Origin of the sequence: Acinetobacter sp. YH16031, assembly GCF_013417335.1 — a bacterium.
Taxonomy (GTDB): domain Bacteria; phylum Pseudomonadota; class Gammaproteobacteria; order Pseudomonadales; family Moraxellaceae; genus Acinetobacter.
Window position 1 is genome coordinate 173,015 of record NZ_VPED01000001.1, and the last position, 57,025, is coordinate 230,039.

Below are 57,025 nucleotides of genomic sequence, written 5' to 3' on the forward strand. Positions count from 1 at the left end.
CGGTCATGATCAGCGCTTCACCCACGGGAGTGGCTACTTGTGCCAGACCTGCCTGACCGCTCTTACCCACGGCAACCAGTGCGTGGAAGATCCCCCATACTGTACCGAACAGACCGACAAAGGGTGAAATTGAAGCGATGGTACCTAGGACGGATACACCTTTTTCTGCATTGCCTTTTTCTAATGCGATCTGACGTAACAAAGCCTGTTCAGCTACAGCTTTACGTTGTTCAAATGCCAAAGGAGCCATTTTATTTTTCAATTGTCCTAATGCTTTAGATAACTGAGCATAGGCAATCTGTTTAAGTTGGCGAGTGCCCATTAAACGCAGCACAAAAATGGTCCATGTCGCAATCGACATTGCCAATAACACGAAATACAGTGTTTTACTGACTGCATCAGCGTGTTGCCAATAAACTGAAAAGTTCATATTCGAACTCCTAATGGGTTAGCCGTTATTTGGTAATCTGAAAATCGAAAGGCTGTTCCACACGGGTTGGATAAGCCACGCCATTTTCAACATATTTGGTCAGTTGTGCACGACGTACCGCTGATTCGACTTTGCGCGTGACGGCCGGGCTACAACTTGAATTTCGTGCGGTCGCAGAAACCACTTTTCCCTGCTCATTTGCAGATACATCCACCACCAATGAACAGGCTGATTTTAACTCTCCTGCCGAGAGCGACACTTTTGGTGCACGCTGCCAGGATACGCCGCCGCCAATTGCCACACTTTTCGGTGCTGGCGGTGCAGGCGGAGTCGGCGGTGCGACAGGTGCTGGTGGCGCAACCGGCGTAGGTACAGGTGCCACTTTTTTAGTTTCAGTCACAACCGCAGGAACCACTGGACTTGGTGCCGGTTTGGCCTCAACTGGCGGTGCAGTAACAGGTTTAGGCGTTTCTGCTTTTTTCACCTGCTCAATTTTTTCTACTTTTTTGGGTGGCGGTGGCAGCGGTTTTTCTACAATTTTAACTTCTTTCGGCTTTGGTGGCTCTTGTTTAGGCTCTGGCGGCTTTGGCTTCGGTGGTAAAGGTTTTGGGGCTTCCTGAAGTTTGACGAAACGGACTTTTAGAGGCTCTTTATCGACTGGTTTCAGTTCAGGTGCTTTCATCTGGCTGACTGCCCATAAAAGACCCACGTGTCCAACTAGAACCGCAGCCAGAATAGAAACGACTTTCTTTTTCATCTGATTTGACGGTGGTGGTGTCATGGGAGCAGCAACTTGACTCATTAAATCTATTTACCTCGAAGAGATGATGCGAAACAAACTATCAAGCTCATCGGTTAGCACAATTAAAGTACGCCAATAATAAATGAGAAGTGTTTTCATTTGCAACTACTAATCCCACTTTTCTCCATTATTTTTGTTTCAAACAAAAAAAAGGCATACTTAAAGTATGCCTTTTTTAAACCGAGATGCAAGCGCTTATTGGAACACGACAGTTTTATTGCCGTCGACAATCACACGGTCTTCCAGATGCCATCTCACTGCACGTGCCAGCACATTACGTTCAACATCCTGACCCAATTCACGCAGCTGTTCAACAGTAAAGTCATGGTTCACACGCTCTACATCCTGCTCGATGATTGGACCCTGATCCAGATCAGCTGTCACATAGTGTGCAGTTGCACCGATCAGTTTTACACCTTTGTCATAAGCCTGTTTGTAAGGATTAGCACCCACGAACGCTGGCAGGAATGAATGGTGAATATTGATCACTTTCATTTCCCATTTACTTACGAACTCTTCATCGAGAATCTGCATATAACGGGCTAATACCAGCAGATCGTTGCCCTGCATCAGTTCATCAATCTGTGCATAGGCTTCACGTTTGTTCTCTTTGGTCACAGGAACCACTTCAAACGGAATACCAAAGTTTTCTACTGATTCACGTAGAGTCTCGTGGTTAGATACCACTTTAGTGATTTCACATGGCAGACCGCCGCGTGCATGACGCCATAACAGCTCTAGCAACGCATGGTCGACTTTAGAAACCAGAATACCGACCTTTTTCACATCACTGACCAGTGCCAGACGCCAGTGCATGCCATAGCGCTCTGCAACATTACCAGCAAAAGTCTGCAACAGGCTTTCTTTACGGCTTTGCAGATTGTCCAGTTCAAACTCAACACGCATGAAGTAACGTCCGCCCTGCGCTGCTGTCGCGTATTGATCAAGCGCCGTAATGTTGGCACCCTGATGATACAAGAAGCTTGAAACAGCCTGCACGATGCCCGGCTTGTCTTCACAAGTAATCAATAAACGTGCGGTATTAGCAGTCGTCATATTCATGTTGGTTAAGGTCACTAATTAGTTAAATTAAAAAAATAAGCCGAGTATTCTAACGCGTTTCTTAGATATTCTGAATAGTTTGTTCAGATTCAGGCGGTTTAGGCGACGACAGACTGGCAAATAGCTCTGAAGAACCGAACGAGTTAAGTAAGCTTTCATACGTCTGACGGCTTTCACCACGCAGATAAGCACCTTCCAGGAACACCATCTGACGCAGTGCCTGCCAGACCCATTTTTCTTCCAGAGTGTTGGAATCGGTAATATGTCCCGACATATACAGGAAGTTGGTCCAGTTGGTCAGTACGATCCAGAGGTTAATGATCAGCGCTTCAATTTCTGAATCAGTCATTTCCATCAGGCCGGCATTTACAAAGGCTTTATAAATTTTTTGTCCCTGCTGCATGACCTGTCCGGCAAAGCGTGGATAAAGCTTGCGGAAATCTTCGTTATTTTCGACCAGATGGTATACATCACGGTGCAGAAAACGATAAGCCCAAAGCTGACTGCTCAGTACCTGAAAATAATGAATCTTGTCATTGGCATCCAGAGCACGGTCTTCCGGAAGTGCCAGCATTTCCAGCGTCTGATGCTGATACTGCTCCATCAGTTCCTTGATAATTTCATTTTTATTACGGAAGTGATAATACAGATTACCCGGACTCATGCCGAGTTCAGCAGCAATATGGTTGGTGGTTACAGATCGTTCGCCACGTTCATTAAACAACTGCAAGCTGAGCTGTAAGATACGCTCTTTGGTTTTTAACGTTTTGGTTTGGGACATCCTAAAATAACCATTCAGTTCATGCATTAGTAAGGCTAACACACAAAGTAACTTGACTAATTAGAGTATTTGCTCTAAAAATTAATTAATCGATTTTGAATAATGGTAGTGCGGCATGAACAGTCACACAAAAACAACTTCAATGACACCACATTTTCTTGATAGCCAGCACCTCAATGAAATTCTGGCTCAACAAAAACACGCCTACTTACGCTACCCACTGCCGACTGCAAAGGAACGTATCGATCGTTTAGCTCGGCTTAAGCGTATCTTAGTTAAGTATCAAGATCAATTTGCCGATGCAATTAATCAGGATTATGGTAACCGCTCTGTCGGGGAAACCAAAATTGGCGAGTTACTGACTTGTCTTGAACATATTAAATATTACAGCAAAAACCTGACCGGCTGGATGAAACCGTCCAAACGTCATGTTGGGATTATTCACCAGCCGGCAAAAGCCTGGGTGCAATATCAACCTCTAGGTGTGATCGGCATCATCGCACCGTGGAACTACCCTTTATTATTATCCATCGGCCCTCTGATCTGTGCGTTGGCTGCGGGTAACCATGCCATGATCAAAATTTCCAGTTCATCGGCTGCTTTTGGCAAGGTATTGGAAAAAGCCTTAGCTGAAGCCTTTCCTAAAGAACTGGTTGCCGTGGTGAATGGTGGCGGTACGGTGTCTGATGCCTTCTGCCGACTGGCTTTTGACAAGATGATCTTTACCGGTTCAACAGCTGTCGGTAAAACCGTGATGGCAGCGGCGGCTGAAAATCTGGTACCGGTAATCCTGGAACTGGGTGGCAAGTCCCCTGTACTGGTGCATCCATCGATTGACCTGCGTGATGTGGCTCAGCGTATTGCCGTGGGCAAGCTCTGGAATGCCGGACAGACCTGCGTAGCGCCGGATTATATGTTCCTGCCACGTGGCAAAACTGCCGAGTTTATCGATCATTTTAAAGCCTGTGTCGAAAGCATGTATCCGGACATCAGCCATAATCAGGATTACACCTCGATTATCAATGACAAGCAGTACAATCGTTTGCAAGGTTATCTGGATGATGCCCGTGAGCAAGGCGCGCAGATTATTGAAATTAATCCGCGTAATGAATCGCCAGCAGACCTGCGTAAAATTGCACCGACCATCGTGACCAATGTCATGCCAAGCATGCAGATTATGCAGCATGAAATCTTTGGACCGCTCCTGCCGATCATGGAATATGATCAAATTGACGACGTTATCGACTTTATTAATAGCCGTCCGCGTCCACTTGCATTATACTATTTCGACTTTGATCAGGCGCGTGCTGATTATGTCGCACAGCGTACCCATTCAGGGCATTTCGGGCAAAATACTGTATTAACCCATGTCGCACAGGATGACCTGCCATTCGGTGGTGTCGGTGCTTCCGGTATGGGTAAATATCATGGGCCAGAAGGCTTCTTCAGTTTGTCGCATGAACGGTCAGTAATGTCGAATCCTAAGCTGTATAGCTTGAAATACATTCTGCCTCCGTTTAATAAGCCGATCCATAAGCTGATTTCGAAGACACTTCTTCGATAAATGATCAAGGCATGAGCTATCACACGGGCTCATGCTTCGTTTTAGACAAAATCGCTTGTCTTTTAAGCGCATTTTTGATATAAAACGCCCCTTGAATGAATTCAATCCGTTTATTTTTGACTGGCCATACAGATTTGCTGTTGGCTAAATCAATGGAGTTACACCATGTCTAAGGTTTGCCAAGTTACCGGCAAGCGTCCAGTCGTTGGTAACAACGTCTCACACGCCAACAACAAAACTAAGCGCCGGTTCGAGCCGAACCTGCACCACCACCGTTTCTGGTTAGAAAGCGAAAAACGTTTTGTACGTCTTCGTTTAACCACTAAAGGTATGCGTATTATCGACAAATTGGGCATTGAAAAGGTTGTTGCTGACCTTCGTGCTCAAGGTCAAAAGATCTAAGTAAGGAGTCAGGACAATGCGTGATAAGATTCGCTTAGTTTCTTCAGCTGGTACAGGTTATTTCTATACCACTACTAAGAACAAACGTACTATGCCGGAAAAAATGGAAATCAAAAAATTTGATCCAAAAATCCGTCAACACGTAATCTTCAAAGAAGCTAAAATCAAATAATTTTAGTTTTTTGAAAAAAGCGACCTTCCCGGTCGTTTTTTTTTGCATTTTTTTTATGCGGCTTGATAAACTTTCTGTTTCTTCTGGCATTTTCTGTGCTTATTTCCCATAAAAAACTGAAATTTCATAAAATTTACTTTAAAGGAGTGTTTAGTGCCACATGACGTAGAGCTCATTATCCTGTTAGCTGTCGGTTTTGGCTTGGCCCTGGTTTTTGGCTATATCGCTGCACGTCTACGCCTTCCCCCACTGATTGGTTATCTGGTTGCCGGGATTCTGATTAGCCCGAACACCCCAGGCGTGGTCGGAGATGTGCATCTGGCGAACCAGCTGGCCGAACTTGGCGTCATGTTCCTGATGTTTGGTGTCGGGATGCACTTTTCTCTGAATGACCTGATGCAGGTCAGGCGTATTGCCTTACCGGGTGCGGTATTGCAGATCGCAGTCGCAACACTGCTCGGGGTCGGGGTCTCCATGCTCTGGGGCTGGAATTTCGGCTCTGCCCTGATCTTTGGTTTAAGCCTATCCTGTGCCAGTACTGTTGTACTTCTCAAAGCTCTGGGTGATCGTGGCCTGCTCGAATCCATTAACGGGAAAATTGCAGTCGGCTGGCTTCTGGTTGAAGATCTTGTCATGGTGCTGGCATTGGTATTGCTACCTGCAACCGCAGTATTGCTCGGTGGTCAGGCATTGGAAGGTAGTAGTAGCGATCAGAATGTCTGGATCACCTTAGGCATTACCTTGCTCAAAGTAGCCGGCTTTATTGCTTTCATGCTGATTATTGGTAAACGTTTAGTGCCAATGATCATGCAGGTGGTGGCACGTTTAGGCTCACGTGAGCTGTTTACCTTAACCGTCGTAGCTGCAGCCGTATCGATTGCCTTTGGGGCTTATAAGGTCTTTGGCGTATCCATGGCACTCGGTGCGTTCTTTGCCGGGATGGTAGTGAAAGAGTCTGACTTCAGCCACCGTGCCGAAGAAGAAACCTTACCGCTGCGTGAAATCTTCTCGATTCTGTTCTTTGTGTCCGTCGGTATGCTGTTTGATCCGCGTATTCTGATGGATCAGCCGCTTCATGTATTGGCGGTGCTCGGTATTATCATGATCGGTAAAACCATCGCGGCTATGGCACTGGTGCTGTTCTTCCGCTATCCAATCAATACGGCACTCACTGTCGGTGCTTCTCTGGCACAAATCGGTGAATTCTCTTTTATTCTGGCCGCGCTTGGCGTATCACTGAATCTATTGTCACTCGATGGGCAAAACCTGATTCTGGCGGGTGCCCTGATTTCAATTACCCTAAACTCATTTATTTTCTCGGCAGTGGAACCGGTACAGAAATGGATTCGCGAACGTTCGTCTCTGGCGCGCTTATTGGAGCGTAGTGGTGACCCGCTTGCCATGCTACCGGATGAAGTCTCACAGGACTATCTGCGCGATCAGGTGGTGATTGTCGGGCATGGTGAAGTTGGTCGTCGCATTACCCTATCCCTAATGGAGCAAGATATTAAGGTAGTCATTGCCGAAGAAAACCGTGAGATCGTAGAGAACTTGCGTAAAAAAGGCATTGCTGCAGTTTCTGGTGTCGCAACTGAACCTGGTGTGCTGATTCAGGCTCATATCCAGCATGCACGTCTACTGGTGATCTCACCAATGGATATTATTGATATCCACAAAATCGTGGATATTGCCAAGACCCTCAACCCTGCTATTCAGATTCTGCTATGTGCGGAAAGCAAGGAAGAAGCTGAAGTGATTCGCCGTGACAATATTGGCGAGGTGTACTATGCCAAAGAGGAAATGGCGAGAAATATGAGTAATCATATTTTGAACCAGATCGAGATTGCGCATAACCATCCACCTACGCATTATTCAGGCTGATTTCTTAAAGAAGTTGTCAGAATTGGCAACTTCTTTTTTTGATTGAACTGGAATTTATCATATCGGCAAATCATAAAATTTCAGATTACTTTTCTGTTTAACAGACTTAATTTTTCTCTTATTCTTTATTTTTTCATTCTATAAACACAAAAAAAGCACACTTCGAGTGTGCTTTTCTGCTCGCCAGGGTAGGCAATTTAGCTCATATATTTGGGCTCTTCATCCACAACTTCAGCTTGCCATTCATTGACCTGCTGTTCCAGCAAACCATATAAAGCGGCCTGAATCATGTGTTGTGCAATCACAGGCGTTTGATCACCCAACAGGGCTTTCACCTCGTCATTAAACTGAATCATGACTAATGGCTGTTTTTTTGAGCCCGCATTTCGTAATGCCAACGCGCCACCTTCAAGTTGAACGAGTTCCAAAATCGCGTCTTGATTACCAAATAAATCTTTCAACTGTTCTATAGACATATATCCTCCATGTTCAACATGGTGGCAAAGAGCGATTGCACTTTGCATCATTAGAGTAATTGATATAGGGTTAATAATCGCAATTTCAAGTACAGCTGATCAGATTAAAATTCAACCATCTCATTACGAAAACCATCAATAAGCTGCGTCAGGTCACGATGCCATTCTCGTAATATAGCAGTATCAGGTAACCAGGCTTGTGGTGTCTGTGTGACTTTAATGATGAGATTTGAAGAAGTTTCGTCTTCGGGTTGTGGCGAACTTGGCTCTGGCGCATATTGGCAGAGACGGTAAGCACGTTTCAGTTCAGCCAAAAAACCATCTTTGGATAAATGCTGTAATACGGTCACTTCAGGTGACACCTGACCCTTAGCCGCCATGAGCTCTTCAATCGATTTCAGCGTCGGGTTCAGGTCATTCAGACGGTAATAACGTACCAGTTCCTGTAAAAAGGCCAGCAGTGCCCCATGCAGATGGAATACAGCAGCTTCACGATAAGCTTGTGCCTGCTGCACATGATCAGTCTGTTCAGCCTGCTGACAGGCCAGACGGGCGAAATAAAGTTTTTGATTGGTACGGTCCGCATGATAGCGAGCAACTCGTGTCATCGAAATTTCCTAAGCATTAAAACAAATTTTGGCTCTTATAAAGTAAAACGTACGCCCGCATTACGCAATGCAAGATTGTCTACGCTGCCACTCTATTCTGCATGATCTTGATACTTCAGACTGCTGATATTTACCCTTCAGTAAAAAATCCAAGCCTTTTTAAAGGCAAAAAAAAGAGCATCACACATGCTCTTTTTATCAGCTGTTATTTAAGCTTGTGGCTTTTCTTCAGCTTGCTTCACACGAATTCCCTGACCATGCAGGCGCAGTGTATTTAAACCTTTAATTGCTTTGACAGCTTCACGGCCATGTGGCATTTCTACGAAAGCAAAACCTTTAGACTTACCTGTTTCTGCATCCATGACCAGCGTACAAGATTCAACAGTACCGTATTGCTGAAACAGGGTCAGTAATTCAGCTTCTGTTACTGTACGTGCCAAGTTACGAACTAAAATTTTCATCGGATAACCTTAAGAAGATAGGCAAAAATAATCAAAAAGCACGTGCCTACTCTACTTTTTGCGTCAAACCCAGAAGGGATAGTTTAATCGAGATCAATCCCAAAATCTAAATTAATCGATTGGCGTTCAATTAAAGCACTTTTCACAGTCTGTTGACGGGTTTTGTAATGGGTTTCTGTGACACATAAATTGCGGGTCAAATCATTGAGAAAATAGCTTTCAATTTTACGCCCCTGCTCATCTACCGTTTCACGCGCCCAGTGATTCAGGTTTTGTTTGGTCAGAATCAGCTCATTCTGTGCACGAGTCAACGCTACATAGAGCACACGACGCTCTTCCTCGACATCATCGAAATCCCCTTGCGCCCGTGCATGCGGATATTGTCCCGGCGTGACATTGGCCACATAACAGACTTTCTGTTCCGTACCCTTGGCCGAGTGAATGGTAATGAGGGTCACTACATCCGTATCCGACTGGCGTTCAATTTCAGAAATAGAGACCGGATCGAGCACATACTCTTCCAGAAATTCACTCACTTGAGCATGTTTAGAAGCTAGCTGTTTAACCAATTCAAAATCACCCTGACGGCGATTCCAGTCCTTTTTATAGTTCTCGGCCAGTTGTGCTTCAATCGCCTGTACTGCCAGACCAACACAGGCCTGTACTTCGGTTTTGAGTACCGCCATTTGCTTCATGATCAAAATGGTTTCTAGCGGGATCTTGCCAAATTTTTCCAGCTTGTCGGCAATCTTTTCCATCTCTGGCTCAGCTAAAAGCTGCTGTGACAGTTTGCTTGCACCGACATCACCGACACCATTCCATAATGTCAAAAAGCGCATCCAGGCAATATCGTCCAGCGGGTTCGCCACCACACGCAACAGGCTGAGCAGATCCTTTACATGTGCAGTTTCTAAGAGTTTCATCCCGCCAATGAATCGGTAAGGTACATTGGCTGCAATACAGGCTGCTTCAATATGTCGTGCGGCAAAACTGGAACGCACCAGTACCATATGATCCGACCATTTATTTCCGTTCAGATAATGACGCTCTTTGATATCAATCGCGATCCATTTGGCTTCATCAAACTCGTTCGGGAAAATATGCATCTTCGGCTTAATGCCTTCACCACGATGCGCATCCAGCCGCTTGTCATATTTGATTTCGGACTGATCCAGCAGCCAGTTGGATAGATCCAAAATTTCCTGAGTTGAGCGGTAATTTTTTTCTAGCTTAAAGATTTGTGCGTCTGGAACCCGCTCCTTGAAATGGTGAATATTTTCAAAGTCTGCACCACGAAAACCATAAATAGACTGGGCATCATCACCGACACAGAACAGGCTAATATGTTCTTTCAGCGGTTCCAGCAATGCCCATTGCAGTGGATTGGTATCTTGCATTTCATCCACCAGCATATGTCGACAGATCGAAGCCACATAGTCCACCAGACCTTCAGACTGCGCCAAAGCAGTCGCCACTACAGCGAGGATATCGTCATAATCCAGAAAGCTACGCGCACGCTTACGCGCTTCATATTCTTTCATGATGTCGGCAATCTGGTCTTTCAGCGCCAGATATTCCGGCATCTGTTTTTCCAAAGCCAGACTCAGTTTTTGCCGGGTATTCCGCGCAAAGGAATATAGGTCACAGAGTTCCTGTGGCTTCGGCAGGTAATTCGGATTTTTCTTGTCATCACGCCCGCGAATCAGGCGGAACATCATCAGCTGATCATCACGGTCAATAATTGAAAACTGTTCCAGTCCAAAAGCCTTTGGAATCCGGCGCAGCAGATACATACAGAAGGTATGGAACGTCGATGCACGTAAGCCTTTGGCCTGTTCACCGAGTGCCAGTTCCACCCGTGCCACGATTTCACTCGCCGCACGACGGGTAAAGGTCAGAATCTGGATCTGATTCGCTGGTACACCTTGATCAATCAGATAAGCTGCACGTGCCACGATAGTTTTGGTCTTGCCACAGCCTGCCCCAGCCAAAACCAAACTGTGATTTGCTTCTGTCGTCGCAGCTTGCTTTTGTTGCGGATTCAGTTCATCTATCAGGGAGGCTAAACTCATGGTCACTCATCAATTTGTGGATAGGTGTAGTTTAACAGATCACTCTTATTATAGCTTTGAGCTGCTCTGAAACAGACCGAACTTTTATTCTTAATTCACTATAGGGTTGACGGCATAGATACCGTCTGCTGGATCGGGGTATAGGGATATACCCGCAATCCAGCAAAGGATTTTTGTTACCTTGCGAACTCAAAATATATTTTGAGGATTCTCACCCCGGAAAAGTAAAATCCGCTTACGCGTTTATATTTTTCTTTTTATAAAGCTTTTGCAGCAATGACCATCTTACTCAAACACCCTGTTCCTGAATATTCTGAACAGTTTGAGCAACCGCTTTTTCCAGATTGAATTCTGCGTTCTTTAAAGCATTTTCTAATAAATAATCTGGTAGATTAATCCCGACAATCTGACTAAAACCAACCTGATACAGTGACTCAATCCTCTCACCGACCAAACCTGCAAACGCAATTACCGGCTTATTCAATTGCTTGGCAACCTGAGCTACGCCAAACGGGGTTTTGCCTAAAGCAGTCTGATGATCGATCTTGCCCTCGCCAGTGAAGACATAATCTGCATCCGCAATTTTTTCCGCTAGCCTATTCTGTTCCATAATTAACGCTACACCGGATTGCAGCTTTGCTCCAGCAAAAGCCATTAATCCAAAGCCCAAACCACCGGCTGCACCAGCACCTGGAATGTTTCTTTTAGAAATACCTAAACCTGCTTCTACCAGATCAGCAAAATGACTTAGATTTCGATCCAGTTGCTGCACCATCTGTGAAGTTGCTCCCTTCTGCGGCCCAAAGATCGCTGAAGCACCATTCGGTCCACAGAGTGGATTATTCACATCTGAAGCGATCAGGATTTCTGTATTTTTTAAACGAGCATCGAGCTGGGAAAAATCAATTTGATCAATCTGATCCAGATTACCACCGCAGACCTGAATTGGCTCTCCTGCAGGATTTAAAAATGAGACTCCTAAAGCCTGAGCCATTCCAGCACCACCGTCATTGGTCACACTACCACCAAGTCCAATAATGATTTTTTTTACGTCAAGATCCAACGCATTCCTAATCATTTCACCTGTGCCATAGGTCGAGGTCAGCATCGGATTACGTTGAGAACTTGCCAGTAGATGAATGCCATTGGCCTTGGCCATTTCAATCACTGCGGTCTGACCAGCATCAACCAAGCCAAAGTAAGTTTCGATCGACTGACTGGCTAATGGCCCAGTGACTTGGCACGTTACTCGTTTACCCTTTAGACTTGAGATTAATGCATCCACAGTTCCCTCACCACCATCTGCCATTGGTACAGTAATACAATTTGCGTCAGGAAAGACCTGCAAAATACCACGCTACATCGCCTGACAGGCCTGCTCGGCAGTCATACTTTCCTTAAATGAGTCGGGAGCTAGAACAAAGGTTTTCATGAATATAATCGGCCGGGTTATAGGTTTTATACTAATTTGAAATGCATACCCATCTTACAGGCAAAGCTGAACATGCCAATAAAAAAGAGCGCTCATTGCACTCTTTTTTACGCTGGTCTTACTTAAAGATTTGCAGAGCTTTTTGGTACACGATGCTTGATATAGGAAGCCAAAGTCAGATAGTTAATCCCCTGGAACAAAATATCGATTGCCAGAAAAGCGCCCAGAACCCAGAACGGTGCATTCGGTGACAATAGAATCAGGATACCTGTAACTAAAGTTAAAATCCCGGAAAATAAAGTCCAGCCCCAGCCGCGGAATGCTTTAAAGATAAAAGCATTGAAGACGCGAATTATTCCCGCCACAATCAAAGCAATCGCAAGCAGATGGGTCAGTACAATCGCAGTTTTCGCTGGCGTGCTAAAGGCATAATAGCCCGCAATAAAATAGATAATACCGAATAGCAGCCAGAGCCAGCGAAATGCCCCATCGAAGATTTTAATCCCGGCGATCAGATGAACCACTCCACCTATCATCATCAGGACACCAAACAGGAATACGATGGATAAGGTGGCAAAAGGCAGCGACGCTAACAGTACGATTCCAAATAACACTAATAAGGCACCCAAGCCTAAATACCATTTACGGTTTTCATGCAATTGATGCCGAACAAGATCATTTCCAACAGTCTTCATATTCTTCTCAAGTCATTGGCTATGACTTTGATTATGCTCTTAAATCATGGATAAATTTGTTAGAAATTCACTGAGTTTATCTATAAAAATAGTAAGTTATGCCGGTTTATTCAGCACTTCGTTAATTATTTTTTCCAGCCAAGTTCAACCGCCGTGATTTCATTAATCAGGGTTTGATTTAAAGATTCCGGCATTTTACTGGTGCTTTGCGATACTGGGATGTGCCCTGCCATCAGCTCAGCTTTGGCTTGGGGAAATAAAGGCTGCTGATTCGGATTGGCATAACCCACTGGATATAGCGGCTGGCCTGTGGCGAGATCATATTTATCTGAAGCGCCAAAGGCATGCAGTAATTCATGCACTAGGACAATCTTATTCTGGTCAGACTGTCTGCTTGAAGCAAATAGATTGACTGAACCGATTCGGCCTTTTTGCAGAGCCGTTGAATGTTTTAATTGCTGGGTGTGTGCAGGATCATAATAATTTAAAAAGAGAGTAACATTCGATGAAGGATCTGAACCTTGCTGCTGTTGCCAGGCATAGAAACGGAATTTCAGACTCCATAAAATATTGCCAAGTAAGGAGGCCTGCTCCGGCACTTTAGGCGGCAATTCTTTAAGTTCACGCCCCAGATTAAAATAAAAATAAGTGGGCTGTCCACGGTACTGCTGGGCCGCTTTTTCCAGATATTCTTGTGTTCCTTTTAGATCCTGAGCAGACAATTGCTGGATATATTGCTGTGTGGTCGCCAATCCATCTGCATTGATCGGATGCAACAGAACAAAGATTGGTTTGTTCCAGTCCTGATTCTGATCTCGATAAGCATTTACTGCCACCACAAACAAAATCATCAATAGAATCAGGATTCGGATCTTTTTCCACATATGAACACGCCAATAGAGAGTTAATTTAAATTTTATTTTTGTTTCGTTTTTTGATCTTCAGAGCGCAGATATAAAACACAGCTCAAACTAACCAGTGACATAATAATCACCAGAATCATCAGCATTCCCCGATCCATAGGAATACCCATTTCATTAATCTTTTTAAGCATGAAATAGAGGATAGATCCTAATCCAATACTTAAGAACAGGAATTTATCTAGCCAAGTCATGCATGATTCCTATTTTAATCTTTTATTATTTAACGCCTAGAATATCCTAGAACTGTGTTGATCAAAAATACTTAGTCATAAAAAAATGCCGACTTTCGTCAGCATTTTCTTGATGTCTTATAGCTTAGGCCTCAACCCATTTGCCATCCTGATAGACCAGCGACCATTTGGTTTGCTTGCCTTCAGGGGTTTCCGAACCAATATATTGAGACTGGTTCTTACGGCTGAATTTCACCAAGGTTGGATTTCCTTCAGGATCCACATCTGGTGCCTGCAAAATAAACTGATATTTTGGATCTAGCTGATCCGCTACAGTACGCAGTTCTGCGACCTTTGGTGCACGAGTTTCACGGACTTTCGGGAACTTGCTGGCTGCCAGGAACAGACCTGCGGCACCATCACGCAGAACAAAGAAATCGTCATGCTTGGTTGAACGCAGGTGTTCCATCTTGATCGGATCAACGCGCGGAGGCGCTGGCTGACCATTCTTCAAAACTTTTCGGGTGTTTTCACAGCTGGTGCAGGCAAAATATGGACCAAAACGACCGGTTTTCAGCTGCATTTCACCATCACATTTGTCACATGGAATAGTTGGGCCATCATAACCCTTGATCTTGAATTCGCCCTCTTCCAGCTCATAACCTGTACAGTCCGGGTTATTACCACAGATATGCAGTTTACGGCCACCGTCAATCACATAACTGTCCATTGCAGTGCCACAGACTGGACAACGTTTTTTCGACATCAGGTCAGCAGTTTCTGCTGTGTCATCATCAGACAGTGCTGCCAGAGATTCAACCGGAGTCAGGTTCAATGTACCTTTACAACGTTCTTTCGGTGGCAGGTTATAACCTGAACAGCCCAGGAAGACACCTGTTGTGCCGGTACGAATCTGCATCGGACGGTCACATTCTTTACAGTGTACAGCTTCAACTTCTACAGGCTGATTGCGGCGCATGCCGTTTTCACCCTGAGCATTGGTCAGACGTTTCTTGAAATCACCATAGAAGCTGTCTAACAGATCTTTCCAGTTGCGTTCACCATCTGCCACTTTATCCAGCTGACCTTCAAGGTCTGCAGTAAAGTCGTAGTTCATCAGGTTATTGAAACTTTCATCCAGACGATCTGTGACGATCTCACCCATCTTCTCAGCAAAGAGACGACGGTTTTCCAATTTTACGTAACCACGATCCTGAATGGTCGAGATAATGGCAGCATAAGTCGAAGGACGACCAATACCTTTTTTCTCAAGCTCTTTGACTAAAGATGCTTCAGTAAAACGAGCAGGTGGCTTGGTGAAATGTTGAGATGGGTCTAGTTTTTCCAGTTTTAGTACTTCACCAACTTTCACTGCCGGTAACAGTACATCATCGTCAGATTTGTTCTGACCACGAACTTTGGTGAAACCATCAAATACCAAGGTACGACCTTTGGCTTTCAGCTCGACACCATTGGCATCTACTAAAATAGTCGATGACAGGTATTCTGCTGGTGTCATCTGACAAGCTACAAACTGACGCCAGATCAGGTCATACAGACGCTGTGCATCACGTTCCACTCCAGCCAGGCTGTCGCCTTTCAGCGCGACATTAGATGGGCGAATGGCTTCGTGGGCTTCCTGTGCGCCAGCTTTATTACCATAACGGTTCGGCTTGGCTGGCAGATATTTCTCGCCATATTCAGACTCGATATGACCACGCACCATATTGACTGCATCATCACTCAGGAAGGTGGAGTCAGTACGCATATAGGTAATGAAACCAGCTTCATACAGGCGCTGCGCCAGCATCATGGTTTTCTTCACCGAGAAACCTAGGCGGGTACTTGCAGCCTGTTGCAAGGTAGACGTGATATACGGCGCGCTTGGATTGACCTTGGTCGGTTTATCTTCACGGCTAATAACTTTATATTCAGCGTCTTTAATCAGATTCAGTAAAGCATCAGTTTCAGCTTTATTATGCAGCTTTAAAGTCTTGCCATTTTGCTTGGCCGCTTCCAGACGAATATCATCTTTCTTGGATTTAGTATCTGCAAAAACCTGCCAGTATTCTTCAGGAATGAACTTACGAATTTCACGTTCGCGTTCCACGACCAGCTTTACAGCGACAGACTGTACACGTCCCGCAGACAGGCCACGGGCAATTTTTTCCCAGAGCAGTGGCGAAATCATGAAGCCGACGACACGGTCCAGGAAACGGCGCGCCTGCTGGGCATTAACCTTATTGGTATCTAGACGTGAGGGCTGTTTAAACGCTTCCTGAATGGCATTTTTGGTAATTTCGTTAAAGACCACACGCTGGTAGCGTGAATCATCGCCGCCGATCACTTCTTTTAAGTGCCAGGCAATCGCTTCCCCTTCACGGTCCAAATCCGTTGCGAGATACACTTCATCGACTTGCGATGCCAGTTTTTTCAGTTCAGCGACTACGCCTTCCTTGCCCGGAAGGACTTCATATTTGGCTTTCCAGTCATGTTCTGGATCGACACCCATCCGGTTAATCAACGCCTGCTGTGATTTTTCCGCTTTTTCTGCTTCAGTCAGCTTGGTTCGGGTCACCGGTTTTTTCTCTGCAGTTTTCGCAGAGCCGCCCGTTGGCAAGTCACGCACATGACCCACCGAAGATTTCACGATGTAGTTTGAACCGAGATACTTGTTGATTGTTTTCGCTTTTGCAGGCGACTCCACAATCACCAAGGCACGTTTACTTCCAGCGTCGGAAGACTTCGCCGTGCTGCTTTTTGATGTGGACCGAGGAGCGTTCGCCATATTAACCGTTTAATCCTGTTTATTTCTAAAATTAAAGTTCAGCCAAAGAATGTAATAGTGCCTTGATGCCATCAAGTTGTGTGGCTCTAAGATCAGATTCTTCATCCCAATAGAGTCCTACACAGTTTGCCTGCATATCAATAGCATAAATGCCCTTTAATGCAATGGGAAAATCTTTAAATTTGTCATCCCCATGCACCAGTTCAAGTTTGTTATCAACCACGCGGGCACGCATCAGCGGTAAACGGGCATCTGGAAGCAGCACACTATAATAGGCCACCATACTGGCACGACTTTCAGTCACCTTGGGAATATTGGTCCAGTCAGGTGCAACCACCAGACGTGGATGTAAACCCATCTTGCGGGCTTTATCACGCATGAGTCCTAATGCCTTTTCTCTGGGACTCACACGCAGACCAAAAATAGACCCCAGTACGAAAACGATGATGACAACTGCCACCCAGATTCCGGTATTTTCCATAGTTCAACCTTTATGTTCTTATATTAGATTTGCATAAGCCCGCTATAAAAGGCAAGCACCGCTTGCGAAATACTATTTTATTCTCTGTACTTATTACTTTTACGTCTTTGTTTTAAGATAAGATTTCAGTGTTTGGCTGATTGATGATATGCGGTTGTATCGCCATTGGAATCAGGCAGGACTCATCCAGATTAGCCCAAGCCTGTATGAGCTGGCTGTTATAAATCAGCTTGGTATTGTCCTGTTTGAGAATATCCTGCTTCTTTAAAACCTGAATGAAATCTTGCGCCACTTGCTGGTGTTCTAAGCCTAAGATTGAGCGTACTGAATTTAATAAACTTGCAGTTTTGGCCGGACGGCTACTTTCACTCTTCGCCAGATAATCACTATAGATTTTGACCCGCTGTAAATGAGGCTTTAACTGAATATCAGCAATACTCGGTAAAGTAATCGCTATGGGTTTCGATTGTTTGAGCGCTTCCAGTTTTAACAGTTCGCGCATCCGGTTTAGCTCATAACTTACTTTTTGATCCTGAATCTGAATCAGCTGATAATTTTTTAACTGGCCAATGACCTGTTTGATAGTGGCAGAAGTGCCTTTTAGCCAAGACTTTAAAGCATTATTTAGAGAGTTAAATTGTTTGGGCTGATTTTTCACTAACAGTTTAACCGCAGCGAAAAGCAGTTTGAATTCGGCTTTTTCTGGATGAATATGCTCTAAAGATAATTTAGTGGAACATGTGGACTGAATTTCTTTTTTCTTCTGTTGTGCCTGAAACCCCATCACTTTGAGTAAATCGACAATATATTCAAATTTCTTATCATTCGACATGACATCAAATTCAGCTTCAGATGCCTGCATTTGTATAGACAACTGCCCGGCTACAAATGCCAAGCCAAAATCAGCAGCATCAGGTCCGGTTTTTGGCATTTTAATTAAAACCAGACGTTTTTGAACTACATGATCAGACAAATTTTGCAATCCATCCAGACTCAAGGCTACAGGTGATTTTGCATAAACCAGATAAACGAGGGCATAAGATTTGAGTAGGCTGAGTAACTCATTTTCTGTTTTAGGCTGATTTTCAATATCCAGTAACAGTATTTTTTTCATATGCCCTCATGAGATTATTCTAATTCAGAAACATCTCATGACTATATAACACTTCGTGACCATTCCAATAAATATATCCTTTTTCAATCAATTCTTTAAGTAAAAGACGGACATCTGACTTTGGAAATAACTGCTCGAGCAAATCACGTAATTCATAAATATCTTTAGGCTTATTTCCCTGTAATTCGCGCAGCTTGCGTGCAACTTCGAGCTGTACCGGATCAATTTTATTAAAGTTTTTGAACAGATCTTGCTGGGCAGACTGAATTGGAGATTGAGCAGGTGCAACAACAGGCTCTTCAGGATTAAGCTTCGAGACCACCTGATCCAAAGCTGGTTTTTCAGCAGGTTGGTTGTCATTGATATCCAGCTGCCTCCACTGTTTCAGCACTTTTTTACGGAAACTGATCTGCTCGTCATAGCGTTTGACTATTTTCAGATTAATCAGCATGCCAACTATATGCTGCGCCTTGGCTGGTAAAACTTGCAGAATATTGGTGACAGAATTTTTTAAGGTTTCGAGCGTGGTCGGTTTGCCACTCATCTTGCCGAGCGCATCACAGTACTTTTTTACCAGCTGCAAAGCCGGTTTAGCTTTAATGGCTTCAATACTTGGCAACTGGATTTTAGGTTTATCTTGAGTCTCTGTTGATGCATTCTCTGGCAACACCTGAATCAGGCTGCAATCAATATCTGAAGCCTGTAGCATTTGCATCAGCATTTCACTGCTATCCATAGCTGAGATCAGCTCGACCTGAGTATCTGCTTCCAGCAAAGCCATCAGCTGACCCACAATCACAGCATATTCATATTCCTTATGCTCTGCTTCCGGGACATCCAGAATGATAATTTGTCCACTGCTGATCCAGCTCGCCAACTCAGTCAGTTCTTCTAGAGCAAACTCGAATTTTCCGGCACAGTTAAACAGATACAAGGTCGGATAATGTTCAACGATGTCACGTAACAGTTTGGCTGTAGGAAAGTTATTTTCGAGATCAAGAAGGACAACTTTTTGGCGCATAAGGCAAGATTAAAAACTGAGCTAGAAAATACTATTAGAGTAGGAAGTGTGTGAAAGGTCAAATAGTTTCCACCTTCCATGACGATATTTAGATTTTAAAGATCATCTTGGACGGAATAAAAGTAGCGACTTGGTTTAGGTTTATCGAGCTTCACCAGCTTAAAAGAAAACCCTCGCGACTGGAGGGCTTTCTTTTTGCTTTCTTTTTAAAAATTATTTGTAAATTAATAATGCGGTGGACGGTTGGTGACCGGATCAAAAGCATCAATCCCTTCGGACAAATCTGCAGACTCAACACGTTGATATAACAACTGCATTTGTTTTTTTAAATCGGCAATTTCCAGATTCTGGCGAGTGACCTGCTGATTCAGCTGTTCAACTAAATCATCTAAAAATGCAATTCGCACTTGCAAATCTTCAATGGGTGCGGAAAATGACGCCTGATCATTTAGATTTTGTTGTTTAGTCATTTTAAGTCCTCATTTGGGATTTCAGGAAACATTAACATTATGGCCTATATTACTTTAAGGGATGTCCAACTGGCATTTGGCGGACCTGCCTTGCTCGACGGCGCCAACTTTAATTTGGAACGCGGTGAACGAGTATGTTTGATTGGCCGTAATGGTGAGGGTAAGTCTACCTTACTTAAACTGATTGAAGGAAGTTTACTCCCGGATAGTGGTGAAGTTTCGTTACAAAATGGCATTACCATTTCCATGCTGGCCCAAGACGTGCCAATGGATTCCGGCAAGGTTGCAGATATTGTTGCCGACGGCGCTGGTGAAGCTTCAGAAGTGTTGCGTGCTTACCATGAAGCCAGTGAAGCTTGCGTGCTCGGTGATATGGAAGCCTGTGACCGCATGGGACATTTGCAGCATCAGATGGATCAGCTGGATGGCTGGGCTTTGGAAACTAAGGTCAACTCAATCCTGAGTAAAATGGGACTGGATCCTGAAGCGGATCTGGCCGATCTATCTGGTGGCCGTAAACGCCGTGTTCTGTTGGCACGTGCCCTGCTCATCCAACCAGATGTGCTGTTACTCGACGAACCGACCAACCATCTGGATGTCGAAAGTATCGAATGGCTGGAAAAATTCCTGCTAGAACAGAACAACCTGACCTTACTGTTTATTTCGCATGACCGTGCCTTTGTGGACAGTATTGCGACCCGTATTGTCGAGCTGGACCGTGGCATTTTGCGTAGCTATGAAGGCAACTATTCACGTTACCTCGACCTAAAAGCTCAGCAGCTGGAAGCAGAAGAAAAACAAAATGCCCTGTTCGAGAAAAAACTCGCTGAAGAAGAAGCCTGGATTCGTCAAGGCATTAAAGCACGTCGTACCCGTAACGAAGGTCGTGTCCGTGCTCTGAAAGAATTGCGTGAAGAGTCTAAAGCACGCCGCTTCCAGCAAGGCAAAGTCAACATGTCGACTCAGGAAGCACAGCGTTCAGGCAAAGTGGTGTTCGAGATTGAACATCTCAGCGTGAAGTTTGGTGACAATGCACCGATCATTAATGATTTCTCGGCGCTGGTAATGCGTGGCGATCGGATCGGTCTGGTGGGTGATAATGGTGTCGGTAAAACTACACTAATCAAAGCCATTCTGGGAGAAATCGAGCATGGCGGTACAGTCAAAACCGGTACCCAGTTGGAAATTGCTTATTTTGACCAGCTACGTAATGTGCTGGATCTGGAAAAATCAGTTAAAGATAACGTTTCGGAAGGTTCAGATCATGTCGATGTGAATGGCCAACGTCGTCATATCTATAGCTATTTACAAGACTTCCTGTTCTCCCCAGAACGTGCCCGTACGCCAGTTAAAGCCCTTTCAGGTGGTGAACGCAACCGTATTCTGCTCGCCAAACTATTACTGAAACCATCCAACCTGATCGTGATGGACGAACCGACCAACGATCTGGATATGGTGACGCTAGAACTGCTGGAAGAAATGCTGGCGGAATACAAAGGCACCCTGCTACTGATCTCGCATGACCGTGCTTTTATGGACAATGTCGTCACATCAACCTGGGTCTTTGATGGCAAAGGCAATATTGATGAATATGTCGGTGGCTATCAGGATTATCTGGAACAACGTCCAGATCAAACTGTGGTTGACCAGAAAATGGCTGTCAAAAAAGCTCAGGCCAAAGCTGAAGCAGCAGTTACACCTGTAGCATCGGCTCCGAAGAAAAAACTCAGCTACAAAGATCAGCGTGAACTGGAAATGTTACCGGCTGAAATTGAAGCACTGGAAAAAGAACAAGCTGAACTTTCTGACAAACTGGCGGATGGCTCGTGGTTTGTCACAGATGCAGCAGCAGCGACCAAGGCCTCTGAACGTTTAGGTGAAATTGATGAGATTTTGCTGGAAAAAATGGAACGTTGGGACGAACTGGAAAATATGACCAAAGGCTAATCTTTAAATCGCCTAGTCACTAAGCATCTGTATTCGTACAGGTGCTTTTTTATTTTACAGTTTTTTATTTCAAAAAGCTCTTCTGCTACACTGCTGACATCTTTGATTTCAAATATTGAATTTATGAGTCGAACGCCAGAATACAAACCCGGTGAATTTCAATGGTCATTCCTGTTGCCGCAATACTGGGGCATCTGGGTGGGTATTGTATTTCTGATGATTCTGGCTATCTTACCTTGGGCGACTCAGCATCGTCTGGCACGTCTACTCGGCCAGATGGCATTTAAATATTTGAAATCTCGCCGTGAAACCACGCTTCGCAATCTGGAAGTTTGTTTCCCTGAATGGTCAGCTCAAGAAGTTCAGGACAATGCTCGTATGGTCTTTATTGACCAGATGCTCGGTGTATTTGAGACCTTGAATGCCTGGTACTGTCCAAAATGGTTTAAAGGCCGGGTACAGATTGAAGGGCTGGAACATATCCAGCAGGCTCAGGCAGAAGGTAAAGGGGCTTTATTGCTCGGTACCCACTCGACTTTGCTGGATGCTGGTGGTTATTTATGTGCACAGTATTTTGAGCCGGATGTGGTGTATCGACCACAAAATAATCCCTTGCTCGATATGCTGATTTACCGCTGCCGTGCCACCATTTATGCCAACCAGATTGACCATGATGATATGCGCGGTCTGGTGCGTAACCTGAAAAATGGCCATGCTATCTGGTACAGTCCGGATCAGGATTTTGGTTTAAAACAGGGTGTGATGGCACCCTTTTTTGGAGTACCTGCAGCCACAGTCACTGCACATCGTCGCTTATTAAAAATGACCAAAGCCGCTGCCATTCCACTCTATTTTTATCGAACTGGTGATATTAAAGATCCATGCTACTGTGTGTTGATCGAGCCTGCGGTAGAGAACCTGCCAAGTGCGGATGAAGTCGATGATGCAACCCGGGTAAATCTGATTATTGAACGCCAGTTGCGCATTGCACCGACGCAATATATGTGGTTCCACCGTCGCTTTAAGACCCGTCCTGAAGGCTATGATAAAATCTATTAAAAACTAGAAAAAATATGGACGGTATTATTGGCAAGACAACTCAATGATCCGTTCCTTGATAAATCCACATCGCTTCTGTATGCCCTGCACGCTCAAAACCTAGAGCTTTATAAAATTCAGTGGCATGCTGATCAGCCACCAGAATTTTCTGATGAAATCCTGAATAACGTTGCAGCATTTCTTGCATGATCAGACGACCAATACCCTGTCGCTGCACCTCCGGGTGAACCAATAAATGTGGGAAATACACCACCAGATAACCATCTGAAATCGCATTTCCCAAGCCGACCAGCCGACCGTTGATACGTGCCGTCACCAGACTATGAGAATGCTGCAAAGCCTTTAAAAGCAATTGAGGTTTTTCTGCAGCTGACCATTGATTGACAAGATAGAGCTGTAGCACTTCGAATTCATTGACTGAATCATGATCGGAAATCATAACTTCCATTCAGGTAATATCCATTTTTTAATTTAAATTTTATTTTAATAATCAATTAATTATAATAAAAAAATGAGCCAAAAATAATTTAACCCGGGTTCTACATCCTGTAAAACCCGGGTTAATGAGGTTGTGCTTTCATATGTTATAATTGCTTCTTCGTTGTTGTGATTTCCCTTTCAGCATCATTTCCATGATGTTTTCATTCAGCTTCGTCTTCCTTATGAGAATATCCTTTCTCGACTCCCTGTGCTGATGAGCTTAGAATACGTGGATTCCTCTGTACTGCCCATTCGCAAGAAGCGGAAACTGCTGTAAGCAATATCGTACACTTTTCAGCTAAAACTATAAGAATTTCTCCTCATTCTTATAAGCCATCGTAATCTTATCAGTGACTTTCTTCTCTTCTTTCTCTGCCTTTTCAATTCCTTCCTGAATGGCTTCTTTGGCTTCCTGATCATCCTGATCCGTTTCTTCCAGTTCTTCCTGATGATGCTCAAATACCCGCCCAGTTTGTAAAACCAGATAAACCGGAAAATGATCTGATCCGACGTGTTTTAAACGCTCCATATGCACCAGGGCAAAATCGGTGCTGTGAAACACATGGTCAAGTGACCAGCGCAATAAGGGATAATCGGCATGAAAGGTATTTACATAGCGTCGGCCAACACGCGGATCCAGCAAACCACTAATACGCTGAAATAAACGTGTCGTGCGTGACCAGGCCACATCATTCAGATCTCCCATCACAATGCAGCTTTCATCCAGATCCTTAATCTGATCCCCTACAATCAGCAATTCCGCATCACGTAAGGTTGAATCTTTGGCTTCAGTTGGGCTTGGTGGTTTCGGATGCAGACAATAGAGCTGTACCGGCTGTCCGGAACGTAACAAGACCTTGGTATGAATCGAGGGAATTTCATCACTCAGAATAAATTTAACCTCGGTTTCACTCAGCTCAAGTTTGCTGTACAGATGCATGCCATACAGATTATCCAAAGGTACAGGTACCCGATAGGGGTAATCTGGCTCAATGACGGCCAGCGCATCCTGCCATGCATGATCGGTTTCCAGCGTTAAGACCAAGTCTGGCTGATGGGTCTGGATCTGTTCAATCAGTAAATGATATTTAGTATTGGTGGTCAGAACATTTGAAACAATCAGGGAAATCTGACGATCCGGATCCAGCTGATCCTGCTTGACCTGCTTGACCTGTTTTTTCCAAACAAAGGTATAAGGCAAGACCATTTTCAGCTGATACGCCAAAGCAGCGATCAGACCAACAAAAAGCAGCTGATTAAAGGCTGTCCACGGGTGATCGACCAAGAGAAAAAGAACAAAGGCAATGAAGCCCAACACCAGAATCTGTAAACGTGGAAAATCTGCACCACGAATCCACCATTCATCTCGGGGAATCAGCGACCAGAAACTTAACCAGATGACCACGATTGCCATGATCTGGATAAACCCTACCATAAGATACACTCTTTACTAAGTTATTATTTTTTCTAAAAGAAAAATTGCTTTATCAATTTTGTATGTATCATAAAGCAGATATTTCGCTCAAGAATATTGATGTTTTGATTGTGTAGCTCTTGCAGTCACGTCCCTTTTTGATACACTCGAATCCCTTTTGATTTTTTAACGCACCGAGGCAAAGTGACATGAAAGTAGGTCTGGTCGGTTGGCGCGGGATGGTGGGTTCCGTCCTTATGCAACGTATGGTTGAAGAGAATGATTTTGCTCATTTTGAGCCATTCTATTTTTCTACCAGTAATGCGGGTGGTGAAGCTCCGGCATTTGGTGGTAAGACTGCCCCAGCACTTATGGATGCAACAGACATTAACAGTCTGAAGCAAATGGATGTCATTATTACCTGTCAAGGTGGCGATTACACCACTGAAGTTTTCCCGAAAATAAAAGCTGAAGGCTGGGATGGCTACTGGATTGATGCAGCATCTACCCTGCGTATGGATGATGAAGCGATTATCGTACTTGATCCGGTGAACATGCATGTAATCAAAGACGGTCTGGTCAAAGGCACCAAAACTTTCGTGGGCGGTAACTGTACCGTTTCCCTGATGTTGATGGGCTTAGGCGGTCTGTTCCAGAACAATCTGGTGGAATGGGCGACTTCAATGACTTATCAGGCAGCTTCGGGTGCTGGCGCGCAAAACATGCGTGAGCTGATTACTGGCATGGGTTATTTATATAACAATACCAAAGACTTGCTAGATGATCCGCGTTCTCCAATTCTGGACATTGACTCTAAAATTGCTGAATTGCAACGTGGCGAAGGCTTCCCGTCTGCAAACTTCGGTGTGCCTTTAGCGGGTTCTCTAATTCCATACATCGACAAGCAGCTGGAAAGCGGCCAGTCTAAAGAAGAATGGAAAGGTCAGGCTGAAACCAACAAGATCCTCGGTAACCAGCAGATCGTACCGATTGATGGCCACTGTGTACGTATCGGCGCAATGCGTTGTCACTCTCAGGCATTAACGCTGAAACTTCGCAAAGACGTTCCACTGGATGAGATCGAAGATATCATTGCAAATGCAAATGACTGGTCTAAAGTTGTGCCAAACACTCGTGAAGCATCAATGACTGATCTGACTCCTGTTGCAGTCACTGGCACATTAACTGTACCTGTTGGTCGTCTGCGTAAACTGAACATGGGTAAAGAATACCTAGGTGCATTCACAGTAGGTGACCAGTTACTTTGGGGTGCTGCAGAACCTTTACGCCGTATGCTGCGCATCTTGATTGATTATAAAAACTCTTAAGTTTCCGTCAGGAAATAAAGCATGAAGCCGATCTTTATTGATCGGCTTTTTTGTGTAACTATTGCGTAAGTATTTTACAAAAAACAAACATCCCGTTAATCTATAATTTTCGCTATGCGATAATGACTGAGCTCACAGATGACTGTATATAACAAATTAAAGCTTGCCATTTTAGCCATTGTTGCTTCACAAAATATTTATGCGATTAATGTAGATCCGGTACAAATCCAGTCTGCACCTGGGGAATTGCTTTATGCGGAAATGAATTTCCGCCAATCAGATATTAACTTGCCCATTGAAGTAAGTTTAGCCTCGCCAGAAGACCTGATTTCTATGGGCGCATCGCATCAGCCACCGGGTCATTTGAATTTTTTCACCCGTCGCAACAGTAGTGGTACTGGGGTCATTACCATTACCTCCTCGCGCCCGGTCACTGATCGTGAATTAAATATCATTGTCAAAATCAAAGAAGGCAATGCAGCACGCCTACAGCATATCCGTACGGCATTAAGACCTAAAACTGATTTGTTACAGGCCAGCCTGAAACAGAATGAACAGCCCCTCGCGCCTGTCGTAGTCGTGAGTGAAAAAGATATTGCTCTGAACTTACCGGTGAGTACGCGCTATACCAATGCCCAATCTAAACCAGCCACCTCGTTTGTAGCAGAAAAACCGTTAGCCTTACAAAATACAGCACCTCCAGCATTATCAGCCAGCTCTATCCCTAAAACAGCGATAGCTGCTGTTACCCATGAGCCGACATCGAGTATTGCAGCTCAAGTCACAAGCCCAACAAAACTTAATACTGAAACTGCGGTAGCAGCGACAAGTCATAGCTCACAGCAAGCTGGAACTATAAACACTGCGCCAGTGAATACTCCATCCAAAGCAGTCAACACGACTGCGGCTCAAGCAGATGCAACGCCAAACTTACAGGCTGCAGCTACAAAAGTTCAGGCTGAAACAAAACCAGCTGAAATTGCAGTAGATCCAACGAATAAAAATGCAGCCTCAGCGCAAGTTTCTGCACCAACAAACACTGAAAACCAGATGGTGTCCAGTGATCCACTTGTCAAAAAATATGCAGAACAACAGGCACGCAAGCAGGCGGCATCTACCACTGCACAGGACAAACCAAATTTAGCAGCTAAAACTCAGGCACAGCCAACAGCCATCAAACCAAGCGCCTCAACCCAGATCAAACCGACCTATGTGGTACAGTCAAATGAGTCGCTTTGGGGCATTGCTTCCAGGATTGCCAATGAACAGCAGCGTCCAGTGAGTGAGGTTATGCAGCAGATCAAGCGTGAAAATGAGCATGCTTTTATTGGGGGCGATGCCAACCGCTTGCGTAAAGGTGCAGCGCTTAATTTAGCGACCATTCATACTGCGAAAACTCCGATACAGGCCTCAGCAATTAAGTCTGCTCAAGCACCCTCCAAACCTGCTGCAAAAACTAGATATCGCCTGAATGAGGCTGAAATGAGCCTGGTTGCCGAGAATCAGCGTGATTCCGGCCAGGTTTCTGCCAACTCAAACACAAAAGAAAATCGAACTTCGAAAGAGTTGTCATTAAAAGTTATGACAGCCCGTGAAAAAACCGTTAAATTACAGAGAAACGTAACTGAATTAGAATTGGCACTCAATCAGAAGGATCACAGAATTCAATTATTAAATGCTCGTCTTGCCCAGCTGCAACAGCAGCTTAAAGCACAACAGGCAGATAAAAAGCCAATTAATTAAAAAGTTACACATGACGATTTATTGGGATAGGCGAACTTAATGACTCTATCCCCAAGGGGTAAAACATGCTGATTTATGTGATTCCATTAGTGATATTGATCATCGTATTAATTGTCGTAAAAAAACGACAAGATGCTCAAGAATCAGATAAAGCAAAAACTAAAACTGTAAAAGCGAAAAAACCTGGCGCTGCGTCAAAATCCACTTCACAAAGAACCAAAGTGGTCGAGCCAGCCGGAGTCGTTAAAAAATCAGCAACGCCTCTATCAGCAGAGACACGCAAGAAAATTGAAGGTCTGATTCAGGAACGTAATTTCTTTGCAGCTGAAGCGCAAATCAATCAGGCACTGAATCGTGATAATTCTCAACACGAGTTGTATTTACTACTGCTCGACATTCATATCTTGCAAAAAGATGAATTTGCGATTTCACAGCTGATTAACCATGTTCGCTCTCTGGAACTGGAAGATATTCTGGCTCAGGCTGAGATCAAAAAGCGTGAGTTCGAAAACTCTTCGGTAGCTGTTCAGGATACTATTGATTTTCCAAGTGCTCAGCCACAAACCCCTCCTGTACAAGAAAGCAAACCTTCCACAGATGCTTTTGCAGATCTGGTTGCCACCCCTGCTTCAAACGAACAGGCATTTGATGCATTACAACAGGAACTCCAACCGAGCAAACCAGCTACTGTAGCGGAACCAGTACCAGATATCCAACCCTTAGAGTTCAACTTTGAACCGAAGATTCCAGCGGCTGAGCCAGTAAAAACGGAAGAAGCTTCGCCTGTATCAGGTAATTCAGTTGAATTTGATCTTCAGATGAATACTGCTGAAACCCAGACTGCTCCAACAGCAGCAACTGAGTCAGCACCGGTTCTGGATTTTAAGCTTGAGCTTGAACCATCTGTATCTTTAGAAACAGAATCAGCGCCTGCAACTACAGAAGAAATCCAGCCTTTAGATTTTTCTTTCTCTCTAGACACTCCAACACCTGCAGCGGAAAAAACAGCCGAACCTGCGACTGAGTTTGACCTGTCTAGCCTCGATATTGCAACGCCTGCAACTGAAACTCCTGCTGCGACTGAAACATCTGGACTAGATTTTAAACTTGATAATGTCGAAGCTGTAAAAGAGGCTCCTGTTTCTACAGGGGTGAATTTTGAGATTCCGACAGCGCCAGTAACTACAGCAACCGATCAACATGATCCATTGGTGCAGTCTTTCCCTGAGCTGATGGAAGTTAATGAAGCGGACCTCAACCTGGAGCTGGCACAGCAATATATCCAGTTAGGCGCTTATGCAGCTGCCCGTGAAGTCATTGCTGAACGTGAAGCTGAATATACAGCAGCACAACGTCAGCAAGCCGATCAGTTGCTGAATCAAATCGCATCTTAATCAATTTCCCTTTACACTAAAGCAGTCACATTTGGCTGCTTTTTTTATGATGAAAGATATTGCACTGATTTATATGGGCGGCACCTTTGGCTGTGTCGGTGACCCGCTCGCCCCTATGTCTGCCGATTTATTTATTCCAAAACTGGAACAGCTGCTTGCTACGGATCAACCGTTGATTCAGTATTACTGCGCTCCTGTGATTAAGGACAGCAGTGCCTGTACTGCTACAGACTGGTTAGAACTGGTGCAATTTATCCAAAATCTGCAATCTGAACAGAAGATACAACATTTTGTGATTATTCACGGGACAGATACCCTGAGCTATGCCAGTGCAGTATTGGCACATTTTATGGGGAATTCGGCCCATATTATGCTGACTGGCAGCCAGTATCCCCTCCTGAATGCTAAAGGCGATACGCAACGCGAATTTACCGATGCCATGGACAATCTGAGCTTTGCGCTCGCTTCAGTAACTCAGTGTAATGCAGGTGTTTATCTGGCTTTTCATCAGCAACTGATTCATGCTCAAACTGCCTTAAAGCAACATACCACTGAGCTGAATGCCTTTACTGGTCTGGATGCTCATATCGCGATTCAGGCCAACCAGCAAAGTCATCAGGTTACGGCAGACGATATTACCAAAGCTCTAGATTTTAACTGCATGAGCTTGATGATGCAGCCGATCGATTTAGTTCAACAGTTCAATAATCTGAAAAATATTTTGGCCCATCCGCCCCACTTCCTATTCCTGCAAGGTTTTGGAACCGGCAATCTGGCCGTCAATCCAGATATCGTAGATTTCATCAATCAGCTCTATGCCAAAGACTGTATCTCGGTCTTAACTACTCAAGTGCCTTTCGGTGCCACCGATCAGCGTTATGCCATTGCTGAATGGGTGCATGATTGCAAAATTCTACTCAATGAAAGTTATGGCCATGCTGATCTTTATGCAAAAGCCCTAAAAATGTATTTACAATATGACACGGTAGAGCAATGGCATGCCCATTGGTACGATTAGTCAGGTTTTGAGGTCATTATGCAGCGTTTTGCGGTGGGAATTGAGTTTTGTGGAACGAATTATCGAGGTTGGCAGACTCAACAGCCGGGCGTAATCAGTGTTCAGGAGACCATCGAGAAGGTACTCAGCAATATTGCCGATGAACCGATTATTCTGCATGGTGCAGGCCGAACCGATGCCGGCGTGCATGCGACTAATATGGTCGCACATTTTGATACCCATGCCTTGCGCTCTGAGCGAGGCTGGTTAATGGGCTCAAATAGCCAGTTACCTAAGGATATCTCGATCCAATGGATCAAGGAGATGGATGATGGCTTCCATGCACGCTTTAAAGCACAGGCACGCCGTTATCGTTATATTGTCTATAACCATCCGGTACGCCCTGCCTTGCTGCATAAACAGGTCACGCATATTTACTATCCACTTGATGTCGAGAAAATGATTGAGGCAGCTGCAAAATTTGAAGGCACGCATAACTTTGAGAGTTTCCGTGCAGCAGCCTGCCAGTCCAATCAGCCGGTACGTCATGTCCGTCATTGCCGCCTGATCCAGCATGGGCCTTATCTGATTCTAGATATTCAGGCTGATGGCTTCCTGCATCATATGGTACGCAATATCATGGGCTGTTTACTGGAAATCGGCCAGGGCATGTATGGGGTTGACCATATTGACCATATTTTTGCAGCAGAAGATCGTAAAGCAGCCGGAGTTACCGCACCACCGGACGGTCTGTATTTTATTCATGCTGAATATCCAGAGCATTTTGACTTACCCAAAGTACCTTTGGGTCCATACTGGTTAAATATGCCAGAATAAGCTAATTATTTTTAATTTTTAAATCCCTCCTAACCTCCCTTTGAAAAAGGGAGGAACTCCTCTCCTTTATTAAAGGAAGGGTTGGGGGAGGATTTTAGATTTTAAAGATTAACGCTGCTTCCGCTTCCGATATTCTACCGGCGTTTCATTGGTCCAGCGCTTAAAGGCACGGTAGAAGGTACTTGGTTCCGAGAATCCAGTCAGATAAACAATACGTTCTACACTTTCATTTGTACTCGCCAATAAACGTTTAGCCAGACGACAGCGATAATCAGACAGAATCTGCTGGAAACTGGTATTAGCCTCACTGAGCTGGGTACGTAAACGACGTGGAGTAATATTCAGTTGAGCGGCTACAGTTTCCAAAGTCGTTTCACCACTTTCTAAAGTAGAACCGATTGCGCGACGCACTTCTCCGACTAAATCGTAACGAGCCAGTTCCTGTAATTTTTCAATCGCCAGCTGTTCATGTAGCTGCAACAGTTCCGGTTCTGCCTGCCAAAGCGGGAAATCCAGAATGCTTGGATCAAAATACAAACGGGTTTCTTTCTGTCCCAGACTTACCGGGCATTCATAAACCCGGAAATATTCTTCGTCTGCCGCGCCTTTGGAAAAATTGAAATCGATATAGATTGGTTCAAAGCGGCCTTCGGTAATAAATTTAAAGAAACGCAGCACACCTGACATCGCACATTCGGTAAAGTGACGATTGACCAGACTTTCAGCGAAAGGCTGCTCACCATTGGTCAGATAGCAGCGATCGTCTTCGACCACCAGCTTGGCATGAAAAGCATCACTGATCAGACGCTGATAAGCCAGCGCACGTTTCAAGCCTTCACCAAAATTCTCTGATGAAATAAACAGATGCTCGATCACCTGTCCGCGATAAAGTGGCAAATGTTCACCCAGATGCAATCCGATATCTGGGTCCTTACTGACCTCTTCTGCGGCAACCCAGAAGGCATACTGAGCACTGAGTGGAGTACGGTCATTGGTCTCCACCTGATTTAAAGCGACTCCTGCTTTTGTCAGAAGTTCTTCTGTTGGCAAACCTGCACGACGAATCGCCTGATAGCCTAAACGCAATACGACTGATGCATCCGTTAGCTGACTCACTCAAAAACCTTCCTTGTATGTACTTCATTTATACTTAAAAAGATTGAAATTAGATTAACTGTGATTGACCAAACTGACAACAGATACCACACGCTTTTTAGTTAAAAAGTTTAAACTCATACTTCGCTTATTTTACTGACAGATGATCAGTCTAACGCCCGTTACACCTTGTGTTTTGCGAAAAAATTGACTATAATTTGCGCCTTTCCAATTTATTCATTCAGGTAGGCTATGGCCAATAAAGAGGAACTCATCGAGTTCGAAGGCGTTGTCACCGAGACGCTTCCTAATACTATGTTCCGTGTACGTTTAGAAAACGGTCACGAAGTAATTGCCCATATTTCTGGTAAAATGCGTAAACACTATATTCGTATTTTGACTGGCGATAGCGTGAAGGTCGAAATGACTCCTTATGATTTGACTAAGGGTCGTATCACATACCGTGCGCGCTAAGTTTTAGCGGAAGCAAAAGCCACTTATCCAGTGGCTTTTTTATTGCCTTTTCTTTTATATCAATTCCCCTGCACATTCCCTATACTGCATTCGAAGATAATAATTTCTATTTTTCCTCTAATAAAAACAGTGAATCATTCATGCAAAAAATCTTGCTTTCTCTGATCCTAGGAATCAGCCTGAGTGCCTGCGCCACTACAAGTTCGATAAAATCACGGCAGCTAGATCAGCAACTACAGCAATATATCGGCCAATCTGCAGAGTCAATTCGCAAGGATCTGGATTTAACTGCACTTGGTTTTAAGACCTCAAAAGCACCTGTACAAACAGAAAAACGTCTGAGTTATACTGTACTTCGCACCATTGAACTGCCACTGGGAACACCGGCCATTCAGCAAAGTGTCAGTATAGGTGCTCCTGTACGACTCGCAACTGCACCCGGCCCGGGTTATCAGGTTGAAATGTCCTGTCAGATTCATTTTCAGCTAGAACAAGGGATTGCCCAATCCGTGCAATATAGCGGACGTGCCTGTTAAGATTCATTTTTGCTTTTTATTCATTTTGAGGTGGATATAAGAGCGTTCTAAGTTGTCTTGAATTTGACAGCTACAGCTAACATCTAACTGCCTGATTGTTCCTGTCTTGTCTAATAATAAATTACAACAGTTCCTCCCACACTTTGCTACTACACTGTTTTTAAGCGTTCCTTGAGTAGGAGTGATGTGATGTTGTTAAGCAAAGGTACTTCTCTAGTATTGGGCTTGAGCATCCTGTTGCTCGGTCTGTCAGGGTGTGCACAGACACCCACAATCAGCCAGACCGACCGTGAAGCTTATTTACAACAATTTATTGGTCAGAGCAGCCAGTATATTGATCGCAATTTAGATCTGAAACGTTTGGGTTATCAGCAAATCAGTGAACCTGAACTCAGTTCTCAACAGCTCAGCTATGTCGTGGAACGTCCTGTGACCGTTCCCTTACCGATTGCCCAATTTCCGGCAGCAGGTACAGGCACAGTTCCGGTTCCAGTCACTGTGAGTCCTGCATCAGGTTATGATGTGAATTTGCAATGCAAGATTACCTTTTTGCTCAAAGACAATATTGCAACTTCTGTCAGCCTTACGGGTCGAACCTGTTAATCAAAATCAGTCATAAAAAAACGCAGCTCAAGGCTGCGTTTTTTTATATAGAAATACTGAATAATTAGTTCAATGCAGTCACAACTGCCTGGCCCATTTCCACTGTACCCACTTTAGTCATGCCTTCAGACATGATGTCAGCCGTACGCAGACCTTGGTCTAAAACATTACCTACCGCATCTTCAATCGCTTTAGCTGCAGCTTCTTCACGGAAGGTATAACGCAGCATCATGGCTACAGACAGAATGGTTGCCAATGGGTTTGCCAAGTTTTGACCTGCGATATCTGGTGCAGAACCATGGCAAGGTTCGTACATACCCTTACCATTTTCATCCAATGATGCTGATGGCAACATACCGATTGAACCAGTCAGCATTGCAGCCTCATCAGACAGGATGTCACCGAACAGGTTTGAAGTCACAATCACATCAAACTGCTTAGGCGCACGTACTAACTGCATCGCAGCATTGTCTACATACATATGAGACAGGTTAATGTCTGGATATTGCTCTTCTTTCAGTGCAGTCACGGTCTGTTTCCAAAGCTCAGTCACTTCAAGTACATTGGCTTTATCGACTGAACATACTTTACCACCACGCAGACCAGCAAGTTCGAACGCAACCTTGGCAATACGCTTGATTTCAGATTCTGCATAAACGTCAGTGTTGAAACCTTGTTTTTCGCCATTTTCCAGTTCACGGATCCCGCGTGGCTGACCGAAGTAAATACCACCAGTCAATTCACGTACGATCAGGATATCTAGACCAGAGACAATTTCCGGTTTCAAGCTAGAAGCATCAGCCAATTGCGGATAAAGAATCGCTGGACGCAAGTTCGCAAACAGATTCAATTCACTACGCAGTTTTAACAGGCCACGTTCTGGACGGATTGAACGCTCAATCGTATCCCATTTTGGACCGCCTACAGCACCGAGCAGAATTGCGTCTGCTTTTTTCGCCTGTTCAGACGTTACGTCTGGATAAGGTGAACCGTGTGCATCAATCGCAGCACCGCCTAAAAGACCTTGTTCCCATGTTAAACCCAGATTGAATTTTTCATTAACTCGTGTAAGCACCTGTTCTGCGGCTTTTACAATCTCAGGACCAATACCGTCACCAGCTAAAATCAAAATTTGTTTAGACATGAGCTTTTCCATTTATAAGGTCAGGCATCCACCTGACTAGGTTAAATTTTTTTTTCTACAAACTCTGCAATGCCATTGATGACATTATACGGTTTGCAAAAACGACGAATCACTTTCTGCTCTTGCAACAGGTCCACACACAATGGATCAGGTGCAGAGGCATTTAATAAACTGGTGCTACGTGCATTTCGGTCACGGAACATTTTCAGGGTATAGCGTTTATCCGCCTTAAACTGCTGGAATAGATGCAAGGTTTCAGCCTTATCCTTGCTAATCGGATAGAAACGCACCACCAGTTCATGCTGCCCTTCCGGTACAGATAAATAAATCGGATTATCCTGTTTCAGGTCTTTGGCCTGCAAACGAACCAGACGCTGATCCAGCGCTTCTGGGCTGATTCGCTTGGTGGACTCATCCACAATCATGGTCCGGTTTAAACGTTCAAACTGACAATCCGGTGTGCCTGCACAATAAATCAAGGCATTGGATTTGCTTTCTGCATCTTCTTTGGCATGTTTAAGTTTGAAGGTATCAATGCTCTGACACGCGGTCATCAGCACTGATACTGCACTTAGAGCAAGCCACTGTTTCCAATACGTTGCCATGATGTCTGTATTAACCTATCAAAAAAATTAATAATCTTCTGATATTAGCAAGGCCTTCGCAGTCATGCCATGACAATTTTTGCTGTTTTATGAATGAATTTCAGCAAATACCCATGGGCGTGATTGTTTGGTTTTTTCTTCGTAGGCACGAATATCATCTGCTGCCTGCAAAGTTAAGCCAATATCATCTAAACCATTTAACAAACAATGCTTACGGAATGGGTCCACTTCAAACTTGAAACTTTCGCCATTTGGTGTACGAACTTCCTGCGCTTCCAGATCAATCGTTAACTGATAACCTTCAGCTGCTGCACATTCCTTAAATAACCGATCAACCGTTTCTTCCGGCAAAATTACCGGCAACATGCCATTTTTAAAACAGTTATTAAAGAAAATATCAGCAAAGCTTGGCGCAATCACAGTACGGAAACCGTATTCATTCAATGCCCACGGCGCATGCTCACGGCTTGAACCGCAACCGAAGTTAGCACGAGAAATTAAGATGGATGCACCTTGATAACGTGGCTGGTTTAACACGAAGTCCGGGTTAATCGGACGAACCGAGTTGTCCTGCCCCGGATAACCTTCATCCAAATAACGCAATTCATCAAACAGGTTTTCACCGAAACCGGTACGTTTGATCGATTTCAAAAACTGTTTTGGAATAATTAAATCTGTATCGACATTGGCACGGTCTAAGGGTGCAACAATACCTTGTTCAACGGTATAAGCTTTCATATTTTTGCTCCTGCGTACCAATTAAAATGAACGGACATCAACAAAGTGACCGGCAATCGCTGCCGCCGCCGCCATGGCTGGACTCACCAAGTGGGTACGACCGCCATTACCCTGACGACCTTCAAAGTTACGGTTTGAAGTTGAGGCACAATGTTCGCCTGGCTGCAACTTGTCAGCATTCATTGCCAAGCACATAGAACAGCCTGGTTCACGCCATTCAAAACCAGCTTCGATAAAGACTTTGTCCAAACCTTCAGATTCTGCCTGCTGTTTCACTAAACCCGAACCCGGAACGACCATGGCCTGCTTAATGCTAGAAGCCACTTTACGGCCTTTGATTACTTCAGCCGCAGCACGAATATCTTCGATACGTGAGTTGGTGCAAGAACCGATGAATACACGGTCTAACTGAATATCTGCTAAAGGCTGACCTGCAGTTAAGCCCATATATTGATAAGCACGGTTCCAGTCATTGCGCTGTACATCATCTTTGGCCTGTTCCAAAGTTGGAACCGCTTGAGACACCGGAATCACCATCTCAGGAGAAGTCCCCCAAGACACTTGCGGTTCAATCTCTTCACCTTGTAACACTACAACTGTATCGAAGTGAGCACCTTCGTCGGAGTGCAAAGTATTCCAGTACGCAACCGCCTGATCCCATTGCTCGCCTTTCGGTGCATATGGACGGTCTTTAACATACTCAATGGTTTTTTCATCGACTGCGACCATACCGACACGTGCACCCGCTTCGATTGCCATGTTACACACGGTCATACGGCCTTCAATCGACATGTCACGGAACACCTGACCACCAAACTCAATCGCGTGACCTGTACCGCCCGCAGTTCCGATTTTACCAATAATGGCTAAAACCACATCTTTCGGTGTTACGCCCTGACCCAATTTACCGTCAACGCGTACCAACATATTTTTCATTTTCTTCTGAACCAGGCATTGGGTTGCCAATACATGTTCAACTTCTGATGTTCCAATCCCGTGTGCCAAGCAGCCAAATGCACCATGTGTTGCAGTATGTGAGTCACCACATACAACGGTCATACCTGGCAAGGTTAAGCCTTGCTCAGGACCAACAACGTGCGCGATGCCTTGACGAATATCGTTAATATCAAATTCAACAATATCGAACGTCTTACAGTTATCATCCAGGGTTTGTATCTGGATACGTGAAGTATCATCTTCAATCCCAGCCACGCCCTGCTCACGCTCTTTTTTAGAGGTCGGTACGTTATGGTCAGGTGTCGCAATATTGGCACTTAAACGCCATGGCTTACGGCCAGCAAGTTGCAAGCCTTCAAAGGCTTGTGGCGAAGTCACTTCATGCAATAAATGACGGTCGATATAAAGTAGAGCTGAACCATCATCTCGTTGTTTTACTAAATGGTCATCCCATAACTTATCGTATAATGTTTTTGCTGTTTGGGTCTCGCCTGCCATGTCGATGTGCTCCACTGGACTGGGTAAATTCTTTCGCTAATTTTGATTATATCGCTGCATTCACATAAATCTAATTTATCATTTTTATTAGTTAAAAAACTTTTTGGAATCTTTTAAAACTTAAATTAAATCATGGTTTAGCTCTCTTTTTATAAATCTAATTTTCCGATCGTTTTATTAAAAATATTCGTTTTTACAAATTAAATGAGAATTATTATTATTTCCTCATCGGCACAGATCATTTGTTTTGAGGAAGATCCACATGGCACATATTCAACGTTTCGTAGACAACAATCAGCGCATGTTCAAAAAGACATTTAGCTATTACATCATGCACATCACTGTCGCGATGTTAGTGGGCTATTTTGTCACAGGCAGTTTAACCATGGCGATTGCCTTGAGTTTATTAGAACCGACTGTACAGGCAGTTGCTTTCTTCTTCCACGAGAAAATCTGGGAAGCAAAAAGCCAGCAACAGGATGAGGAAATCACCGCATAATTTTTTGTCGATCTTCCTCTTTGAGCCACCTACCCTCGGTGGCTTTTTTTATGACATAAAATAAAACATTTAAAAATGTGTATTAATTCAACATTAAACCAATAGTTCTATATTTTTACTTTGATTTATTCTTAAATTATTACAATAATAAACTTAAGCATAAAAAAACTTTATAGGTGATCAAGATGAATCTCGCAGCTTTTGAAGCCTTTGTAAAAGTCATGGAAACAGGTTCGATTTCTTTGGCTGCAGATCAGCTTTTTATTACCCAACCGGCTGTGACCAAACGTATTCACAGTCTGGAAGAATATTTTGGGGTGAAATTATTTGAATCTGCGGGCCGTGGTGTACAGGCCACTCATGCAGCACATTCCCTGCTGCCTAAAGTAAAAAACTGGCTGAACGAGCTGGGTGATATTCACTACACCCTGAGTCATGAACAGGGTCAGGTACAAGGCAAACTGAAAATTGGCACCAGCCATCATATTGGCCTGCATCATTTACCGAGCCATCTACGTGAATATGTACAGCAATATCCGAATGTGACCCTGGATGTACATTTTGTAGATTCTGAACAGGCACATGAACAGGTGATTGCCGGTGATCTGGAACTGGCTTTCCTGACCTTGCCACCGCATGGTGATGAACGCCTGAAATATGTCACTATCTGGAATGATCCTCTGGTTTTTGTGGTCGCACCATTCCATCCACTGGCTCAACAAAAAAACCTGTCTCTTGAAGATCTGGTGAATTACCCAAGCCTGCTGCCTTCTGCGCAGACCTATACCACGCAGATTACGATGGCCGAGTTTGAAAAGCAGGGCATCAAGCCGAAAACGACCATGAGCAATAACCCGCTTGAATCCATCCGGATGCTGGTTTCGATTGGTTTAGGCTGGTCAGTCTTGCCCAAAACCCTGGTCAATCATGACCTGCAAGAACTGGATCTGAATCTGGAGATGAACCGTCAGCTCGGTATGGTCTGGCATCCGGGTCGTACTCAATCGAAGGCGGCTGAAGCACTGGTTCAACTGATGCAAGGTCCATCAATTTAAAATTAATTTTCACATTTCTCTGCTGCATCAATATCGATGCAGCATTTTGTTACCTAAATACATCGCATCAGTTGCTTCCTTTCAAGTACTTTTAAAAGTATCAAATTCATTTTCCTGAAGATGAAAAATTAAAACGTATTCAAGGAAGCACAGAATGCAGATCAAATCTTCTGACTCCAAAACTTTATTATCTTCTTCTCATGACCTGCTCGAAGAAATGGGTTTATGGAAACCGCTTAAACCAACGCTACACCCGACTCCCAACCTTGATTTTGAAGATGAACCGACAGCGCGTGCCGTATTACGTGATTATTTTCTAAATACCTTTGACACCTATGAGCAACTGTTTGACTGTCTGAAAAATGAAGAAGCCTTTTATGTCAAACCGATTGCCTTACGTCATCCACTGATCTTTTATTTTGGTCATACTGCCACTTTTTTTATCAATAAGCTGTTGCTGGCTCAACTGATTCCGGAACGTTTAAATCCGCATATGGAAAGCATATTTGCGATTGGTGTAGATGAAATGAGCTGGGATGATCTGGATGAACAGAACTATCACTGGCCTAGCATTCAGGCGGTACGTGATTACCGGCATCAGGTACGTGCCCTGGTCTTGAAAGTGATAGAACATGCGCCGCTACAACTTCCACTAAACTGGCACAATCCGTGGTGGACCATCATCATGGGCATTGAGCATGAACGGATTCATCTGGAAACGTCTTCGGTTTTAATCCGCCAGCATCAGTTACGTTATGTACAAAATCATCCGCAGTGGCGTGCCAATGTCATTACCGGTATTGCACCTGAAAATAGTCTGGTAAAGGTACCGGCAGGTCAGGTCAATTTACATAAAAATTTCGAACATGCTTTTTATGGCTGGGACAATGAATACGGCCACCATCATGCCGAAATTGCAGAATTCGAAGCCTCTAAATATCTGGTATCCAATCAGGAGTTTTTAGCCTTTGTGGAAGCAAAAGGTTATCAGACAGCTGACTACTGGACTGAAGAAAGCCAGCAATGGTTGGCATTTTCTCAAGCCACACATCCTACCTTCTGGGTCAAGACTGAACTGGGTTGGTCATTAAGATTAATGCTGGAAGAAGTTCCGATGCCTTGGGACTGGCCAGTCGAAGTGAATTATCATGAAGCCAAGGCTTTCTGTAACTGGAAATCAGCACAGACCGGAGAATCCATTCGTCTGCCCACTGAAGATGAATGGTATCGACTATATGCAGTTTCAGGACTGGATCCAAAATTGCCAAGTCCTGAGCAAGCCAATATTGAACTGAAATACGGCCCTAACTCTTGCCCAGTGGATCATTTTCAGCATGGCAATTTTTATGATGTTCAGGGCAATGTCTGGCAATGGACCGAGACCCCGATTTATCCTTTCGAAGGCTTTCAAGTCCATCCCTTCTATGATGATTTTAGTACCCCAACCTTCGATGGCCAACATCATCTGATTAAAGGCGGTGCCTGGATTTCAGGCGGCAATGAAGCTCTGCACAGTTCACGCTATGCGTTCCGGCGACATTTTTTCCAGCATGCCGGTTTTCGTTATGTTGCCGCGGAAGAGACATCACCGCAGTTTCACTCTCAATATGAAAGTGATCAGCTGATTTCCCAATATCTGGAATTCCAGTATGGAGCAGAATATTTTGCTGTTCCAAACTTTGCCCAAAGCCTCATTCAACTGGCCCGTCCCTATTTTCAAAACATTCCATGCTATAAAGCGCTGGATATCGGTTGTGCCACCGGACGCGCCAGCTTTGAACTGGCTCAGGATTTTGATCAGGTCACAGGTCTGGATTTTTCAGCCCGTTTTATTCAGCAAGGTGTGGTGCTGGCGCAAGGAGAGACCCTGCGCTATAGCATTCCTGTTGAGGGTGAACTGGTGGAATATAAATCCTGCTCACTGGCAGAACTTGGACTTGAACAGGTTGCCAATAAGGTTGAGTTTTATCAGGGCGATGCCTGCAACCTGAAACCGCAGTTTAAAGATTATGATTTTATTCTGGCAGCTAACCTGATCGATCGTCTGCATCATCCTAAAGCTTTTCTAAGTGAGATTCATAATCGGCTGAATATGGGCGGCATTTTGATGCTGGCCTCGCCTTATACCTGGCTGGAAGAACATACAGCACGCAGTGAATGGATCGGCGGATTTAAGCAGGCGGGAGAAAACCTGAGTACCTTAGAGGGCATCAAAGTTTTACTCACCCCACATTTTGAAATGCTAGACGAACCTGTGGATGTGCCTTTTGTGATTCGGGAAACAGCCCGTAAATATCAACATACCCTGTCCCAAGTAACTTTATGGAAAAGGGTACGATAATTCCAAAATGAAAAAGCCAATCAGTTGATTGGCTTTTTTGTTCGCTATTCAATCCCACTGGTAGCATCTTCATGCAGAGATTCATTGAGCTGATCCACCACAATGGCCCATTCTCCATCTGAAGCAATTTTTTCAGCCAGAAACTGGCGCTGCGCATCTGACCAGTACGGTGCCTCCATCAGGTTTACATCTTTGGGTAATTGATGCTCATGAATAAATTGGGCAATCCCTTCTGCACTCGAATCCAGACCTAACTGTGCAAATAAATGAGTCATACGCGGTCTAACTTGGGTCATTTTCATTACCTCGGCGCTTGCTATCGTTATTGTCGACTTGCTTTATTTGTTCTGAGCATAGCATGTTTATTCAGTAACGGGCATGTCAAAAAGTACCCTCTTCTGCTTATAAAAAAGCACAACCGAAGTTGTGCCTGATTAAATCGAAAAAATTGCTTAAATCGACCAGTCCTGAATTTCCCAGCCCTGTTCCTTGGCCAGTGCTTCCAGACGATCATCCGGATTCACAGCAATGGCATGATCCGCATGTTCCAGCAGAAAACGGTCATTGATTGAATCTGAATATGCCCAAGACTCGGTCACGTCACGACCTGCCAACCATTGTTCCAGACGCGTCAGTTTACCTTGCTGATAGCAGGCGATATTGGTCACCTTACCGGTATATTTATCGTCAATGATTTCAGCATTGGTGGCAATAATTTCAGTAATCCCAAATTCACGGAAAATCGGTGCGGTAATAAAGTCTGAAGTTGCAGTAATGCCGACAATTGCATGTCCTGCATCTTTATGGCGCTGAATGGCCTTAAAACCTTCCGGACGCATCTGTGGGCGAATGACTTTTTGCATGAACAGTTGATGTAATTCGGTCAGATAATCATGGTCATGTTGGGTCAAAAACTGGAACACAAATTCATTATAGGCATAGGGATCCAGTTGACCCTTTTTATAGTCCTCATAGAACTTGTCATTCATGGCGCGGTGATGAACGGGATCCACCAAGCCTTCATTGACCAGGAATTCCCCCCAGGAATGATCCGAATCGGTGTTTAACAGGGTGTGATCGAGATCAAATAGCGCCAATTTCATGAAAATACTCGTAAAAACTGAAATTTAAGAAAAAAATTGTAAATCTATCTCCGCTAGTCGATAGAAATTCGTTAAGATCATAGCAATTTTAACATTTTTAAACTTTGCTTTTTTTCGAGTTGGATAAAGAAATAATATTCCCCGAAAGCAAAGGCATAAATTAAACAATTTTAGGTAGCCAAATGATCGACTCAGAAGGTTTCCGACCGAATGTCGGGATCATTTTGGCAAACGATGCTGGACAGGTTTTATGGGCAAAACGCATTGGTCATAATGCATGGCAATTTCCACAAGGAGGTATCCAATATGGAGAAACCCCTGAGCAGGCACTTTATCGTGAGCTGAGAGAAGAAGTTGGCTTACTGCCTGAACACGTCCAGATTATCGCGCAGACCAAAGGATGGTTGCGTTATCGTTTGCCGTATCGATACATTCGCACGGATTCAGATCCGGTATGTATCGGTCAAAAACAGAAGTGGTTTTTACTCAAACTGACGGCGCCCGTACAGAACATTCAACTTGATCTGTCCGATCCGCCCGAATTTGATCAATGGCAATGGGTCAGTTACTGGTATCCATTAGGCCAAGTGGTGAATTTTAAACGCGATGTTTATCGCAAGGCCATGATTGAACTCTGTCAGCAATTACCACAACAAAAACCTTAAAAAAATCGCGTGCATGTGCAGATTTTTTGCTCGGCTATTGTTATAAATAAACTAAATTACCGGACTTCTAAAAAAATACGGAGCAGCTCCCATGTCGAATATGCAACTGGATACCCTGAGACGCATTGTCCAAGAGATTAATGCGTCTACCAGTTTGCATGAATCACTCGATATTATGGTCAATCAGGTCGCTGAGGCCATGCATGTGGATGTCTGCTCCATTTATCTGCTCGATGAACGCAACCAGCGTTATCTGTTAATGGCATCTAAAGGCCTGAAGCCTGAAGCTGTCGGTCATGTTTCTCTACATACCAGTGAAGGCCTGGTTGGTCTGGTGGGTCAACGAGAGGAAATCGTTAACCTCGACAATGCCCCTAAGCATGATCGTTTTCTGTATTTACCGGAAACGGGCGAAGAAATTTATAATTCCTTTCTGGGCGTTCCGGTCATGTACCGCCGTAAAGTCATGGGCGTACTGGTTGTCCAAAATAAAGAATCCCAAGATTTTAGTGAAGCGGCTGAATCGTTCCTGGTCACGCTATGTGCCCAGCTTTCGGGCGTAATCGCTCACGCCCATGCAGTCGGCAATATTGATGTATTTCGCAAGCCAAATAATTTACCGGCATATAAAACCTTCCAGGGCGTATCGGGTTCTGGCGGTATTGCACTCGGCCGTGCCATTGTGCTTTATCCACCTGCAGATCTGGGCGCTGTTCCGGATCGTGAAGCGGATGATATTAGCGAAGAACTGGCTTTGCTGGATAATGCCTTAAATTCGGTACGTGAAGAAATTCAGTTCCTGGATGACAAGATGCAGGATGCGCTGATGGCCGAAGAACGTGCTTTGTTCAGTGTGTTCCTGCGTATGCTGGATGAAAATGCCCTGCCATCGGAGATTAAAGCACTGATTCGTGATGGTCACTGGGCACAAGGTGCGGTTCGCATCGTGATTGATAACCATGTGGCGCAGTTTGCCCAGATGGAAGATGATTACCTGCGTGAACGTGTCGCTGATCTGAAAGACCTCGGTCGCCGTATTCTGGCCAAATTACAGGAAGCCGATGAAAGCCATCGCGAACTGACCGATGAAAGCATCCTGATTGGTGAAGAAATTTCAACGGCTGCACTGGTGGAACTGCCTGTTGATAAGATTGCCGCGATTGTCACCACTGAAGGTGCTATGAATTCACATATGGTGATTGTGGCACGCGCACTCGGTATTCCGACTGTCGTGGGTGTGACTGAACTGCCAATCAATACCCTGGATGACGTCGAGATGATTGTCGATGCACATCAGGGCCGCATCTTTATTAATCCACCACGCCGTCTGCGTACCCGTTATAAAGAGATTCAGAAAGAAGAAGAACAGATCGCTAAGGATTTACGCCAGTACGAGACTAAAGACGCGATTACGCCAGATGGTACCGCTGTACGTCTGTTTGTAAATACCGGCCTGATGATTGATGTGGTTCGCGGTGTACAGCGTGGTGCCAAAGGTGTCGGCCTGTACCGTTCTGAAATCCCCTTTATGCTGCGTGATCGCTTCCCGGGTGAAGAGGAACAGCGCGCCATTTACCGGCAGCAGCTGAGTCACTTTGCCAATAAACCGGTGGTGATGCGAACACTGGATATTGGTGCAGACAAAGACCTGCCGTATTTCTCGATTGAAGAAGAAAATTCAGCATTGGGCTGGCGCGGAATTCGTTTCACGCTGGATCATCCTGAAATCTTCTCTTCACAAATTCGCGCCATGCTGAAAGCCAGTATCGGTCTGAACAATCTGCATATCCTGTTGCCGATGGTGACCAGTGTCAGTGAAGTTGAAGAAGCACTGTATCTGTTAGAACGAGATCATCATGCCGTTCAGGAAGAAGAACAGGTCAAAATTACCAAGCCGCAAATCGGAATTATGGTCGAAGTACCAAGCGTACTGCATCAGATTGATGAGTTTTCTGAACTGGTCGATTTCTTTTCGGTCGGTTCTAACGATTTAACCCAGTATTTACTTGCTGTAGACCGGAATAATCCACGTGTGGCCAATGTCTATTCACACTTACATCCAGCGATCCTGCGTGCCCTGACCCGTCTGGTAGAGGATTGTCACCGTAATAACAAACCGATCAGTATCTGTGGTGAAATGGCCGGTGATCCTCTATCGGCCGTACTATTAATGGCCATGGGATTCAATACCCTGTCCATGAGTTCTAGCAATATTTTGAGAGTCCGAAAAACGATTTGTCATGTACCGATGCCTGATGCACAGGAATTACTCAAACATGTACTAAAACTGGACAATCCACTCATGGTAAAAAGCTGGATGGAGCATTATTTTAGAACACATGGTTTAGGAGATATGGTGAAATCCACCACCCGTATGGTCAGCGCTTAAGGAGGAACTTTTCCAGGTTCCTCTGCATCTGTCGAGGTACTTATGGAATTTGTGCTTATCCTGCTTATGCTGGCTGCAGCGTTTTATTTTATTTTTGTTGCACCGGCCTTACGTTCGCAAAAATCCAGATATACATCTTCTCGTGGTCGTAATAACACAAGTACCAGTCATCAGTATATCCGTGAAACTGAACGTCCTAAAGCCTGTCCCTTATGGGGAATTGAAATTTCTCGTACCCAGCAACGGCGTTTAGGCAAGAATGATCCATCGGTCATTGCCGCAAAACTGTATCGGCAACAGCTAGGAAAATTTGCCAGTTTTCAGCAAACCCGGCCTATGGCTGATGCTGATCCAAATAGATCTTCGAGTTCTGCGACCCTGCCCCGTTTTTTTCAAAATATGTTTCCCGAAGAAGCTTCTTCAACCACCCGGCGGACTTCACCGCATTCTTCGAAAAGAAATTCATCTTTTAACTATACCCGCCAGAATCCCTTAAAGTCAGCTCCTGTCCAAAACAGACCTACTTCTTCCTGGCCGCCCTAAGCCGCCCATAAAAAAGGGCGATCATCTTGTTGATATCGCCCTTGTTTGTGCTTGGTATAACCACGTTTTGCATTTTTCTTCCGGTCTACAAAAACCTGGCTTTTATTGACTTCATGCATATGTTTGGCCACGAAGTTTGGCATGACTGCCTCTACAGCTTTTTTCTTTGCCATCTTGCTCTCTGTTTAATTTGGACTAAGGAAATGATCCGCTCGGGATGTGAAATGATTATAAGGGCGACTGGCCAATTTTCAAGCAGATCAGGACTTAAATATTTTCCAGAAAATAGATAATTTGGTAGATATTCTTGCTGTAAAAATCAGAAAATTGTGAGCAAGAGAATGCTGATTTAACTACCTGTTTAATCTTTACATTTTAATCTTAAATCTAGCTACTTTAAAAATATTTATATAATTAATAACTTACTCAACAATTTATAAAAAATAAAAAAAATATTGAAGCATTTTTCTGATTTAAAGAAAACATCTTAAGCTTTGATTTTATTATTTAATTACTTTCGATTGAGTGAGATATTTACACATTTTAACATTGTCACATTTCTAGAAATATCTTATGTTTAAATTAGATTATTTATTTTCAATGACTTAATTTTTATTCATTTAGGCAGTATTTTCTGAAGTTACAGAAAAACAAAACTTATTGCCAAAACACCCAATTCAACCACTCACTTAATTAAAAATCTGTTGGGAATAAAGCCTCTAATGTTATTCCTGCGCTTATAGATGATTTTTTTGAATGCTGGAATAACGAATAAAATTCTTAACGCTTGGAGAGAAATATGAGCCAAGATATGAAAAAGTGCCCTGTCACCCATCTGACTACTGAAGCTGGCGCACCTGTAGTCGACAACCAGAACAGTATGACGGCAGGTAGCCGTGGCCCATTGCTGGCCCAAGATTTATGGCTGAATGAAAAACTGGCTAACTTTGTTCGTGAAGTGATTCCTGAGCGCCGTATGCACGCAAAAGGTTCAGGTGCATTTGGTACCTTTACCGTAACCAATGACATTACTGAATATACCCGTGCAAAAATTTTCTCGGAAGTCGGTAAAAAAACCGAACTCTTTGCCCGTTTTTCGACCGTCGCCGGTGAACGCGGTGCAGCTGATGCAGAACGTGATATTCGTGGTTTTGCCCTGAAGTTCTATACTGAAGAAGGTAACTGGGACCTAGTCGGTAACAATACACCGGTATTCTTCCTGCGTGATCCACGCAAATTCCCTGACTTAAACAAAGCAGTAAAACGCGATCCGAAAACCAATAAACGTAGCGCCACCAATAACTGGGATTTCTGGACTTTATTGCCGGAAGCACTACATCAAGTTACCATCGTAATGTCCGATCGTGGGATTCCAGCCGGCTATCGTCATATGCACGGTTTCGGCAGTCATACCTACAGTTTTATCAATGCCCAAAATGAACGCTTTTGGGTAAAATTCCATATGCGTACCCAGCAAGGTATCAAAAACCTGACTGATGCTGAGGCAGCAGAGCTAATTGCTAAAGACCGTGAAAGCAGTCAAACCGACCTGTTTGATGCAATCGAACGTGGCGATTATCCGAAATGGAAAATGTACGTTCAAATCATGCCTGAAACAGATGCCGAGAAAGTGCCTTATCACCCGTTTGACCTGACCAAAGTCTGGCCGAAAGGTGATTATCCGCTGATTGAGGTAGGTGAATTTGAGCTGAACCGTAATCCGGAAAACTATTTCCAGGACGTAGAACAAGCCGCTTTTGCGCCAAGCAATCTGGTGCCAGGTATTAGCTATTCACCAGACCGTATGCTACAGGCACGTTTGGTCAATTATGCGGATGCTGCACGTTACCGTGTGGGCGTGAATCATGCCCAGATTCCGGTCAATGCCGCACGTTGTCCGGTACATTCAAATCACCGTGATGGTTTGGGCCGTATGGATGGTAACTATGGTTCATTGCCGCATTATGAGCCGAACAGTTTCAGCCAGTGGCAGGAACAGCCAGAATTCAGAGAGCCACCTCTCAAAATCACGGGTGATGCAGATTTCTGGGATTATCGCAAAGATGATAATGACTACTTCAGCCAGCCACGTGCCCTGTTCAACCTGATGAATGATGAGCAGAAACAGGCTCTATTTAATAATACCGCAGCCGCAATGGGTGATGCGCTTGATTTCATCAAGTACCGTCATATCCGTAACTGTTATGCCTGTGATCCCGCCTATGGTGAAGGTATTGCTCAAGCTCTTGGGATGAGCGTAGCTGATGCCCAGATGGCTCGAGCAACTGATCCAGCTAAAAGCCTACCAAGCTTTCTCTAAGTTTTTTAGCTTGAACTGAGCGAATAAAAAACCACCCGAGGGTGGTTTTTTTATTGGTGTTAAATTAAAGCATTAGGAATATGAATTGCAGTTCATTTCAGGTCATGTGTTTGACGGTCACGGATTTCAAAAAGGTTCTTCTACCGGTACCCAGATCTTTTTCATATCCATCAGATTCACGAAGAAATCATTGCTCAACATACCCACCCGATCAGTCAGTATACCATGCTTGTTTCCACCACGATTGGCACCTGTACCCTTCAGCATAGGATTTAATCCTATACAAATGAGAGCTACTCTATATGCTAGCTAACGACTCAATCGTTATACAGGAGTGATCTTAAGCCCTTAGACAATAATCCGTTTGCCTTCACGAATACAGTAAAACGGGTTAATCAGCTTGGATGAATGCTGGATAATATGCTGCAGTTCATTTTCAGGCTGGTCACGTGCTTCATCAGTGAGCTGGAAGGTCCGATAATGGATCGCCATTGAGCAACGTGCCATTAAGTCCTGATGGGCATGAAAAGCATCTTCCGGATTCATATGAATATTGCGCATCAGTTCACGTGGTTCATAGGCACCGATCGGCAACAGCGCAATTCGTGGTGGCCCAAGGCGTTTTCGAATTTCCTTGAAATGCGGCGCATAGCCGCTATCCCCGGCAAAATAGCAATGATCCTTGCCATTCAATAAGGAAAAACCGCCCCATAATGCACAGTTCTGATCACGCATTCCACGTCCTGAAGCGTGCTGTGCTGGCGAATAGACAATCTGGATATCTTCAAAAAATGCGTTTTCCCACCAGTCCATTTCAATGACATTATAGTCTTTAGGCAGGTACCAGCCATTGCCAAGGCCGGTATAGATCGGCATTTGATAGGTCTGATGCAGCCAGGCCAAGGTCGCCAGATCCATATGATCATAATGGTTATGGCTGAGCAATACGGCATCAATATGCGGCAGTTCATCCAGGGCAATGCCAGCAGGAATGACGCGCTGTGGCCCTCGGGATGCAGAAGGACTGGCATATTCACACCAGACCGGATCAGTCAGAAAATTATACGGCCCGATCTGGATCAGAGCGGTAGCATGCCCAATAAACCAGATTTGCCAGTCATCTAAAGTGGCTTCCGGCCGATTTTGTGGTAAAGCACGCGGACGTGAAAAAAACTCGGCACGTTCCTGTTCCAGATTTACTTCCCAAGTTCTGGATTTTCTGGTGAATAACCATTTATACAAGTCAAAGCGACTCTGCTCGAGCGAATGATGCTCCAGATTCTTAAACCGCTCACCATCAAAATGATCGGAATGTAGATAATCAAATACCGGCTTGGACCAGAGATGTTTCCAACTGGACTCAGTCTCAAGCTGAAATTTTTTAGTCTTGAAAAGATCTTGCATAAATATCCACTATTTATTATTTGTTATATGCAAGACAGCATCCACCTGGAATTTTCAAACGGAGCATCTCTTTAAATCGCATACAAACTTATATACTTCGGTATTTCAGCATAGTATGAAATACGTGCCTAAGATTCATTTATGTTTTTGTTATTTTTAGCAAAACATCGAGCCCATGGAAAGACTAAAACCGATGAAAAGCTTCTAAAAAAATGAATACTCGAGATCAAGTTTGTGTCCATTCTTCTTTCTAAAAAGACAGGAGAATGATCGATATTCATCCGATAATTCTCACTCCGTACCTGACTGTACATGATTTCATGACCTAAATTTTTATCCCGTATTCATGTAATCACGCTTGATGCCCTTCTGACTATCCGACGAAAGTTATCTACTGAAATCTTCACTTCCTTAAATACGACCTTGAGTCCGTTCCAGCCATACCGCTTTGGTTTGAGGTTTCACAAACAGAGTAATAATTTCAGGGTGTAGCTGTTTAATCTGCGCTTCAATCCGGTTGACGCAAGCTTCGATTTCATCAGAAGTAAGATCATCTTTAAATTCCAGACTTAAGGAGGCAATCACCTGATGCGCGCCCATCTGCTCGGTGAGTACACCATTGGCGCTATAGACCGCAGCATCCTGCTGGGCAATGTTAAGTACATTTTCACGCAGTCTAGGATCTGCTGTTTCACCCAGCAATAGGCCTTTAGTTTCACGTGCCAGTAACCAGGCTGATACCGCCAATACAACACCAATCAGAATAGAGGCGGCACCATCCAGCTCAGGAATATTCAGTTGATGAGCCAAGAAAATCCCGGTCAGGGCAATAAAAAGACCCACTAGCGCAGCAGTATCTTCAAATAACACAGTAAAGGTGGTCGGATCTTTACTGCGCCTAAAAGCTTCAAAATAGCCCATCTTGCCTTTCATTTTACGGAAGGTTCTTAAAGCTACGGTCCAGGAGAATCCTTCACACAGAATCGCAATACCCAGCACGATATAGTTGATCATCGGATCCTGCATTTCTTCAGGATGAATGATGTGCAGGATACCTTGATAGATGGATACAATCGCACCCAGTGCAAAGACCATCAAGGCCACAATAAAGGCCCAGAAATACAGTTCACGGCCATAGCCAAAAGGATGGTGGGCATCTGGACGCTGCTCTGCTTTTTTCATGCCGTACAGCAGCAGAATTTCATTCAGGGTATCGACCACCGAGTGAATCGCTTCACTGAGCATCGCAGAACTATTGGTAATATAGGCTGCGACAAATTTAACCAGCGCGATAGCCAGGTTGCCAAATAATGCTGCATAGACCACAATTTTATTAGATTCAGATGACATTCAAAGTTGTCCTAGTTTTTCCTCAAACAGATGGATCTATTTGATTTTTCATTTTATCTCTTTGCATCTTAATAAACTGCTGACATAAATTGTTTATTGTTTTGTTGTTCTCATTTTTAATCGGAATCTTCATGGCTGTGATTGTCCCTACTTCTGCCAATCGGCATCCTCAGCTCCTAAAACTGTGGGAACAGTCCGTTCGGGCTTCTCATCATTTCCTGAATGACGAGCAGGTCCTGAAGATTCGCCAGCAGATTATTCAGCATAGTTATTTTGATCAGGTGCAACTGTTCCATGTGGAACATCAGCAGCAGATTCTAGGCTTTATGGGCATTGCTGGCAGCAAACTGGAAATGCTGTTTATTTCCCCTTCGGCCTTCCGGCAAGGCATTGGTAGCCAGTTATTGCAACATGCCCTTACTCTGGGTGTGACTGAAGTTGATGTGAATGAGCAGAACCCCGATGCGACTGCTTTCTATTTAAAACATGGTTTCGAGATCATCAGCCGCTCAGAAACCGATAGCGAAGGTAATCCCTACCCGATACTGCATCTAAAACTGCAAAAATAAAAAAAGGAAGCCAAAGCTTCCTTTTATGTGTAAATTTACTCTAAATAATAAATCTTAAGATTTAGAAAAATACTGCTCGCGCCATTCTTTCCAGAAGTACATCACGATCCCGAACATCACTACCGCAATACCGGCAAAGGCATGACTGCTGATCACTTCATTATTCAGGGTTGCACCGAGAATCAGGGCAATGATTGGCGTCATTACATTACTTAAGGACACTGTGGAAGCTGCCAGACGACGAATCAGCCAGAAGTAACACAGCATCGCCACAATCGAAGACAAGATCATGGTAAAACCAAAGCCGAACAGTGCCTGCATACTTGGCATTTGTGTGGGGAAAGATTGCCAGATAAATGGAATGATTAGTAACGACCCCAGTGAGGAAACAATCAAAGAACCGGTGGCTTGAGACATCGGTTTTAAAGGAGCATTGATCTGTTTGACCCAAAAGATTGAGCTAATATAGGACACCATACTAATCAGCATCAGTACCACACCCCACGGATTCACCTTACTATCTGCTGACTCCGCAAAGACAAAACTTAAACCACCGACGGCAACTGCCATACCGAGCCATTGCAGCCAGATCAGACGGTTGGTTTTCAGGATGACATGCCCGATCAGACCTGCAACCAGTGGTGAAAAACCGAAAATTAAAGCCATTAAGCCAGAGGTCAAATAATTCGCAGCCAGGTAGATAAATAACTGCGCGCCGATCAAGTTCAGGCTACCTGCTACATAGCTCATCATGGAGGTTCGATCGAATGGCAAAGGATTACGCATGGCAGACAAGATCGCCAGCGCCAGCACAGAAGCGCCGAAATAACGGATGATCAGCACCCACATCGGGTGCACTTCCTGCACGCTCCAGACAATCGCCAGTGGCGTTGCTGCCCAGATCAGGACCAGCAAGGCATAAATACTTGCCGTCACCAGCATGGGAGATGAATTTGAATTCATAAAGGACTCAATTAAATTTTAATCAGAAAGAATTGAACTAACTTCTCGCTTAAATCCACAATCAACAATACTGATGGCGGCATAGATGCCGCTCGAGCTTTTGGAATACAGGGAAGTAGCCTCAAATGCTCAAAAAATTTTTGTTACCTTGCCATATATGTCTCATCTTTTAAAAGTAAAAGCACCTACTCTGTAACTTATATAAGTAGAAACAAAATTGGAGGTCATGATAACTGCTCATCACAATCAAGTCCCCACATCATTCAATATTTTTCAATACTCATAAAAAAGCAGACCCAAGTTGCCTAAGGTCTGCCCTTTTGTAAACTTATAAATAAAGCAAAGTTATTTCACAAGTTTACGAAGATCCTGGCTAAGATCTAAATATTTATCTGCTTCAAACGCTGCATTCTTGCTGATCAGTTTTTTCAGGTGACGCATTTCTTTTGCCGCATTTACCGTAATACCGCCAACAATAACGCCATCAGTCACACCAAACATCACGAATGATGATTCAGCGCGAAGCTCTGGATTGATTTCACCGCGAACTTGCCATTCAGCAGCCGACATGTCACCCACGAACTGGTAGTTGATGTCCAACTGATCTGTCCAGAACCATGCTGGATTTGGTGTCGGATGCTCAACGCCCATCACATGACGTGCAAAGATCCCTGCTTGCAGGTTGGCATTTTCCCAGGTTTCGACACGACGGTGGTTACCACAGTTACGAAGTTGAGTTGCCACATCACCCGCTGCATAAATGTCTGCATTTGAAGTCTGGCAGTTTTCATTCACTTTAATTGCAAAATCAACATCTAGGCCAGCTTCTACAGCCAATTGTGCATTTGGCACGATACCAATACCGTAAACCACAGCATCAGCACGAAGCTCTTCACCACCCTCAAGGGTAATCACAACTTCTTCACCGTCTTGATTTTGTTCAAGTCGGCAGTCTGCAATCTTGGTTTCCAGACGAACATCGATCCCTGCCAAACGCTGCTGTTCAAGCAGAAATTCGCTTAGGATGCGTGGTGAACAGCGTCCCATCACCATAGGACCCATTTCGATTACAGTTACCTGACACTCTTTGAAACGTGCAGAAGAAGCCAGTTCCAGACCGATCACGCCACCACCAATCAAGACAATACGACGGCCTGATTGCAATACAGGAACCAGTGCTTGCGAATCTTCAAGGTTACGCAGCGTATAAACGTGTTTACCCAGCGCATCGAAGTTCGGCAGACGACGAGCTGCGCCGCCTGTAGCAAGCAACAGTTTGTCATAAGCAACAACGTCACCATTTTGAAGTTCAACCGTTTTCGCTTCAGCGTTGATTTTTTTCACGCCATTGCCACGAATGGTTTCTACACCAAGTTCCGCCAGTTTTTCTTCTGACAGAATCTCAATCTTGGTTTCTTCAGGTTTTAGAATCACGTCTTTAGACAGTGGTGGACGCTCATAAGGAAGATGCGTTTCATCACCGATCAGAATGATTTTACCTTCGTATTTATTGCCACGAAGTTCTAAAATCGCGCTTGCACCTGCCTGGCCAGCACCTACAATTACGATGGTTTCGATGTTGCTCATGTCTTTAACCTTTTAACTCTGCAGATACGATGCCGAAGCCCGCAATCCATTCACTGATTTCTTCATAACAGTGCGTTGTCATTTCGTACTCGCCCATTTCGCTTAAAGCAGCAAATGCAGCCATCCACGAACGAACTTCCTGACCACCACGGCCACCATCACGGCGGATTTCAGCTTCAGTCATGGCTTCCAGTGCAGCGAAGTCGGCATTCTTGAATTTTTCAAGCAATGCGATATCCCATTCAGCATTCAGAGGAACTGCAACAGAAGTGTCGCCTGCTGCCAGTTTCTGGCCCACTGCAATGATTTTGGACTGACGCGCGTTACGTGCTTCAGGTGTCGGGTTACGACCTGCAATCAGGAACTCTTCCACTTCTGGTGGTACAGAACCCATTTGCGGCGTTGGTGGATCATGTGACAGGCCACCTGTACCCAGAACTAGTACACGCTCATTTTCAAGGTTCAGAGATTTGATGAACTGACCTACAGCACGGCCTAAAGCGATGGTACGCTTCGTGGTTGGCATTGGTGCTGCAGCGCCATTAATGAAAATTGGAATCGTTGGATAACGATCAAGTTTGCCGTCGCACAGGAAGTGCAATGGCTGAGTCACGCCATGGTCGGCTTGCATACGGTAAGAATACGCAACGTCCACACCTTCATCGAGTACACGACGGACCAAGCCCAGTGCTTTGTCTTCAGGTACATCAATGTGTGCATTGTCTTTACCATAGTCCCAGTCCCCTGCAGCCGTCGCGCGAATGCCCACGCAGAAGCTTGGCATCAGGTCATAGAAGAAACCATTGAAATGGTCAGGACCAAAGGTAATGATCAGGGTTGGGTCGTAAGCTTTTACTTCAGCAGACAGTTTTTCAAACGCTTCGCGAACGGCCTGTTCTTTGCGTTTTTCCTGCGGTGAAGCAAATTCCATTAAAGGACTGTGCGATGCACAAATAAGTTTAACGGCCATGAGAGACTCCTTAAAAGGAAGGCAGCCAAGAACAGGCTGCCGAAAAGTCCATTTCAGACTAGATTTTTATTCGTCAAAGAAACCGGCACGTGGCTGACGTAAGCCGCGAATACCCAGACCGCATTCTGCATTGATCAGAACACCAGTCAAAGGACGGTTATTTTGACGAGATGCCAAGAGCACATATGAACCTGTCATATCTTCCGGCTCAGGTAAGAAATTCAGTGGCATGCCACGGGCGATTTTCTCAGGATCACGTGCATCGAGCAGGCCAAGATTTTCCTGACCTAAGGATGCAGCACCTTTGATGTTCACATTCATACCTGATGGCGCAACGGCGTTTACGCGGACTTTAGGTGCAAGTTCGTAAGCCAGTTCTTTCATAATGCCCACACCCGCATGTTTCGATGCTGTGTAAACTGGACCGCCACCTGCAGAATACAATGCAGAATTTGACAGCGTGAAAATGATCGAACCTTCAGATTTAACGAGCTCATCCAGTGCAGCTTTCGCACCTAAGATCAGAGATTTGGTATTAATCCCCATAATCTCATCAAAGGCTTTTTCCAGCTGCTCACCTGAAGTATTGACGATATCGGCATAGTGATCCCAGATACCGGCATTACCCACGAAACAGTCGAGTTTACCGTAACGCTCTACAGTCGCTTTAACAGCACGGACATTGTCTTCATAGCTGGCCACATCACCTGCGATTGCCAGCACGCGGTCACCAAAATGTGCATTCAGTGCATCGACTTTAGACTGTGAACGTTGAAGAACGGCCACTTGTGCGCCCTCTTCCAGGAAACGTTCTACCAGTGCCCAACCGAGACCTGAACCACCACCAGTGATCAGTGCAACTTCGCCTTGTAGCCAACCCATGATTACTCTCCTGCCATCTCTACGTATAATGCACCATCTTCAAGTACAACTGGGAATGTTTGAATTGGGTCAGTTGCTGGTAAGCAAAGTGCCTGACCTGTTTTCAAACAGAAGCGAGCTGCATGAAGTGGACATTCCACTGTACCGTCGTCTTCAAGGTAGCCTTCAGACATAGAAGCATTACCGTGTGAACAGCGGTCGTTCATTGCGAAGAATTCGCCACCGTTGTTGAATACTGCAAGCGCTTCGATACCGTTTACGCCGCAATCCACTTTTAACGCTTCGCCTTCGTCTAATTCGTCAACTTGGCAAACAAAAATCTTATTCATTAGAAGAACACACTCAGGTTATGTGAGTTATAGGTAACTTGGTCAAGCGTGATCTTACGGTTGAAGATCTGGAAGCCCAGGCCGCCTTCAACTTTGCGGATCTTGTCATGACGTTTACCACAGTAAATCGTAACGTCTTTCTCTTTCTGGGTACGGTACAGTAGGTATGTCACGTACACATCGTATTCGCCTTCAACTTCAGTTGGCTCTACAATCACGTTGCTCACCATGTGAGTGGTACGTGATGGAGGCTCTTCAGCCCAAGCCATACCTGTTTCCAGACGAGCAACACGACGTTCCAGAAGATCTTTCGTATCGTTGAATACCCAAGTTGTAGGTGGTTCAACTGAACGACGACGGTCACGCGTTTGAGCGTTTGGTGTAGTACGTAGCGTGTAAGAA

Annotated in this window: 57 protein-coding genes and 1 pseudogene (2 of these 58 cut by a window edge); 22 read left to right on the top strand and 36 right to left on the bottom strand. The window is 44.5% G+C overall.

Features of this window, described 5'->3' with window-relative positions:
- The 4 genes from FTV31_RS00790 to FTV31_RS00805 all read right to left on the bottom strand — a co-directional run.
- Nucleotides 1-430: the 5' portion of a MotA/TolQ/ExbB proton channel family protein gene (locus FTV31_RS00790; protein ID WP_180012675.1), read on the bottom strand. 194 nt of this gene lie to the left of the window's left edge; 430 of the gene's 624 nt are visible here — the first part of the coding sequence; the start codon lies at nt 428-430; its stop codon lies off the left edge, out of view.
- Nucleotides 431-455: 25 nt separating this feature from the next.
- The gene (locus FTV31_RS00795) at nt 456-1,232 is read right to left on the bottom strand and encodes a TonB-dependent receptor (RefSeq protein ID WP_180012676.1); all 777 of its coding nucleotides are present in this window, start codon (nt 1,230-1,232) and stop codon (nt 456-458) included.
- Nucleotides 1,233-1,427: 195 nt separating this feature from the next.
- Nucleotides 1,428-2,294 carry a formyltetrahydrofolate deformylase gene (purU, locus tag FTV31_RS00800; RefSeq protein WP_004781900.1) on the bottom strand — a complete coding sequence of 289 codons (867 nt, stop codon included), beginning with the start codon at nt 2,292-2,294 and terminating at the stop codon, nt 1,428-1,430.
- A 61-nt stretch (nt 2,295-2,355) separates the two neighbouring features.
- A complete protein-coding gene (locus FTV31_RS00805) occupies nt 2,356-3,075 on the bottom strand; it encodes a TetR/AcrR family transcriptional regulator (RefSeq protein WP_034580311.1) in 720 nt (239 codons plus the stop codon).
- A 115-nt stretch (nt 3,076-3,190) separates the two neighbouring features.
- Between FTV31_RS00805 and FTV31_RS00810 the strand changes: the two genes are divergently transcribed.
- The 4 genes from FTV31_RS00810 (at nt 3,191) to FTV31_RS00825 (ending at nt 7,094) form a co-directional block, all read left to right on the top strand.
- Nucleotides 3,191-4,639: a coniferyl aldehyde dehydrogenase gene (locus FTV31_RS00810; RefSeq protein WP_180012677.1), complete on the top strand. Its 1,449-nt coding sequence runs from the start codon at nt 3,191-3,193 to the stop codon at nt 4,637-4,639.
- A gap of 165 nt (nt 4,640-4,804) precedes the next feature.
- Nucleotides 4,805-5,041: a 50S ribosomal protein L28 gene (gene rpmB, locus FTV31_RS00815; protein ID WP_000048256.1), complete on the top strand. Its 237-nt coding sequence runs from the start codon at nt 4,805-4,807 to the stop codon at nt 5,039-5,041.
- Nucleotides 5,042-5,057: 16 nt separating this feature from the next.
- Nucleotides 5,058-5,213, top strand: a complete 156-nt coding sequence (gene rpmG / locus FTV31_RS00820) for a 50S ribosomal protein L33 (protein WP_001205031.1) — start codon at nt 5,058-5,060, stop codon at nt 5,211-5,213.
- A 153-nt stretch (nt 5,214-5,366) separates the two neighbouring features.
- A complete protein-coding gene (locus tag FTV31_RS00825) occupies nt 5,367-7,094 on the top strand; it encodes a cation:proton antiporter (RefSeq protein WP_159123619.1) in 1,728 nt (575 codons plus the stop codon).
- A 197-nt stretch (nt 7,095-7,291) separates the two neighbouring features.
- On the opposite strand, the gene FTV31_RS00830 is transcribed toward FTV31_RS00825, so the two are convergent.
- From FTV31_RS00830 to FTV31_RS00890, 13 genes are all read right to left on the bottom strand, one after another.
- Nucleotides 7,292-7,570, bottom strand: a complete 279-nt coding sequence (locus FTV31_RS00830; RefSeq protein WP_004781893.1) for a hypothetical protein — start codon at nt 7,568-7,570, stop codon at nt 7,292-7,294.
- Between the two features lie 104 nt (nt 7,571-7,674).
- The gene (locus tag FTV31_RS00835; protein WP_180012678.1) at nt 7,675-8,178 is read right to left on the bottom strand and encodes a DUF6586 family protein; all 504 of its coding nucleotides are present in this window, start codon (nt 8,176-8,178) and stop codon (nt 7,675-7,677) included.
- Nucleotides 8,179-8,387: 209 nt separating this feature from the next.
- Nucleotides 8,388-8,639, bottom strand: a complete 252-nt coding sequence (locus tag FTV31_RS00840) for an RNA-binding protein (RefSeq protein WP_004781890.1) — start codon at nt 8,637-8,639, stop codon at nt 8,388-8,390.
- Between the two features lie 83 nt (nt 8,640-8,722).
- Nucleotides 8,723-10,711, bottom strand: coding sequence for an ATP-dependent helicase (locus FTV31_RS00845; RefSeq protein WP_180012679.1), 1,989 nt, complete (start codon nt 10,709-10,711; stop codon nt 8,723-8,725).
- Nucleotides 10,712-11,000: 289 nt separating this feature from the next.
- On the bottom strand, nt 11,001-12,062 hold the full coding sequence (locus FTV31_RS00850; RefSeq protein ID WP_373686971.1) for a glycerate kinase: 1,062 nt from the start codon (nt 12,060-12,062) through the stop codon (nt 11,001-11,003).
- A gap of 203 nt (nt 12,063-12,265) precedes the next feature.
- The gene (locus FTV31_RS00855; RefSeq protein ID WP_180012680.1) at nt 12,266-12,838 is read right to left on the bottom strand and encodes an HdeD family acid-resistance protein; all 573 of its coding nucleotides are present in this window, start codon (nt 12,836-12,838) and stop codon (nt 12,266-12,268) included.
- 125 nt (nt 12,839-12,963) lie between these two features.
- The gene (locus FTV31_RS00860) at nt 12,964-13,722 is read right to left on the bottom strand and encodes a hypothetical protein (protein WP_180012681.1); all 759 of its coding nucleotides are present in this window, start codon (nt 13,720-13,722) and stop codon (nt 12,964-12,966) included.
- 32 nt (nt 13,723-13,754) lie between these two features.
- Nucleotides 13,755-13,952: a hypothetical protein gene (locus FTV31_RS00865; RefSeq protein WP_004781881.1), complete on the bottom strand. Its 198-nt coding sequence runs from the start codon at nt 13,950-13,952 to the stop codon at nt 13,755-13,757.
- 124 nt (nt 13,953-14,076) lie between these two features.
- Nucleotides 14,077-16,719 carry a type I DNA topoisomerase gene (gene topA, locus FTV31_RS00870; protein WP_180012682.1) on the bottom strand — a complete coding sequence of 881 codons (2,643 nt, stop codon included), beginning with the start codon at nt 16,717-16,719 and terminating at the stop codon, nt 14,077-14,079.
- 31 nt (nt 16,720-16,750) lie between these two features.
- The gene (locus tag FTV31_RS00875) at nt 16,751-17,200 is read right to left on the bottom strand and encodes an ammonium transporter (protein ID WP_180012683.1); all 450 of its coding nucleotides are present in this window, start codon (nt 17,198-17,200) and stop codon (nt 16,751-16,753) included.
- Nucleotides 17,201-17,312: 112 nt separating this feature from the next.
- Nucleotides 17,313-18,314, bottom strand: a complete 1,002-nt coding sequence (locus FTV31_RS00880) for a PIN domain-containing protein (protein WP_180012684.1) — start codon at nt 18,312-18,314, stop codon at nt 17,313-17,315.
- Between the two features lie 19 nt (nt 18,315-18,333).
- Complete coding sequence (locus FTV31_RS00885) at nt 18,334-19,335, bottom strand: hypothetical protein (protein ID WP_180012685.1); 1,002 nt, start codon at nt 19,333-19,335, stop codon at nt 18,334-18,336.
- 224 nt (nt 19,336-19,559) lie between these two features.
- Nucleotides 19,560-19,805, bottom strand: a complete 246-nt coding sequence (locus FTV31_RS00890) for a SlyX family protein (RefSeq protein ID WP_004781873.1) — start codon at nt 19,803-19,805, stop codon at nt 19,560-19,562.
- A 39-nt stretch (nt 19,806-19,844) separates the two neighbouring features.
- Here FTV31_RS00890 and FTV31_RS00895 point away from each other — a divergent pair, with 39 nt between their 5' ends.
- Both FTV31_RS00895 and FTV31_RS00900 read left to right on the top strand, forming a co-directional pair.
- The gene (locus FTV31_RS00895; RefSeq protein ID WP_180012686.1) at nt 19,845-21,752 is read left to right on the top strand and encodes an ATP-binding cassette domain-containing protein; all 1,908 of its coding nucleotides are present in this window, start codon (nt 19,845-19,847) and stop codon (nt 21,750-21,752) included.
- 123 nt (nt 21,753-21,875) lie between these two features.
- Nucleotides 21,876-22,811 (top strand): lauroyl acyltransferase, encoded by a 936-nt coding sequence (locus FTV31_RS00900; protein WP_180012687.1) that lies wholly within the window; start codon nt 21,876-21,878, stop codon nt 22,809-22,811.
- Nucleotides 22,812-22,851: 40 nt separating this feature from the next.
- Here FTV31_RS00900 and FTV31_RS00905 read toward each other — a convergent pair whose 3' ends face one another.
- Together FTV31_RS00905 and FTV31_RS00910 are read right to left on the bottom strand one after the other, a co-directional pair.
- Nucleotides 22,852-23,259, bottom strand: coding sequence for a GNAT family N-acetyltransferase (locus FTV31_RS00905; protein WP_180002965.1), 408 nt, complete (start codon nt 23,257-23,259; stop codon nt 22,852-22,854).
- A 336-nt stretch (nt 23,260-23,595) separates the two neighbouring features.
- Nucleotides 23,596-24,726: an endonuclease/exonuclease/phosphatase family protein gene (locus FTV31_RS00910; RefSeq protein WP_180002967.1), complete on the bottom strand. Its 1,131-nt coding sequence runs from the start codon at nt 24,724-24,726 to the stop codon at nt 23,596-23,598.
- A 188-nt stretch (nt 24,727-24,914) separates the two neighbouring features.
- On the opposite strand from FTV31_RS00910, the gene asd reads away from it, so the two are divergent.
- The 5 genes from asd (at nt 24,915) to truA (ending at nt 31,004) form a co-directional block, all read left to right on the top strand.
- Nucleotides 24,915-26,033 carry an aspartate-semialdehyde dehydrogenase gene (asd, locus tag FTV31_RS00915; RefSeq protein WP_004781864.1) on the top strand — a complete coding sequence of 373 codons (1,119 nt, stop codon included), beginning with the start codon at nt 24,915-24,917 and terminating at the stop codon, nt 26,031-26,033.
- Between the two features lie 138 nt (nt 26,034-26,171).
- Nucleotides 26,172-27,776, top strand: coding sequence for a hypothetical protein (locus tag FTV31_RS00920; protein WP_180012688.1), 1,605 nt, complete (start codon nt 26,172-26,174; stop codon nt 27,774-27,776).
- A gap of 65 nt (nt 27,777-27,841) precedes the next feature.
- Complete coding sequence (locus tag FTV31_RS00925; protein WP_180012689.1) at nt 27,842-29,170, top strand: fimbrial protein FimV; 1,329 nt, start codon at nt 27,842-27,844, stop codon at nt 29,168-29,170.
- Between the two features lie 46 nt (nt 29,171-29,216).
- A complete protein-coding gene (locus FTV31_RS00930; RefSeq protein WP_180012690.1) occupies nt 29,217-30,188 on the top strand; it encodes an asparaginase domain-containing protein in 972 nt (323 codons plus the stop codon).
- A gap of 18 nt (nt 30,189-30,206) precedes the next feature.
- A complete protein-coding gene (gene truA / locus FTV31_RS00935; protein ID WP_180012691.1) occupies nt 30,207-31,004 on the top strand; it encodes a tRNA pseudouridine(38-40) synthase TruA in 798 nt (265 codons plus the stop codon).
- Between the two features lie 108 nt (nt 31,005-31,112).
- On the opposite strand, the gene FTV31_RS00940 is transcribed toward truA, so the two are convergent.
- Nucleotides 31,113-32,120: an AraC family transcriptional regulator gene (locus tag FTV31_RS00940; protein WP_004781856.1), complete on the bottom strand. Its 1,008-nt coding sequence runs from the start codon at nt 32,118-32,120 to the stop codon at nt 31,113-31,115.
- Between the two features lie 231 nt (nt 32,121-32,351).
- On the opposite strand from FTV31_RS00940, the gene infA reads away from it, so the two are divergent.
- The 3 genes from infA to FTV31_RS00955 all read left to right on the top strand — a co-directional run bounded on the left by infA (nt 32,352) and on the right by FTV31_RS00955 (nt 33,712).
- Entirely contained in the window at nt 32,352-32,573 is a 222-nt protein-coding gene (gene infA, locus FTV31_RS00945; RefSeq protein ID WP_001284370.1) for a translation initiation factor IF-1, read from the top strand.
- Nucleotides 32,574-32,713: 140 nt separating this feature from the next.
- The gene (locus tag FTV31_RS00950) at nt 32,714-33,109 is read left to right on the top strand and encodes a hypothetical protein (protein ID WP_180012692.1); all 396 of its coding nucleotides are present in this window, start codon (nt 32,714-32,716) and stop codon (nt 33,107-33,109) included.
- A gap of 189 nt (nt 33,110-33,298) precedes the next feature.
- Nucleotides 33,299-33,712 (top strand): hypothetical protein, encoded by a 414-nt coding sequence (locus FTV31_RS00955; RefSeq protein WP_180012693.1) that lies wholly within the window; start codon nt 33,299-33,301, stop codon nt 33,710-33,712.
- 64 nt (nt 33,713-33,776) lie between these two features.
- Here the strand turns inward: FTV31_RS00955 and leuB are convergent, their stop codons facing one another.
- From leuB to leuC, 4 genes are all read right to left on the bottom strand, one after another.
- Entirely contained in the window at nt 33,777-34,856 is a 1,080-nt protein-coding gene (gene leuB / locus FTV31_RS00960; protein WP_004781852.1) for a 3-isopropylmalate dehydrogenase, read from the bottom strand.
- Nucleotides 34,857-34,897: 41 nt separating this feature from the next.
- The gene (locus FTV31_RS00965; protein ID WP_180012694.1) at nt 34,898-35,461 is read right to left on the bottom strand and encodes a hypothetical protein; all 564 of its coding nucleotides are present in this window, start codon (nt 35,459-35,461) and stop codon (nt 34,898-34,900) included.
- 87 nt (nt 35,462-35,548) lie between these two features.
- Entirely contained in the window at nt 35,549-36,199 is a 651-nt protein-coding gene (gene leuD, locus FTV31_RS00970; RefSeq protein ID WP_034702382.1) for a 3-isopropylmalate dehydratase small subunit, read from the bottom strand.
- A 21-nt stretch (nt 36,200-36,220) separates the two neighbouring features.
- Nucleotides 36,221-37,654 (bottom strand): 3-isopropylmalate dehydratase large subunit, encoded by a 1,434-nt coding sequence (gene leuC, locus FTV31_RS00975; protein WP_180012695.1) that lies wholly within the window; start codon nt 37,652-37,654, stop codon nt 36,221-36,223.
- Between the two features lie 262 nt (nt 37,655-37,916).
- On the opposite strand from leuC, the gene FTV31_RS00980 reads away from it, so the two are divergent.
- The 3 genes from FTV31_RS00980 (at nt 37,917) to ovoA (ending at nt 41,549) form a co-directional block, all read left to right on the top strand.
- Complete coding sequence (locus FTV31_RS00980; protein WP_159123642.1) at nt 37,917-38,153, top strand: DUF2061 domain-containing protein; 237 nt, start codon at nt 37,917-37,919, stop codon at nt 38,151-38,153.
- Nucleotides 38,154-38,338: 185 nt separating this feature from the next.
- Nucleotides 38,339-39,208, top strand: a complete 870-nt coding sequence (locus FTV31_RS00985; RefSeq protein ID WP_004781845.1) for a LysR family transcriptional regulator — start codon at nt 38,339-38,341, stop codon at nt 39,206-39,208.
- Nucleotides 39,209-39,425: 217 nt separating this feature from the next.
- Nucleotides 39,426-41,549 carry a 5-histidylcysteine sulfoxide synthase gene (gene ovoA, locus FTV31_RS00990; protein ID WP_257227120.1) on the top strand — a complete coding sequence of 708 codons (2,124 nt, stop codon included), beginning with the start codon at nt 39,426-39,428 and terminating at the stop codon, nt 41,547-41,549.
- A gap of 44 nt (nt 41,550-41,593) precedes the next feature.
- On the opposite strand, the gene FTV31_RS00995 is transcribed toward ovoA, so the two are convergent.
- Together FTV31_RS00995 and FTV31_RS01000 are read right to left on the bottom strand one after the other, a co-directional pair.
- Nucleotides 41,594-41,845, bottom strand: coding sequence for a DUF2789 domain-containing protein (locus tag FTV31_RS00995; RefSeq protein ID WP_005232362.1), 252 nt, complete (start codon nt 41,843-41,845; stop codon nt 41,594-41,596).
- Nucleotides 41,846-42,001: 156 nt separating this feature from the next.
- Nucleotides 42,002-42,652, bottom strand: a complete 651-nt coding sequence (locus tag FTV31_RS01000; RefSeq protein ID WP_180012697.1) for an HAD family phosphatase — start codon at nt 42,650-42,652, stop codon at nt 42,002-42,004.
- A gap of 182 nt (nt 42,653-42,834) precedes the next feature.
- Between FTV31_RS01000 and FTV31_RS01005 the strand changes: the two genes are divergently transcribed.
- The 3 genes from FTV31_RS01005 to FTV31_RS01015 all read left to right on the top strand — a co-directional run bounded on the left by FTV31_RS01005 (nt 42,835) and on the right by FTV31_RS01015 (nt 46,249).
- On the top strand, nt 42,835-43,317 hold the full coding sequence (locus FTV31_RS01005; RefSeq protein ID WP_004781838.1) for an RNA pyrophosphohydrolase: 483 nt from the start codon (nt 42,835-42,837) through the stop codon (nt 43,315-43,317).
- A gap of 91 nt (nt 43,318-43,408) precedes the next feature.
- Nucleotides 43,409-45,706: a phosphoenolpyruvate--protein phosphotransferase gene (gene ptsP / locus FTV31_RS01010; protein WP_180012698.1), complete on the top strand. Its 2,298-nt coding sequence runs from the start codon at nt 43,409-43,411 to the stop codon at nt 45,704-45,706.
- 42 nt (nt 45,707-45,748) lie between these two features.
- Nucleotides 45,749-46,249, top strand: coding sequence for a hypothetical protein (locus tag FTV31_RS01015; protein WP_180012699.1), 501 nt, complete (start codon nt 45,749-45,751; stop codon nt 46,247-46,249).
- On the opposite strand, the gene FTV31_RS01020 is transcribed toward FTV31_RS01015, so the two are convergent.
- Nucleotides 46,246-46,422 carry a hypothetical protein gene (locus tag FTV31_RS01020; RefSeq protein WP_004781833.1) on the bottom strand — a complete coding sequence of 59 codons (177 nt, stop codon included), beginning with the start codon at nt 46,420-46,422 and terminating at the stop codon, nt 46,246-46,248. The genes FTV31_RS01015 and FTV31_RS01020 overlap by 4 nt on opposite strands.
- Before the next feature lie 626 nt (nt 46,423-47,048).
- On the opposite strand from FTV31_RS01020, the gene FTV31_RS01025 reads away from it, so the two are divergent.
- Nucleotides 47,049-48,569, top strand: a complete 1,521-nt coding sequence (locus FTV31_RS01025) for a catalase (RefSeq protein ID WP_180012700.1) — start codon at nt 47,049-47,051, stop codon at nt 48,567-48,569.
- A gap of 144 nt (nt 48,570-48,713) precedes the next feature.
- Here the strand turns inward: FTV31_RS01025 and FTV31_RS01030 are convergent.
- The 3 genes and pseudogenes from FTV31_RS01030 to FTV31_RS01040 form a co-directional block, all read right to left on the bottom strand.
- Nucleotides 48,714-48,833, bottom strand: a pseudogene (locus tag FTV31_RS01030) (catalase-peroxidase 2); the annotation flags it as partial.
- 84 nt (nt 48,834-48,917) lie between these two features.
- Nucleotides 48,918-49,973 carry an MBL fold metallo-hydrolase gene (locus FTV31_RS01035; protein WP_034704696.1) on the bottom strand — a complete coding sequence of 352 codons (1,056 nt, stop codon included), beginning with the start codon at nt 49,971-49,973 and terminating at the stop codon, nt 48,918-48,920.
- A 411-nt stretch (nt 49,974-50,384) separates the two neighbouring features.
- The gene (locus FTV31_RS01040) at nt 50,385-51,323 is read right to left on the bottom strand and encodes a cation diffusion facilitator family transporter (protein WP_180012701.1); all 939 of its coding nucleotides are present in this window, start codon (nt 51,321-51,323) and stop codon (nt 50,385-50,387) included.
- Between the two features lie 131 nt (nt 51,324-51,454).
- On the opposite strand from FTV31_RS01040, the gene FTV31_RS01045 reads away from it, so the two are divergent.
- Nucleotides 51,455-51,892, top strand: a complete 438-nt coding sequence (locus FTV31_RS01045) for a GNAT family N-acetyltransferase (RefSeq protein WP_180012702.1) — start codon at nt 51,455-51,457, stop codon at nt 51,890-51,892.
- A 54-nt stretch (nt 51,893-51,946) separates the two neighbouring features.
- Here the strand turns inward: FTV31_RS01045 and FTV31_RS01050 are convergent, their stop codons facing one another.
- From FTV31_RS01050 to hcaF, 6 genes are all read right to left on the bottom strand, one after another.
- Nucleotides 51,947-52,855 carry a DMT family transporter gene (locus FTV31_RS01050; protein WP_180012703.1) on the bottom strand — a complete coding sequence of 303 codons (909 nt, stop codon included), beginning with the start codon at nt 52,853-52,855 and terminating at the stop codon, nt 51,947-51,949.
- A 345-nt stretch (nt 52,856-53,200) separates the two neighbouring features.
- The gene (hcaD, locus tag FTV31_RS01055; RefSeq protein WP_180012704.1) at nt 53,201-54,442 is read right to left on the bottom strand and encodes a 3-phenylpropionate/cinnamic acid dioxygenase ferredoxin--NAD(+) reductase subunit; all 1,242 of its coding nucleotides are present in this window, start codon (nt 54,440-54,442) and stop codon (nt 53,201-53,203) included.
- 4 nt (nt 54,443-54,446) lie between these two features.
- Nucleotides 54,447-55,412 (bottom strand): 3-carboxyethylcatechol 2,3-dioxygenase, encoded by a 966-nt coding sequence (locus FTV31_RS01060; protein ID WP_004781819.1) that lies wholly within the window; start codon nt 55,410-55,412, stop codon nt 54,447-54,449.
- A 66-nt stretch (nt 55,413-55,478) separates the two neighbouring features.
- Nucleotides 55,479-56,294, bottom strand: a complete 816-nt coding sequence (hcaB, locus tag FTV31_RS01065) for a 3-phenylpropionate-dihydrodiol/cinnamic acid-dihydrodiol dehydrogenase (protein ID WP_004781818.1) — start codon at nt 56,292-56,294, stop codon at nt 55,479-55,481.
- Between the two features lie 2 nt (nt 56,295-56,296).
- A complete protein-coding gene (gene hcaC / locus FTV31_RS01070; RefSeq protein WP_004781817.1) occupies nt 56,297-56,623 on the bottom strand; it encodes a 3-phenylpropionate/cinnamic acid dioxygenase ferredoxin subunit in 327 nt (108 codons plus the stop codon).
- Nucleotides 56,623-57,025, bottom strand: partial view of a 3-phenylpropionate/cinnamic acid dioxygenase subunit beta gene (gene hcaF / locus FTV31_RS01075; protein WP_004781816.1) — the 3' portion only. The gene runs 116 nt beyond the window's last position; only the last 403 of its 519 coding nucleotides appear in the window; its start codon lies beyond the right edge, outside the window; the stop codon is at nt 56,623-56,625. Before hcaF ends, hcaC begins: the two co-directional genes overlap by 1 nt.

What these genes read in the sequence shown, in the direction of transcription:
- FTV31_RS00795 (WP_180012676.1), bottom strand. Translation starts at nt 1,232, where the DNA reads ATGAGTCAAGTTGCTGCTCCCATGACACCACCACCGTCAAATCAGATG.
- purU (WP_004781900.1), bottom strand. Translation starts at nt 2,294, where the DNA reads ATGAATATGACGACTGCTAATACCGCACGTTTATTGATTACTTGTGAA.
- FTV31_RS00805 (WP_034580311.1), bottom strand. Translation starts at nt 3,075, where the DNA reads ATGTCCCAAACCAAAACGTTAAAAACCAAAGAGCGTATCTTACAGCTC.
- FTV31_RS00810 (WP_180012677.1), top strand. Translation starts at nt 3,191, where the DNA reads ATGAACAGTCACACAAAAACAACTTCAATGACACCACATTTTCTTGAT.
- rpmB (WP_000048256.1), top strand. Translation starts at nt 4,805, where the DNA reads ATGTCTAAGGTTTGCCAAGTTACCGGCAAGCGTCCAGTCGTTGGTAAC.
- rpmG (WP_001205031.1), top strand. Translation starts at nt 5,058, where the DNA reads ATGCGTGATAAGATTCGCTTAGTTTCTTCAGCTGGTACAGGTTATTTC.
- FTV31_RS00830 (WP_004781893.1), bottom strand. Translation starts at nt 7,570, where the DNA reads ATGTCTATAGAACAGTTGAAAGATTTATTTGGTAATCAAGACGCGATT.
- FTV31_RS00835 (WP_180012678.1), bottom strand. Translation starts at nt 8,178, where the DNA reads ATGACACGAGTTGCTCGCTATCATGCGGACCGTACCAATCAAAAACTT.
- FTV31_RS00840 (WP_004781890.1), bottom strand. Translation starts at nt 8,639, where the DNA reads ATGAAAATTTTAGTTCGTAACTTGGCACGTACAGTAACAGAAGCTGAA.
- FTV31_RS00845 (WP_180012679.1), bottom strand. Translation starts at nt 10,711, where the DNA reads ATGAGTTTAGCCTCCCTGATAGATGAACTGAATCCGCAACAAAAGCAA.
- FTV31_RS00855 (WP_180012680.1), bottom strand. Translation starts at nt 12,838, where the DNA reads ATGAAGACTGTTGGAAATGATCTTGTTCGGCATCAATTGCATGAAAAC.
- FTV31_RS00860 (WP_180012681.1), bottom strand. Translation starts at nt 13,722, where the DNA reads ATGTGGAAAAAGATCCGAATCCTGATTCTATTGATGATTTTGTTTGTG.
- FTV31_RS00865 (WP_004781881.1), bottom strand. Translation starts at nt 13,952, where the DNA reads ATGACTTGGCTAGATAAATTCCTGTTCTTAAGTATTGGATTAGGATCT.
- topA (WP_180012682.1), bottom strand. Translation starts at nt 16,719, where the DNA reads ATGGCGAACGCTCCTCGGTCCACATCAAAAAGCAGCACGGCGAAGTCT.
- FTV31_RS00875 (WP_180012683.1), bottom strand. Translation starts at nt 17,200, where the DNA reads ATGGAAAATACCGGAATCTGGGTGGCAGTTGTCATCATCGTTTTCGTA.
- FTV31_RS00880 (WP_180012684.1), bottom strand. Translation starts at nt 18,314, where the DNA reads ATGAAAAAAATACTGTTACTGGATATTGAAAATCAGCCTAAAACAGAA.
- FTV31_RS00885 (WP_180012685.1), bottom strand. Translation starts at nt 19,335, where the DNA reads ATGCGCCAAAAAGTTGTCCTTCTTGATCTCGAAAATAACTTTCCTACA.
- FTV31_RS00890 (WP_004781873.1), bottom strand. Translation starts at nt 19,805, where the DNA reads ATGACTAAACAACAAAATCTAAATGATCAGGCGTCATTTTCCGCACCC.
- FTV31_RS00895 (WP_180012686.1), top strand. Translation starts at nt 19,845, where the DNA reads ATGGCCTATATTACTTTAAGGGATGTCCAACTGGCATTTGGCGGACCT.
- FTV31_RS00900 (WP_180012687.1), top strand. Translation starts at nt 21,876, where the DNA reads ATGAGTCGAACGCCAGAATACAAACCCGGTGAATTTCAATGGTCATTC.
- FTV31_RS00905 (WP_180002965.1), bottom strand. Translation starts at nt 23,259, where the DNA reads ATGGAAGTTATGATTTCCGATCATGATTCAGTCAATGAATTCGAAGTG.
- FTV31_RS00910 (WP_180002967.1), bottom strand. Translation starts at nt 24,726, where the DNA reads ATGGTAGGGTTTATCCAGATCATGGCAATCGTGGTCATCTGGTTAAGT.
- asd (WP_004781864.1), top strand. Translation starts at nt 24,915, where the DNA reads ATGAAAGTAGGTCTGGTCGGTTGGCGCGGGATGGTGGGTTCCGTCCTT.
- FTV31_RS00920 (WP_180012688.1), top strand. Translation starts at nt 26,172, where the DNA reads ATGACTGTATATAACAAATTAAAGCTTGCCATTTTAGCCATTGTTGCT.
- FTV31_RS00925 (WP_180012689.1), top strand. Translation starts at nt 27,842, where the DNA reads ATGCTGATTTATGTGATTCCATTAGTGATATTGATCATCGTATTAATT.
- FTV31_RS00930 (WP_180012690.1), top strand. Translation starts at nt 29,217, where the DNA reads ATGATGAAAGATATTGCACTGATTTATATGGGCGGCACCTTTGGCTGT.
- truA (WP_180012691.1), top strand. Translation starts at nt 30,207, where the DNA reads ATGCAGCGTTTTGCGGTGGGAATTGAGTTTTGTGGAACGAATTATCGA.
- infA (WP_001284370.1), top strand. Translation starts at nt 32,352, where the DNA reads ATGGCCAATAAAGAGGAACTCATCGAGTTCGAAGGCGTTGTCACCGAG.
- FTV31_RS00950 (WP_180012692.1), top strand. Translation starts at nt 32,714, where the DNA reads ATGCAAAAAATCTTGCTTTCTCTGATCCTAGGAATCAGCCTGAGTGCC.
- FTV31_RS00955 (WP_180012693.1), top strand. Translation starts at nt 33,299, where the DNA reads ATGTTGTTAAGCAAAGGTACTTCTCTAGTATTGGGCTTGAGCATCCTG.
- leuB (WP_004781852.1), bottom strand. Translation starts at nt 34,856, where the DNA reads ATGTCTAAACAAATTTTGATTTTAGCTGGTGACGGTATTGGTCCTGAG.
- FTV31_RS00965 (WP_180012694.1), bottom strand. Translation starts at nt 35,461, where the DNA reads ATGGCAACGTATTGGAAACAGTGGCTTGCTCTAAGTGCAGTATCAGTG.
- leuD (WP_034702382.1), bottom strand. Translation starts at nt 36,199, where the DNA reads ATGAAAGCTTATACCGTTGAACAAGGTATTGTTGCACCCTTAGACCGT.
- leuC (WP_180012695.1), bottom strand. Translation starts at nt 37,654, where the DNA reads ATGGCAGGCGAGACCCAAACAGCAAAAACATTATACGATAAGTTATGG.
- FTV31_RS00980 (WP_159123642.1), top strand. Translation starts at nt 37,917, where the DNA reads ATGGCACATATTCAACGTTTCGTAGACAACAATCAGCGCATGTTCAAA.
- FTV31_RS00985 (WP_004781845.1), top strand. Translation starts at nt 38,339, where the DNA reads ATGAATCTCGCAGCTTTTGAAGCCTTTGTAAAAGTCATGGAAACAGGT.
- ovoA (WP_257227120.1), top strand. Translation starts at nt 39,426, where the DNA reads ATGGGTTTATGGAAACCGCTTAAACCAACGCTACACCCGACTCCCAAC.
- FTV31_RS00995 (WP_005232362.1), bottom strand. Translation starts at nt 41,845, where the DNA reads ATGACCCAAGTTAGACCGCGTATGACTCATTTATTTGCACAGTTAGGT.
- FTV31_RS01000 (WP_180012697.1), bottom strand. Translation starts at nt 42,652, where the DNA reads ATGAAATTGGCGCTATTTGATCTCGATCACACCCTGTTAAACACCGAT.
- FTV31_RS01005 (WP_004781838.1), top strand. Translation starts at nt 42,835, where the DNA reads ATGATCGACTCAGAAGGTTTCCGACCGAATGTCGGGATCATTTTGGCA.
- ptsP (WP_180012698.1), top strand. Translation starts at nt 43,409, where the DNA reads ATGTCGAATATGCAACTGGATACCCTGAGACGCATTGTCCAAGAGATT.
- FTV31_RS01015 (WP_180012699.1), top strand. Translation starts at nt 45,749, where the DNA reads ATGGAATTTGTGCTTATCCTGCTTATGCTGGCTGCAGCGTTTTATTTT.
- FTV31_RS01020 (WP_004781833.1), bottom strand. Translation starts at nt 46,422, where the DNA reads ATGGCAAAGAAAAAAGCTGTAGAGGCAGTCATGCCAAACTTCGTGGCC.
- FTV31_RS01025 (WP_180012700.1), top strand. Translation starts at nt 47,049, where the DNA reads ATGAGCCAAGATATGAAAAAGTGCCCTGTCACCCATCTGACTACTGAA.
- FTV31_RS01035 (WP_034704696.1), bottom strand. Translation starts at nt 49,973, where the DNA reads ATGCAAGATCTTTTCAAGACTAAAAAATTTCAGCTTGAGACTGAGTCC.
- FTV31_RS01040 (WP_180012701.1), bottom strand. Translation starts at nt 51,323, where the DNA reads ATGTCATCTGAATCTAATAAAATTGTGGTCTATGCAGCATTATTTGGC.
- FTV31_RS01045 (WP_180012702.1), top strand. Translation starts at nt 51,455, where the DNA reads ATGGCTGTGATTGTCCCTACTTCTGCCAATCGGCATCCTCAGCTCCTA.
- FTV31_RS01050 (WP_180012703.1), bottom strand. Translation starts at nt 52,855, where the DNA reads ATGAATTCAAATTCATCTCCCATGCTGGTGACGGCAAGTATTTATGCC.
- hcaD (WP_180012704.1), bottom strand. Translation starts at nt 54,442, where the DNA reads ATGAGCAACATCGAAACCATCGTAATTGTAGGTGCTGGCCAGGCAGGT.
- FTV31_RS01060 (WP_004781819.1), bottom strand. Translation starts at nt 55,412, where the DNA reads ATGGCCGTTAAACTTATTTGTGCATCGCACAGTCCTTTAATGGAATTT.
- hcaB (WP_004781818.1), bottom strand. Translation starts at nt 56,294, where the DNA reads ATGGGTTGGCTACAAGGCGAAGTTGCACTGATCACTGGTGGTGGTTCA.
- hcaC (WP_004781817.1), bottom strand. Translation starts at nt 56,623, where the DNA reads ATGAATAAGATTTTTGTTTGCCAAGTTGACGAATTAGACGAAGGCGAA.